The 57,671-nt window shown below is 56.2% G+C and carries 53 protein-coding genes (1 of these 53 running past the window's edge); 33 read left to right on the top strand and 20 right to left on the bottom strand.

All coding sequences use genetic code 11. The features are described from left to right. Together R0I78_RS06225 and yiaY are read left to right on the top strand one after the other, a co-directional pair. Positions 1–327 carry the final stretch of an aldehyde dehydrogenase family protein gene (locus R0I78_RS06225; RefSeq protein ID WP_019934000.1) on the top strand. It extends 1,191 nt beyond the left edge of the window, so the window shows 327 of its 1,518 coding nt (coding positions 1,192–1,518); the start codon falls outside the window, past its left edge; the stop codon is at positions 325–327. A 91-nt stretch (positions 328–418) separates the two neighbouring features. Beyond that, positions 419–1,570: an L-threonine dehydrogenase gene (gene yiaY, locus R0I78_RS06220; protein ID WP_317074698.1), complete on the top strand. Its 1,152-nt coding sequence runs from the start codon at positions 419–421 to the stop codon at positions 1,568–1,570. A 119-nt stretch (positions 1,571–1,689) separates the two neighbouring features. Here yiaY and R0I78_RS06215 read toward each other — a convergent pair whose 3' ends face one another. Both R0I78_RS06215 and R0I78_RS06210 read right to left on the bottom strand, forming a co-directional pair. Then, a complete protein-coding gene (locus tag R0I78_RS06215) occupies positions 1,690–3,507 on the bottom strand; it encodes a GGDEF domain-containing protein (protein ID WP_317074697.1) in 1,818 nt (605 codons plus the stop codon). Positions 3,508–3,556: 49 nt separating this feature from the next. After that, complete coding sequence (locus R0I78_RS06210; RefSeq protein WP_317074696.1) at positions 3,557–4,402, bottom strand: hypothetical protein; 846 nt, start codon at positions 4,400–4,402, stop codon at positions 3,557–3,559. A gap of 200 nt (positions 4,403–4,602) precedes the next feature. On the opposite strand from R0I78_RS06210, the gene rarD reads away from it, so the two are divergent. Further along, complete coding sequence (gene rarD, locus R0I78_RS06205; RefSeq protein WP_019933996.1) at positions 4,603–5,514, top strand: EamA family transporter RarD; 912 nt, start codon at positions 4,603–4,605, stop codon at positions 5,512–5,514. A 38-nt stretch (positions 5,515–5,552) separates the two neighbouring features. Here rarD and R0I78_RS06200 read toward each other — a convergent pair whose 3' ends face one another. Both R0I78_RS06200 and R0I78_RS06195 read right to left on the bottom strand, forming a co-directional pair. Then, entirely contained in the window at positions 5,553–6,938 is a 1,386-nt protein-coding gene (locus R0I78_RS06200; protein WP_019933995.1) for an L-cystine transporter, read from the bottom strand. A gap of 174 nt (positions 6,939–7,112) precedes the next feature. Continuing rightward, entirely contained in the window at positions 7,113–8,360 is a 1,248-nt protein-coding gene (locus R0I78_RS06195) for a lytic murein transglycosylase (protein ID WP_317074695.1), read from the bottom strand. A gap of 161 nt (positions 8,361–8,521) precedes the next feature. Between R0I78_RS06195 and R0I78_RS06190 the strand changes: the two genes are divergently transcribed. The 6 genes from R0I78_RS06190 to R0I78_RS06165 all read left to right on the top strand — a co-directional run bounded on the left by R0I78_RS06190 (position 8,522) and on the right by R0I78_RS06165 (position 14,673). Then, complete coding sequence (locus tag R0I78_RS06190; RefSeq protein ID WP_019933993.1) at positions 8,522–8,992, top strand: GNAT family N-acetyltransferase; 471 nt, start codon at positions 8,522–8,524, stop codon at positions 8,990–8,992. Between the two features lie 93 nt (positions 8,993–9,085). After that, positions 9,086–9,955, top strand: a complete 870-nt coding sequence (gene purU / locus R0I78_RS06185; RefSeq protein WP_317074694.1) for a formyltetrahydrofolate deformylase — start codon at positions 9,086–9,088, stop codon at positions 9,953–9,955. A gap of 38 nt (positions 9,956–9,993) precedes the next feature. After that, positions 9,994–11,937 (top strand): bifunctional metallophosphatase/5'-nucleotidase, encoded by a 1,944-nt coding sequence (locus R0I78_RS06180; RefSeq protein WP_317074693.1) that lies wholly within the window; start codon positions 9,994–9,996, stop codon positions 11,935–11,937. Positions 11,938–11,939: 2 nt separating this feature from the next. Next, a complete protein-coding gene (locus R0I78_RS06175; protein ID WP_317074692.1) occupies positions 11,940–12,119 on the top strand; it encodes a DUF2256 domain-containing protein in 180 nt (59 codons plus the stop codon). A 140-nt stretch (positions 12,120–12,259) separates the two neighbouring features. Beyond that, positions 12,260–12,778: a hypothetical protein gene (locus R0I78_RS06170; protein WP_317074691.1), complete on the top strand. Its 519-nt coding sequence runs from the start codon at positions 12,260–12,262 to the stop codon at positions 12,776–12,778. Continuing rightward, positions 12,775–14,673: a putative bifunctional diguanylate cyclase/phosphodiesterase gene (locus R0I78_RS06165; protein ID WP_317074690.1), complete on the top strand. Its 1,899-nt coding sequence runs from the start codon at positions 12,775–12,777 to the stop codon at positions 14,671–14,673. The genes R0I78_RS06170 and R0I78_RS06165 overlap by 4 nt, the downstream gene beginning before the upstream one ends. 2 nt (positions 14,674–14,675) lie before the next feature. Here R0I78_RS06165 and torD read toward each other — a convergent pair whose 3' ends face one another. The 4 genes from torD to R0I78_RS06145 are packed head-to-tail and all read right to left on the bottom strand — an operon-like array spanning position 14,676 to position 19,233. After that, positions 14,676–15,350, bottom strand: a complete 675-nt coding sequence (torD, locus tag R0I78_RS06160; RefSeq protein ID WP_317074689.1) for a molecular chaperone TorD — start codon at positions 15,348–15,350, stop codon at positions 14,676–14,678. Next, positions 15,350–17,821, bottom strand: a complete 2,472-nt coding sequence (gene torA, locus R0I78_RS06155; protein ID WP_317074808.1) for a trimethylamine-N-oxide reductase TorA — start codon at positions 17,819–17,821, stop codon at positions 15,350–15,352. Before torA ends, torD begins: the two co-directional genes overlap by 1 nt. 10 nt (positions 17,822–17,831) lie before the next feature. Continuing rightward, positions 17,832–19,019, bottom strand: a complete 1,188-nt coding sequence (gene torC / locus R0I78_RS06150; protein WP_317074688.1) for a pentaheme c-type cytochrome TorC — start codon at positions 19,017–19,019, stop codon at positions 17,832–17,834. A 46-nt stretch (positions 19,020–19,065) separates the two neighbouring features. Then, entirely contained in the window at positions 19,066–19,233 is a 168-nt protein-coding gene (locus R0I78_RS06145) for a periplasmic nitrate reductase, NapE protein (RefSeq protein ID WP_317074687.1), read from the bottom strand. A 297-nt stretch (positions 19,234–19,530) separates the two neighbouring features. Here R0I78_RS06145 and R0I78_RS06140 point away from each other — a divergent pair, with 297 nt between their 5' ends. From R0I78_RS06140 to hemH, 4 genes are all read left to right on the top strand, one after another. After that, complete coding sequence (locus tag R0I78_RS06140) at positions 19,531–20,823, top strand: NCS2 family permease (RefSeq protein WP_019933984.1); 1,293 nt, start codon at positions 19,531–19,533, stop codon at positions 20,821–20,823. A gap of 182 nt (positions 20,824–21,005) precedes the next feature. Beyond that, positions 21,006–22,922, top strand: a complete 1,917-nt coding sequence (htpG, locus tag R0I78_RS06135; RefSeq protein WP_317074686.1) for a molecular chaperone HtpG — start codon at positions 21,006–21,008, stop codon at positions 22,920–22,922. 180 nt (positions 22,923–23,102) lie between these two features. Continuing rightward, positions 23,103–23,747, top strand: coding sequence for an adenylate kinase (adk, locus tag R0I78_RS06130; protein ID WP_317074685.1), 645 nt, complete (start codon positions 23,103–23,105; stop codon positions 23,745–23,747). A 69-nt stretch (positions 23,748–23,816) separates the two neighbouring features. Continuing rightward, on the top strand, positions 23,817–24,785 hold the full coding sequence (gene hemH / locus R0I78_RS06125) for a ferrochelatase (RefSeq protein WP_317074684.1): 969 nt from the start codon (positions 23,817–23,819) through the stop codon (positions 24,783–24,785). Positions 24,786–24,860: 75 nt separating this feature from the next. Here hemH and R0I78_RS06120 read toward each other — a convergent pair whose 3' ends face one another. After that, positions 24,861–25,244 (bottom strand): cell division inhibitor, encoded by a 384-nt coding sequence (locus R0I78_RS06120; RefSeq protein ID WP_317074683.1) that lies wholly within the window; start codon positions 25,242–25,244, stop codon positions 24,861–24,863. A 102-nt stretch (positions 25,245–25,346) separates the two neighbouring features. On the opposite strand from R0I78_RS06120, the gene R0I78_RS06115 reads away from it, so the two are divergent. The 4 genes from R0I78_RS06115 to R0I78_RS06100 all read left to right on the top strand — a co-directional run bounded on the left by R0I78_RS06115 (position 25,347) and on the right by R0I78_RS06100 (position 28,441). Then, entirely contained in the window at positions 25,347–25,547 is a 201-nt protein-coding gene (locus R0I78_RS06115) for a DUF4250 domain-containing protein (protein ID WP_317074682.1), read from the top strand. A 67-nt stretch (positions 25,548–25,614) separates the two neighbouring features. Next, a complete protein-coding gene (locus tag R0I78_RS06110; RefSeq protein ID WP_317074681.1) occupies positions 25,615–26,268 on the top strand; it encodes a thiopurine S-methyltransferase in 654 nt (217 codons plus the stop codon). A 221-nt stretch (positions 26,269–26,489) separates the two neighbouring features. Then, positions 26,490–27,854, top strand: a complete 1,365-nt coding sequence (locus R0I78_RS06105; protein ID WP_317074680.1) for a YjiH family protein — start codon at positions 26,490–26,492, stop codon at positions 27,852–27,854. 50 nt (positions 27,855–27,904) lie between these two features. Next, positions 27,905–28,441, top strand: coding sequence for a DUF924 family protein (locus tag R0I78_RS06100; protein WP_317074679.1), 537 nt, complete (start codon positions 27,905–27,907; stop codon positions 28,439–28,441). Positions 28,442–28,520: 79 nt separating this feature from the next. On the opposite strand, the gene R0I78_RS06095 is transcribed toward R0I78_RS06100, so the two are convergent. Together R0I78_RS06095 and dinG are read right to left on the bottom strand one after the other, a co-directional pair. Next, positions 28,521–29,156, bottom strand: coding sequence for a DUF2057 domain-containing protein (locus R0I78_RS06095; RefSeq protein WP_317074678.1), 636 nt, complete (start codon positions 29,154–29,156; stop codon positions 28,521–28,523). A gap of 119 nt (positions 29,157–29,275) precedes the next feature. Then, entirely contained in the window at positions 29,276–31,330 is a 2,055-nt protein-coding gene (gene dinG / locus R0I78_RS06090; RefSeq protein WP_317074677.1) for an ATP-dependent DNA helicase DinG, read from the bottom strand. 274 nt (positions 31,331–31,604) lie between these two features. On the opposite strand from dinG, the gene R0I78_RS06085 reads away from it, so the two are divergent. Further along, positions 31,605–32,654, top strand: coding sequence for a porin (locus tag R0I78_RS06085; RefSeq protein WP_317074676.1), 1,050 nt, complete (start codon positions 31,605–31,607; stop codon positions 32,652–32,654). A gap of 123 nt (positions 32,655–32,777) precedes the next feature. Here R0I78_RS06085 and R0I78_RS06080 read toward each other — a convergent pair whose 3' ends face one another. Continuing rightward, positions 32,778–33,146 (bottom strand): transcriptional regulator, TraR/DksA family protein, encoded by a 369-nt coding sequence (locus R0I78_RS06080; protein ID WP_317074675.1) that lies wholly within the window; start codon positions 33,144–33,146, stop codon positions 32,778–32,780. A 243-nt stretch (positions 33,147–33,389) separates the two neighbouring features. Further along, positions 33,390–34,322: a tRNA-dihydrouridine synthase gene (locus R0I78_RS06075; RefSeq protein ID WP_317074674.1), complete on the bottom strand. Its 933-nt coding sequence runs from the start codon at positions 34,320–34,322 to the stop codon at positions 33,390–33,392. Positions 34,323–34,454: 132 nt separating this feature from the next. Here R0I78_RS06075 and R0I78_RS06070 point away from each other — a divergent pair, with 132 nt between their 5' ends. The 5 genes from R0I78_RS06070 to recR all read left to right on the top strand — a co-directional run bounded on the left by R0I78_RS06070 (position 34,455) and on the right by recR (position 38,781). Further along, positions 34,455–34,847, top strand: coding sequence for a YbaN family protein (locus R0I78_RS06070; RefSeq protein ID WP_019933969.1), 393 nt, complete (start codon positions 34,455–34,457; stop codon positions 34,845–34,847). A gap of 64 nt (positions 34,848–34,911) precedes the next feature. Continuing rightward, positions 34,912–35,457, top strand: coding sequence for an adenine phosphoribosyltransferase (gene apt / locus R0I78_RS06065; protein WP_019933968.1), 546 nt, complete (start codon positions 34,912–34,914; stop codon positions 35,455–35,457). Positions 35,458–35,461: 4 nt separating this feature from the next. Next, positions 35,462–37,672, top strand: coding sequence for a DNA polymerase III subunit gamma/tau (gene dnaX / locus R0I78_RS06060; RefSeq protein WP_317074673.1), 2,211 nt, complete (start codon positions 35,462–35,464; stop codon positions 37,670–37,672). 38 nt (positions 37,673–37,710) lie between these two features. Continuing rightward, positions 37,711–38,040: a YbaB/EbfC family nucleoid-associated protein gene (locus R0I78_RS06055; protein ID WP_019933966.1), complete on the top strand. Its 330-nt coding sequence runs from the start codon at positions 37,711–37,713 to the stop codon at positions 38,038–38,040. Positions 38,041–38,175: 135 nt separating this feature from the next. Further along, the gene (gene recR, locus R0I78_RS06050; protein WP_019933965.1) at positions 38,176–38,781 is read left to right on the top strand and encodes a recombination mediator RecR; all 606 of its coding nucleotides are present in this window, start codon (positions 38,176–38,178) and stop codon (positions 38,779–38,781) included. Between the two features lie 16 nt (positions 38,782–38,797). Here recR and R0I78_RS06045 read toward each other — a convergent pair whose 3' ends face one another. From R0I78_RS06045 to R0I78_RS06015, 7 genes are all read right to left on the bottom strand, one after another. Beyond that, positions 38,798–39,034, bottom strand: a complete 237-nt coding sequence (locus R0I78_RS06045) for a hypothetical protein (protein ID WP_019933964.1) — start codon at positions 39,032–39,034, stop codon at positions 38,798–38,800. Between the two features lie 79 nt (positions 39,035–39,113). Next, positions 39,114–39,935, bottom strand: coding sequence for a cytidine deaminase (cdd, locus tag R0I78_RS06040; protein ID WP_317074672.1), 822 nt, complete (start codon positions 39,933–39,935; stop codon positions 39,114–39,116). A 15-nt stretch (positions 39,936–39,950) separates the two neighbouring features. Beyond that, a complete protein-coding gene (locus R0I78_RS06035) occupies positions 39,951–40,640 on the bottom strand; it encodes an LrgB family protein (RefSeq protein WP_019933962.1) in 690 nt (229 codons plus the stop codon). Beyond that, positions 40,637–40,975, bottom strand: coding sequence for a CidA/LrgA family protein (locus R0I78_RS06030; protein ID WP_317074671.1), 339 nt, complete (start codon positions 40,973–40,975; stop codon positions 40,637–40,639). Before R0I78_RS06030 ends, R0I78_RS06035 begins: the two co-directional genes overlap by 4 nt. 9 nt (positions 40,976–40,984) lie before the next feature. Next, positions 40,985–42,400 (bottom strand): exodeoxyribonuclease I, encoded by a 1,416-nt coding sequence (gene sbcB / locus R0I78_RS06025; protein WP_317074670.1) that lies wholly within the window; start codon positions 42,398–42,400, stop codon positions 40,985–40,987. A gap of 97 nt (positions 42,401–42,497) precedes the next feature. Next, positions 42,498–42,833 carry a DUF413 domain-containing protein gene (gene maoP / locus R0I78_RS06020; protein ID WP_019933959.1) on the bottom strand — a complete coding sequence of 112 codons (336 nt, stop codon included), beginning with the start codon at positions 42,831–42,833 and terminating at the stop codon, positions 42,498–42,500. Positions 42,834–42,933: 100 nt separating this feature from the next. Next, positions 42,934–43,800: a tetratricopeptide repeat protein gene (locus R0I78_RS06015; RefSeq protein WP_317074669.1), complete on the bottom strand. Its 867-nt coding sequence runs from the start codon at positions 43,798–43,800 to the stop codon at positions 42,934–42,936. A gap of 588 nt (positions 43,801–44,388) precedes the next feature. Between R0I78_RS06015 and ectA the strand changes: the two genes are divergently transcribed. From ectA to hrpA, 10 genes are all read left to right on the top strand, one after another. Next, positions 44,389–44,895, top strand: coding sequence for a diaminobutyrate acetyltransferase (ectA, locus tag R0I78_RS06010; protein ID WP_019933957.1), 507 nt, complete (start codon positions 44,389–44,391; stop codon positions 44,893–44,895). Between the two features lie 61 nt (positions 44,896–44,956). Continuing rightward, positions 44,957–46,228, top strand: coding sequence for a diaminobutyrate--2-oxoglutarate transaminase (gene ectB / locus R0I78_RS06005; protein WP_317074668.1), 1,272 nt, complete (start codon positions 44,957–44,959; stop codon positions 46,226–46,228). Between the two features lie 76 nt (positions 46,229–46,304). Beyond that, entirely contained in the window at positions 46,305–46,712 is a 408-nt protein-coding gene (locus R0I78_RS06000) for an ectoine synthase (protein ID WP_019933955.1), read from the top strand. A gap of 200 nt (positions 46,713–46,912) precedes the next feature. Next, positions 46,913–48,349: an aspartate kinase gene (locus tag R0I78_RS05995; RefSeq protein WP_317074667.1), complete on the top strand. Its 1,437-nt coding sequence runs from the start codon at positions 46,913–46,915 to the stop codon at positions 48,347–48,349. A 108-nt stretch (positions 48,350–48,457) separates the two neighbouring features. Beyond that, complete coding sequence (gene ppiC / locus R0I78_RS05990; protein ID WP_317074666.1) at positions 48,458–48,739, top strand: peptidylprolyl isomerase PpiC; 282 nt, start codon at positions 48,458–48,460, stop codon at positions 48,737–48,739. 27 nt (positions 48,740–48,766) lie between these two features. Further along, a complete protein-coding gene (locus R0I78_RS05985) occupies positions 48,767–50,389 on the top strand; it encodes a DUF2813 domain-containing protein (RefSeq protein WP_019933952.1) in 1,623 nt (540 codons plus the stop codon). 31 nt (positions 50,390–50,420) lie between these two features. After that, complete coding sequence (locus tag R0I78_RS05980) at positions 50,421–51,149, top strand: hypothetical protein (RefSeq protein WP_317074665.1); 729 nt, start codon at positions 50,421–50,423, stop codon at positions 51,147–51,149. A 93-nt stretch (positions 51,150–51,242) separates the two neighbouring features. Further along, positions 51,243–52,382, top strand: coding sequence for an MFS transporter (locus R0I78_RS05975; protein ID WP_317074664.1), 1,140 nt, complete (start codon positions 51,243–51,245; stop codon positions 52,380–52,382). Between the two features lie 73 nt (positions 52,383–52,455). After that, positions 52,456–52,929, top strand: coding sequence for a glycine zipper 2TM domain-containing protein (locus R0I78_RS05970; RefSeq protein WP_019933949.1), 474 nt, complete (start codon positions 52,456–52,458; stop codon positions 52,927–52,929). 681 nt (positions 52,930–53,610) lie between these two features. Then, positions 53,611–57,492 (top strand): ATP-dependent RNA helicase HrpA, encoded by a 3,882-nt coding sequence (gene hrpA / locus R0I78_RS05965; RefSeq protein WP_410506569.1) that lies wholly within the window; start codon positions 53,611–53,613, stop codon positions 57,490–57,492. The last annotated feature ends 179 nt before the right edge of the window (positions 57,493–57,671 follow it).

Genomic DNA, 57,671 nt, shown 5'->3' with positions numbered 1-57,671 from the left:
TTTCAGGAAGAGATCTTTGGTCCGGCGGTGGGAGTTACCACCTTCAAGGACGAGGCCGACGCGCTGGCCATTGCCAACGACACCGAGTTTGGCCTGGGGGCGGGCGTCTGGACCCGGGATGTGAACCGCGCCTATCGCATGGCCCGGGGCATTCAGGCCGGCCGGGTGTGGATGAACTGCTATCACGCCTATCCTGCCCATGCCGCCTTTGGCGGCTACAAGAAGTCGGGCATCGGCCGGGAAACCCACAAAATGATGCTGGATCACTATCAGCTCACCAAGTGCATGCTGGTCAGCTACAGCAGCAATCCCCTGGGTTTCTTCTAAACCATGATGCGGCACCGCAAGGCCGGTGCCGCCATGGCTTGTTAATCAGCAACAATGATAGAGGCCAAGGCCTCAGGCAAGGAGCAATAACATGAGCACAGCAACTTTCTTTATGCCCTCGGTAAACCTGATTGGCGATGGTGCCCTGGATCAGGCCGTTAATCATGTCAGTGAGTCGGGCTTTCGTCATGCCCTGATTGTGACCGACAAACCGCTGGTAGAGCTGGGTTATGCCGGTCAGCTGCAGCAGGCTCTGGCCGGTAAGGATATTCAGGCCAGTATTTTTGATGGTGTGCAGGCCAACCCCACTACCGGTAACGTGGAAGCGGGTCTGGCCATTCTTAATCAGAACCAGTGCGATTTTGTTATTTCTCTGGGGGGCGGCTCGCCTCATGATTGTGCCAAGGCCATTGCGCTGGTGGCCAGTAACGGCGGTGATATTCGCGATTATGAAGGGGTAGACAAGTCGGCCAAGCCCCAGCTGCCGCTGGTGTCCATTAACACCACCGCCGGCACCGCCTCGGAAATTACCCGTTTCTGCATTATTACCGATGAGAATACCCATATTAAAATGGCCATTGTTGATAAGCACGTCACCCCGGTGCTGTCGGTAAATGACCCCTTCCTGATGAAAAACATGCCGGCTTCGCTGACCGCTGCCACCGGCATGGACGCGCTCACCCATGCGGTGGAAGCTTATGTATCTACCGCGGCCAACCCCATCACTGATGCCTGCGCTATCAAGGCCATTAATCTGATCAGTGACAACCTGGCCAATGCCGTAGAAAACGGCAGCAATATGGAAGCCCGCAACAACATGGCTTACGCCCAGTTGCTGGCGGGCATGGCCTTTAACAACGCCTCACTGGGCTATGTGCATGCCATGGCGCACCAGCTGGGTGGTTTTTATGACTTGCCCCATGGCGTGTGTAACGCTGTGCTGCTGCCCCATGTGCAGCGCTTTAACAGCCGGGTGGCCGCTGTGCGCCTGACCGAGGTGGCTGCCGCTCTGGGTGAAGAGGTACAGGGGCTGTCGCCGGAGCAGGGTGCTGATCGCTGCATTGCGGCCATTGAGCGTCTGGCCCGCCAGGTGGGCATTCCTGCCGGTCTGCGTGACCTCAAGGTGAAAGAAGAAGATTTTGCCGAGCTTGCCAGCAATGCCATGAAAGACGCCTGTGGTCTTACCAATCCGGTGCAGCCCACTCATGAAGAAGTGGTGGGTATTTTTAAAGCCGCGTTCTGAAGAAGCGTTTAGCAAACTGTTTGCCGGGCTGTTGGCCCGGCTTTTTTATTGAGGCCGCAAACTGCGCCCCTGGCGCTGGCTCAATATTTACTGGCGGCAATATTTGCGATCAGCGGGTGTTAACAGCAGGGTACTTTTAGCTCTCTGCTGCGTATTTGTTGCGGACGTCTGTCTGCACTGAAACAAAAATGACTTTGTTCCTGCTGTTTGGCTGCCTGCTTGGCGGAACTGGCCAGCAGCGCCACATCGCCGTGCGAATGGCAGTATTGCGGATCCGGCTGCACCACGCCAATGGCAATGCCCAATAGTGAATAGCACTGCAGCTCACCATTGCGGTTGCGGGCGACCATGCCCCGGCGCAGCCGGTCTTCGGGCCGGTAAAAGTCGATAATTTCCTCATCAAAGCGGCTGATCACTTCATGACACAGGCTTTGCCAGTCACAACCTGCATCAAATACCGCTACAAAGTCGTCACCCCCCACATGGCCCAGAAACTGATCCTGCTTTCCTATAATTTGTTGCAGCAGCTCAGCTACCCATTGCAGCACCTTGTCGCCCTGGGCATAGCCATACACATCGTTGTAAGGCTTGAAGTGATTAAGATCGAAATAGGCCACATAAAACGGCTGCGCTTGCTGCAATGCCTGATCAATCTTTCGGTAGATGGGCACGTTACCCGGCAGCTGGGTAAGCGGATTGGCATAGCGGGCCTGCATTAAACGCTGTTCGGTCATGGTGCGTAACAGACCGCGCACCGACCCGAGGCCATGGTAATGGCCGTTGCTGGTCACAATAAAATGCTGATGGGTGCCCATGTTGTCATCGTCAGTAATAAGGTAACTCACCTGCTCCAGAGGCGTATGCCGGTCAACGATGATCGGGTGTTTGTCCATGGCCCGCGCCACCGGTTTATTGGCATACAGTGCCCGGCCAAAAGGAGTGGAATACAGCTCCATTACCCGGGCGCGGTGCAACATGCCTGCCGGCATGCCCTGCGCCAGTACTGGAATGGAGTGCAGTCTGTCATCAGCCCGCAGCCGTTCAAAGGCCTTTTCCAGCGGGTCATTAATATCCATGGCGACGGCATTACGGATCAGGCACTCTATGGTTTCCTGACTATGCGAAAGCAACTGACCGGTGCTTTTGGGCACATAACCGGGCACCTCGCTGATGGGCTCGGCCGCGGGCCGGCCCAGCCAGAACCCCTGGCAATAATATATGCCCATGGCCTGCAATTGCTCCAGCTCGGCCCGGGTTTCAATGCCTTCGGCTATCACTTTTGAGTCCATGCTGCGAGCCAGCGCCACTATGCTCTGTACAAACTCCCGCTTCACGGGATCCTGATCCAGCCGCTGAATAAAATGCTGGTCAATTTTTACAAAGTCGGGCTGCAGCTCCGACCATAGTTTCAGCCCGGAATAACCGGCACCCAAATCATCAATGGCCACGCGAAAGCCCAGCTGACGGTAATGTGTCAGCGCGGCTTTCAGGCCGTTGGTGTCTTGCACTGCATCCTGCTCGGACAGCTCAATCACAATTTGCTCGGGAGCGATTTTCAGCGCCTCAGCCAGACGGCGGGTAGAGCCTTTGGGGTGGCGATGATCAAGCAACACATTGGGATTCACATTCACAAACAGGCTGCCGCTCATGCCCAGCCGGTGATATTGCAGTAATGCGGCCCGGCGGCAGGCCAGATCCAGCTCCGACAGCAGATTAGACTGACGTGCCTCGGCAAACAGCGCCGTCGGCATTTCCAGTGCGTGGCCTTCGGGGCCGCGGATCAGGGCCTCATGACCCAAAATACGCCGGGCCCGCACGTCAATAATGGGCTGAAACACGGGGCGCAGGCGCTGTTCAGCAATCAGCTCGTTGATAGGACTGCCAGGGACGGAAAGAGTGAGCATAACGTTAATGGAAGTGTAACTGTTGATAAGCACACTCTATGGCACTGTTATGACTCTGATATGACAGTGCCCTGTTTATGGGTCAGTAAGATATCAGTGCCTGCAGAGGTTGCCGGCTTTTATAAAGCTGTGGCCCTGTGCCTTCCCGGGTGAAATACAGATGACCGTCTTTGCCCAGGGCGATGGCTTCAAACTGGCCGGTTTCGTTTAGCCGAAAACGGACTCCTTCTGCTTCAGCCACTCTGTTATCACGCACCGGATAGACCCAGGCAAAGGCACGTCTGTCCCACAGGTTGCGGCTGTATCCCACCAGCAGCAGGGTTTGGCTGGCGGTATCAAAGTCGGCACCGGTAACCAGCATTTGCGTATTCAGCCGCTGCCATTCGGTGATTTCGGTGGCCCGTGAATCTGGTATCAGACGATAAATGGCGCTGTGCTGATCCAGCCAGCGTTTGGTCAGCAGCCAGAGCTCGCCATTGACCATGGCCAGGGCTTCGGCATCGAAATTATGCTGATGGGAAGGGGGCTGAAAGTTGTGCTGCTCCTGGTAACGGACCGGCAACTCTGTGAGATCACCGCCGTTTACCGGCACCGCCAGCACGCGCAGATCCCGGCGCTTGCCGCCATTGTTGCCGGTATCGGCAATATAAAGGGTATTGTTATTCTGAGTAATGTCTTCCCAGTCACGGTTGCTGGCGGCCACCGGCATACGGCTGAGCAGCCGGCCCTTGTCGTCAAGCATAAACAGCTCGGCCGTATTGCCGCTGTCGTTATGGCTGACAAAACCGCCGTTCAGGGCCACCAGGCCGGAGCTTTCCTGCAGGTCAGACGGAAAGCCGGCTACCGGCATCAGCATCAAGCGCCGGTCACCGGCTCCGGCACAGGCGGTCAGCAGTAATAAACACATAGTAATGATGATGCGCTGCATGATGTGGCTCCTGCCTGAAAAAGTGATGGCTTTCAAAGTTTCTGTAAAGGCACTGTTAATCAATAAGGCCTGCTGTTAATAAGCATTATAAGCAATAAATATGTCTGCTTTTATTTTTTAAATCAGGTCATTCTTTCATCGTAAAGCTGATAAGCTGCGCGCGTATTTTTTATCCTTATATGAATAAAGGAGGTGAGTGAGTGGCCAAAGGGGTTGCATTATCGGTGTTTTCGTCGGTGTTATTTGCGCTGCTTTATTACTATGCCAGCCTGATGACACCCATGAGCGGAGAGGTAGTATTTGGCTGGCGCATGCTGCTGACCATGCCCTGCCTGGGGCTGTTTCTGCTGTACAGTGGAGACTGGCGACTGGTAACTGCGCTGCTTGCTCAGCTGAAAACCCGTCCGGTAATCTGGGTTGGCCTGCCGCTCTCCTCGGCGCTGGTGGGAGTACAACTGTGGATTTTTATGTGGGCACCCATTAATGGCCGGGGGCTGGCAGTGTCGCTCGGCTATTTTATGATGCCACTGGTGCTGGTACTGGTTGGCCGGTTTTTATATCAGGAGCGGCCCAGCCGGCTGCAGTGGCTGGCGGTGGCCTGTGCCGCCTTCGGGGTTGGTAATGAGCTCTGGCATGCAGGCGGCGTGTCATGGGAAACCATGGTCGTTGCCATTGGTTATCCGCTCTATTTTGTCTGGCGGCGCTGGCTCGGAAACGACAATCTGGGCGGCCTCTGGTGCGATATGCTGCTGATGTTGCCGGTGGCGGCCTGGTTTGTGATGGCATCCGGCTCGCCTTTTGCCACCTTTGCCGACAGACCGGTGCTGTATATTCTGGTGCTGGGTCTGGGTATGATCAGCGCCCTGGCACTGGCCTGTTATATTCTTGCCAGCCGTCAGCTGCCATTCAGTCTGTTTGGCCTGTTAGGCTATGTGGAGCCGGTGCTGTTGGTGGTGGTGTCTTTGGTACTGGGAGAAACCATTGCCGATGAAGAGTGGGTGACCTTTATTGCCATCTGGGTTGCTGTGGGGCTGCTGATCCTGGAAGGGGTGCGCAAAATGCTGGCCTTTCGCCGCTATCCGTTCCGTCAAAGTGCCCGTCATCAGACCTAAAAAAAGCGCCGTCAGGCGCTTTTTTATTAACCCTGTTATCAGGCCGTGGCCGGTGCCCGCTCGCTGTCGTTATCGGCAGCAAACACGGCTTCGTCGGTTTGCCCCAGCAGCTTGCTGCTGATGGTGCCGGCAGTCATGGAGCCGTTCACATTGAGGGCGGTGCGGGCCATATCGATCAGCGGTTCAATGGAGATCAGCAGGGCCGCCAGCGCCACCGGCATGCCCATAATGGGCAGCACTATCAGGGCCGCAAAGGTAGCACCGCCGCCCACACCGGCCACGCCGAAAGACGCCAGGGTGATCACGCCCACCAGGGTGGCCAGCCACAAGGGATCCAGCACATCAATGCCCATGGTGGGGGCTATCATCACTGCCAGCATGGCCGGATAAATGCCGGCGCAGCCGTTCTGACCAATGGTGGCACCAAAAGAGGCTGAAAAGTTGGCAATGCTCTCGGGCACGCCCAGTTTCTGGGTTTGCGCCTGCACGTTCAGCGGAATGGTGGCGGCACTGGAGCGGCTGGTAAAGGCAAACGCCAGTACCGGCCATACCTTGGTAAAAAAGCGCTTGGCATTGACACCTGCGATGCTCAGCAACACACCGTGCACCACAAACATAATGGCAATAGCCAGGTAAGACGCCACCAAAAAGCCGGCCAGACTGACCACATCCTGCAGGTTGGAGCCGGCAATCACCTTGGTCATCAGCGCCATTACGCCAAAGGGGGTCAGTTTCATCACCAGCCGCACCAGCCGCATAATCAAGGCCTGCAGGGCTTCAATGCCGCCCACCACACGTTTGCCCAGGTCCGGCTCGTCTTTCAGCAGGGTCAGTACGGCCAGTCCCAGGAACACCGCAAAAATCACCACGCCAATAATGGAAGTGGGGCTGGCACCTGTCATGTCGGCAAAGGGGTTGCGCGGAATAAAAGACACCAGCAGTTGCGGCACAGACAAGTCCGCCACACTGGCCACGGTGGCTTCCAGATGCTCGGCACGGGCCAGTTCACGGGCTCCCTGCACCAGATCGGCGGCACTCAGACCAAAGGAATAGGTGACGAACACGCCCACCAGCGCCGAAATGGCAGTGGTAAACAGCAATATGCCCAGGGTCATTACACTGATTTTGCCCAGTGAGGTGGCGTTATGCAGCCGGGCTACGGCACCCAGAATGGACACCAGCACCAGCGGAATGACGATCATCTGCAGCAGTCGCACATAGCCGGCACCTACCACGTTTACCCACTCCAGGGTGCGGGTGATGGTATCGGCGCTGTACAGCAACTGCATGGCAAAACCGGCGGCCACACCAAACACCAAGCCGGTAAGCACCTGGCGGGAAAGGGACTGACCCCGGCGGGCCAGCTTGCCCAGAACCAGCATCAGCAACACAAAGATCGTCAGATTGACGAGCAGGGTCAGCATGAAGACTCCAAATGTCAGAAAAATATAGGGAACCAAGTAATGCTAACAGCACAATTCACTGTGCTGTTAATCCGTTTGGTTATGGCTTATGAAAAATAGCGTAACAAGGGTATTTTTGCAGAATTTATAACCATTGGTAAAGCGGGGTCTGGTGTCAGACTCCGCGAATAGCAGTTAACGCAAACGCTCCAGCAGGCTGGCACTGGCATAACCATCGGCGGTCAGGCCTTTGGCTTGTTGCCAGGCCCGAATCGCGGCCATGGTGTTGGGGCCAATGACACCGTCAGTCCCTTTGGTATTAAATCCCTGCTCGGTAAGGCGCTGCTGCAGCTCGCGCTTTTCGGTACGGCTGAGGGCACGTTCGTGGCGGGGCCAGTGTTGTTTAAAACCACTGCTGCCGGCAATTCTGTCAGCAAGATGTCCTACGCCCATGGCGTAAGAGGTGGCATTGTTGTAACGCTTGATCACATAGAAGTTGTTAAATACCACAAAGGCGGGGCCTTTGGCCCCGGCGGGTACCAGTACTGCCGCCTCGCCAATGTCTGGCAGGGCCTGGCCGTTTGCCTGCTTAATGCCTTGCTGCTGCCAGTAGGATACCGGCCGGCGGTTTTGCTGATCTGCCCGGGTATAGTCAAAGTTATCCGGCAGTATGACTTCCAGTCCCCAGGGCATGCCTGCCTGCCAGCCGAAGCGGGACAGATAATAGGCTGCAGAGGCCAGGGCGTCAGTGGGATCATCACTCCAGATGTTACGCTTGCCGTCACCGTCAAAGTCCTGGGCGTATTCCAGATAACTGGTGGGCATAAACTGGGTGTGGCCCATGGCACCGGCCCAGGAGCCGCGCATGTCTTTTACGCTCACATCACCGGCCTGCAGAATTTGCAGAGCGGCGATCAGCTGCGCTTCGGCAAAGTCCCGGCGGCGACCTTCAAAGGCGAGCGTGGCCAGGCCTTCAATGGTGGGCGTATTGCCGCGATAGCTGCCATAGTTGGTTTCCATGCCCCAGATCGCCAGCACCACTTCAGCTTCCACGCCATAGCGTTGCTCTATTTGTGCCAGCACCGGGGCCAGCGTCTGATGTTTGCTTTTACCGGTACTGATACGGGTATCAGAGACGGCAGTATCAAGATATTCCCAGATCTGGCGGGTAAACTCCGCCTGACCCCGATCCAGTTTAATTACCTGCTGATTCAGGTCGATATTGTTAAAAGCGGCATCAAACAGGGATGGCTCAATCCCCTTTGCCAGGGCCCGGCGGCGAAAGTCGTCGCGCCAGGCAACAAAATTCTGCTGCTCGGCGGTAGTGGCAGCGGCGGTGTTGGGCAAGTCAGATGCTGGTTGTGGTGAAGGGCTGGCATGGCTGGCACAGCCACCCAGCAAAGCAGCGGCAACCAGGCTGGCTGCAAGAGTGGTTTTTAGCATGATTTATTCCCGTGAAACTGATGAACAACAGCTTATCGAATCGATAAATATTTGAAAGTGGCTAGAATAGCGCAAATCCGTGGTCAGGCGCAGATCCGCTGACACAGCTTTGTTATGATATTTGCGCACTATCAAAGAGTGAGCTTGTATTCGGAGTTGTCATGTATTTAAGCAGAGACTACCAGGAAACCGATTTCAGCAGCCTGGAGCTGATTTATCACGATGCCGTGATGGGGCAGGGGCGACGCGGATACAGCGATGAGCAGGTACAGGTGTGGGCGGCGTTTCCTTACCTCTATCGGGATAACTTCAGCCGCCTTATTCGCAGTGGCTATACTCGAGTGATGACGCTGCATAACATTCCCGTGGCCTTTGCTACCCTGAATCCCGATAACTATCTGGCACTGGTTTATGTGCTTGAGCAGCACTCGGGCAGGGGGCTTGCAAGCCGTTTGTGCGGCGAAATTGAGCAGGAAGCCCGTCGTCGCGGCGTGGATTGTCTTACGACGGATGCCAGCGTATTGTCGCGCCCCATGTTTGAGCAGCGGGGATTTGTGTTGATAGACCAGCAGCAAGTGTGCAAAGCCGGGCTGACCTTTACCCGTTTTATTATGGAAAAAAAGCTGGGCTGAACGCCCCTTGCCCGGCTGGCGAAACGCCTGGCTTTGCCGCACAATAACGCCGCCGTCAGGCGGCTTGTTATTTATAAACCGGGAGAACCTTCAGTGGCCATGCCAAAAGACACCTACTATCTTACCGCTCACTGCCCGGGCAACCTGGGCACCGTGGATGTAGTCACCCGCTATCTGCGCGAGCAGGGCTGCTATGTGGTGGAGATGCAGACCTTTGACGATGTGCTGAGCCGCCACTTTTTTATTCGTGTTGAATTTCGTCCGCCCACGGAGCACGCTTTTGATGAAGTCGCGTTCAGGGCGGGCTTTGCGCCCCGGGCTGAAGGGTTTGATATGCAATGGCAACTTACTGCCCGCCAATACCGGCCCAATGTGGTGGTGATGGTGTCACGGCTGGATCACTGTCTGAATGATCTGCTGTATCGTTATCGCACCGGGCAGCTGGCGATGGAAATTCCTGCCATTATCTCCAATCATTCCGACTTACAGCGGCTGGCCGACTGGCACCATATTCCCTATTATCACCTGCCGGTAAATGATGATAACCGCACCGAGCAGGAAGCCCAAGTAATGAGCATAGTACGGGAATGCGAAGCAGATCTGGTGGTGCTGGCCCGTTATATGCAGATGCTGAGCCCGGCCATGAGCGCCGAGCTGACCGGCCGTGCCATTAATATTCACCATTCACTGCTGCCGGGCTTTAAAGGGGCCAACCCTTATCATCAGGCTTATGATAAGGGCGTTAAACTGGTGGGAGCTACGGCCCATTATATCAATAATGAGCTGGATGAAGGCCCGATTATTACTCAGGGCGTGGAAGTGGTGGATCATAGCCATTATCCCGAGCAGCTGATTGCCAAGGGTAAAGACATAGAATGCATTACCCTGTCCCGGGCGGTGCAATATCACATAGAACAAAGGGTGTTTCTGCATCAGGGTAAAACCGTGGTGTTTACCAGCTGATCGCGCTTGCGCTCATTATTTATTCAGGGAGCTTATTAATGAACAAACGGTTGCTGACCGGCGCGCTGGCGCTGTTGGTGTCCGGCTGTGCCAGTCAGCAGCCGGATCTGCCATTTACACTGACACTGGCACATATTAACGACACTCATGCTCACTTTGATGCCAGTGATGCGCCCATCACCCTGGACGGCCGTCCGCTTTATACTCGTCTGGGCGGTCATCCGCGGCTGTTGACACAGGCTAATACGCTGCGGGAGCAGGCCAAACAGCAACAGCAGCCGCTGCTGTTTGTTCATGGCGGCGATGCCTGGCAGGGTACTGGCTATTTCAAACTGAACCAGGGGGCCATGAATGCGGATATTCTGAGCCGGCTGGGGCTGGATGCCATGGTGCTGGGTAATCATGAGTTTGATATCAGCAACCAGCGACTGACGCAGTTTATTCAGAGCGTTAACTTTCCGGTGCTGGCCACTAATATAGATACCAGTACAGACCCGGCACTGAAAGATGCCGGGCTGCTGCCCTATGTGCTTTACTCCCTTGATGGTAACGATAAAGAGCGCCTTGAGAGTATGGAGGATGCAGGCCGGGATCCTGTGGTTGCCATTATCGGACTGACCCTTGAAAACATGCCGGACATTGCCCCAAACACGGGCAAGCTGGTGTTTGAACAGGAGCTCAAGGCGGCACAGAGCACGGTGAATGCGCTGCGTGCTCAGGGGGTTAAGCACATTGTTGCGGTTACCCATCTTGGACTGGAGCGGGATCAGCGTCTGGCTGCCGGTGTGAATGGCATCGATGTGATTGTAGGTGGTCATTCCCACAGTCTGCTGGGAGATTTTTCCGATCTGGGCATGGGCAAGCAACCTGACTATGCCCGGCTGGTTACCAACCCCGATGGCCGCGCTAAAACCTGTGTGGTGCAGGCAGGCCAATATGCTCAGGCCATGGGCCGGGTAACGGTCACTTTTACCAAAGACGGCCGTGTCAGCCGCTGTGAAGGTAACAATACCCTGCTTACCGATGGTCTTTTTTATACGGATATTCGTCGAACTGACGCCAGCCGGCTGAATGATGACGAGCAAGCCGCGCTTAACGGGCGGATTGCCAATGATCCGCGTCTGGCCGTAGTGCAGGAAGATAAAGCACTGCGTGAGCATATTGATGCTCAATACCGGCCAGCATTGATGGCGGCTTACGGTAAGGTCATTGGTCATGTGCCGGCCACGTTAACTCACCGCCGCTTGCCAGCCCGAGATGGCACTCAGTCTCAGGTTGCTCCTCTGGTGGCAGCCAGCCAGCTGTACTGGATCAACACGCCTCAGGTGCAGGCGGTAGCCGGCCGCAAGGCGGATATTGCACTGGTCAATGCCGGCTCGGTACGCACCAGCCTGGAACCCGGTGAGCTGAAAGAAGGCAATGTCTCTTTAGAGTTGCTGCCTTTTGCCAACCCCCTCAGTGTGGTGTCATTAACCGGCCGGCAAATAGCGGCACTGTTGCTGGAAACCATTAATGCGTCTTTGCCCGAAGGTGCTCATACCGGCCGCTTCCCCTATGTGGCGGGTCTGCGTTACGAGTTTAATGAAACCCGTAAAGACGCCGGTTTTTTGCGTTCACTGGAAGTAAATACCGACGCGGGCTGGCAACGGCTGGATCCCAATGCCAGTTATACTGTGGTGATGAACGGCTACAGTGCGTCGGGTAATGACGGCTGGAATACACTCTATGAAGCCCAGCGGGTACTGACTGACAGAACGGATCTGGCCTGGGTTAATGGCCAGTTAACCGCTTTTCCGGTTGCCCGCCTGGATAAAGCCGCGGGAGGAGCAATTCAAGTGCACTATATTAATCAGCCCCTGAATTGCCGGGCTCAGGGCGTAAAATGCAATACTGATGCCAGCGCCTTTGTAGAATATGTGCGTGATCAGCAGCCACTGCTAAGACCGCTGCGTGAAACCGGAGTAACACTGAACCGGCTGTAATCATGCACAAGAAACCCTATTTACCGCAAAAAACCTGTTTGGTGTGCGGCCGGCCGTTCAGCTGGCGAAAAAAATGGGCTAGAGATTGGGGGCAGGTTAAATATTGTTCAGAGCGCTGTCGCCGGCAGCGCTCTGCTGCGTCAGGTGCTGACACAGCAGACAGCGATAAAAGTATGCGCTAGGTGCCTATTCCAGGCCTGATCCGGACGTGGTACTGGCCGCAAGCTGCTTGTTGTTTATGTTCGAATCCTCAGTGCTGCACTATAGTCTTTTGAGTCTTTGATATAATAACAACATCAGCACAGTCGACAGGGATGACACTATGCAAACCAATCCGCTTTTCAGTTTTAGCCTTGTTTTATTACTGGTTTTTTGCGCTGCATTGCCCGCGTGGGCCGCACAGCCATTGGTCAGGCCTGAACAGGCGGTCATACTGACAGTGACCGGTAATATTGAGCGCACCAATAGCAACGGAAAGGCAATATTTGACCGCGAGATGCTGGACCAGCTGTCACAGCATGGCTTTTTTACCGGTACTCCCTGGACCGGGCAAAAACATCACTTCAGTGGTGTGCTGTTGAGCGATTTGCTGAATTATCTCGGGGCTGAAGGAGAAAATGTCCGCGTTATTGCCTTGAATGACTATCATAATGATCTCAGCATGAATATGGTGCGCAAGCATCCCTTTCTGCTGAGCACCCGGCTTGACGGAGAAATCATAACAGTCCGGGATAAAGGTCCGCTCTGGGTGATGTTACCCCTGTCGGAGCATTCTGAATATGACACCAAGCGCTATCACGAAATGCTCGTGTGGCAGGTAAAGCAGCTGGATATTCAGTGATTTCAAACTCAATCAAAATAGTGGTACTGACAGTTGCCGCACTGTTGTTTACCGTCAGCTCCATTTACAGCTACAACCGGGATCTGGATGTAGTCGGTTATGTTTCGTCTACTATCAAGGCGGTGGGCTGGGCCAGTTCCGAGCTGGAAATGGAAGTGCTGAAGTTCGATCACGCATTAACCGCAGGCACCAAAGGCGCTGATCATGTGCAACTGCGTTTCGAGTTGCTGTGGAGCCGCCTGAACACCCTTATTGAGGGAGAAGAAAGCCGGCCCATGCGTGAGCAGCCGGGCGTCATGGCAGTGCTGACGGCGCTCTTTGAGCAGTTAAAGCAATGGGAGCCCGGTGTGTATCAGCTTGCTGATAATGACCGTCAGACTGCTTTGGCACTAAGGCAGGAGCTGGAGCCATATCGTCACCTGGTCAGGGAAATTAATGTGGACAGCTTTTCCGGGGCCAATGTACAGCAACAGCTGGATATTATCGGCGATATCCGACTGCGTTCTACCATTTATCTGGGAGGATTGCTGGTCAGTGGTGCTCTGCTGCTGTGGCTGGTGATTCGGGAAAACCGGCGCAATCGCTACATGGCCTATCATGATATGCTGACCGGTCTGCCCAACCGCATTAACTTTTATCAGATGATGAACCGCGCGCTGGCACAGGCCGAGCGCAAAGGCACTACGCTGGCGGTGCATATGGTGGATTTGAACGGGTTCAAGGCCATTAATGACAGCCTGGGTCATGATGTGGGCGATAGGGTGCTTAAGGTGGTGGCATCTCGTTTGAGGCTGGCGCTGAAAGGGCAGGGCCATGTTGCCCGCCTTGGTGGCGACGAATTTGTGGTGATACAGCCCTATACCAGGCGAGAACAAGCCGAGCGCTTTGCACAGGCCATGCTGAAAGCACTGTCGGCAGACATTCGTCTGCCCGACGGTTGTTTGTCGCCCAGAGCCAGCATTGGCTCCAGCCTTTATCCCGAGCACGGTGTCTCCATGGCGGACCTGTTAAGTCATGCCGATACCGCCATGTATTATGCCAAGCATAACCCCCGATTATCGTTTCAGTTGTTTGAGCAGGGCATGGATGAACGGCGGCTGCGTAGTCAGAAGCTGGCAGTGGCGTTACAGCTGGCCATTGAGAATGACGAGTTAACACTGTTATACCAGCCCATATTTTGTCTGAAAGGTGGCAGCATCGAGTCTTTTGAGGCGCTGCTGCGCTGGCATTCTGCCGAACATGGCCAAATCAGTCCGCTGGAAGTGATTGCGGTTGCCGAACATCATGGCCTGGCCCATGTGCTGAACCAGTGGGTGCTGTTAACGGCCTGTCAGCAGCTGCGGGAGTGGCATCGCCAGGGACACACTTACCTGAAAGTAAATGTAAATATCAGTCCGGAAATTTTTATGAGCGGTGAGCTGGCCAGTACCGTTAATATCATTTTGCAGCGGGTAGGGTTGCCGGCGTCAGCACTGGTGCTGGAAATTACCGAAGACACCAGCCTGTGGGATACCGCCAGCTCGGTGGATAATCTGACTGCACTGCGCAAGCTGGGCGTGGAAATTGCATTGGACGACTTTGGCACCGGTTATTCTTCTTTCAGCCATTTGCGTCAGCTGCCGGTAAACAAGCTGAAAATAGACAAGTCTTTTGTAGCAGACTTGACCACGGATCAGCGTGCGGCGGATATGGTGGATGCCATTATTCGGCTGGCCGACAGCCTGAATATGGCGGTCACCGCCGAAGGTATTGAACTGGCAGGACAAAGAGACAGGCTTGAGCAGCTGGGCTGTGCCCATGGTCAGGGCTATTTGCTGGCACGACCCATGCCGGCAGAAAAAGTGGCGGTATGGTTACAGGAAAACCGGCAGCAGCGCTACACTCCTGCCGGCTGAATTCAGGTGCGTGTTTCCTGTTGCCGGTTTTGGCAAAATGCGGTTATCAGTCCGGCCAGTGCAGGGTAGAAGGTACTGGCAACCCGGGCTTGCTGGCAACGCTGATGAAATGCCGGCAGCCAGCTGCACAGCTCCTGTTCCAGAAACTGACCTATCCCTTTCAGTGTGTCACTCCCGGCACTGGCGTCCTGTTCTGCCAGCTGACGATAGCCGCCAGCCAGGTAGTCCAGCATCACCGCCAGGTGATCTGCCGGCTCCTTGACTTCCGCTGGCAGCATAACACCGGCATTTTCCAGCCGTGCGGCCATGCGCTGGGCGGGCTCGGCCATAAAGCCGCCGCGCTCGGTGAGGTAGCAGGAGGCATAGGGTGCGGCACTGTGGCGGGCGTCGCTTAAAAACAGGGTGGCAAAATCCGCCGCCAGCTCCAGCCTGGGGTGCTCAAACACGCTCAGGCCGGCAATGGCCGATTGCAGGGCACCAGCTTCGCTCTGCAGGCCGTCTTCACTCAGCCAGTTCAGCAAAGGTGCGGCATCACCGGCCTGATAGGCGGCCAGCGTGGCATCGTCCGGCTCCTTGAACATCAGCGTTGAAAACCATTGGCATAGCACCGCCTGGCGTTGCCAGTGTTCACTGGAAAAAAAGGGCAGGACAGTGCCTGCCTCAACAGAGTGTGTCATTAAATCTCCACCATTTGCGGGCCGCCAAAGGAAGTGACAGCGGGCACGTCACCGGTAAATTTCTCGATGTCTACCAGGCAGGTATTGGCGCTGGGGGCCTGAGCCAGTTTGGAGGTGCCCACATCCAGGGTCAGGGTGTTGGGGTCGCCGTAAGTATCGAGCGCCCCTATGCTGGCATCGGTGGGGCCGTACCAGGCACCCTCGTGAATGCGCACCACCCCGGTGGGGTAAAGATCGGAAATACGGGCACCGGCCAGCAGCTGGCCGCGGTCGTTGAACACCCGCACCAGATCGCCGTCTTTAATGCCCCGGGCAGCGGCGTCATCGGGGTTGATGTAAATGGGCTCCCGTCCCTGCACCGTGTAGGTTTCGCGATATTCATCCGACTCACACATTTGCGAGTGCAGGCGTTGATCCGGATGCACCGACTGCAGCCACAGCGGATGCTTGTCGGAGCCGGGACCGCCATGGGAGCGCTCGGCTTTTTCCATCCAGACGGGATGAGACCTGCAGTCATCGTAGCCGTAGCTGCCGATTTTACGGCTGCTGATCTCAATAAAGCCCGAGGGAGTGCCCACGGCGTTCACTTCCGGATCTTTCCTGAAATCCGCATGGCGCACCCAGTTTTCCCCTTCGCCAAAGTCCACATAGCCTTTCTCCCAGAACTCGTCGAATTCCGGCATGGGGTAATTGTCTTTATTGGCGTCTTTACACTCGTTATAAAGCTGCATCAGCCACTGGCGTTCATCTTTCCCTTGCGTATATTCCTCATGGCGGCCGTAGCGGCGGCACAAATCGGTGAAAATATCAAAGTCGCTGCGGGAGTGGAACAGGGGATCTACCAGCTTGTGCATGGCCAGCAGCCCGCGCTTCACATAAGAGCCGTAAATGTCGATGTCGTTGCGTTCAAACTGGGTGCAGGCAGGCAGCACCAGATCCGAGAAGCGGCAGGTGGCGTTCCAGGAGTAATCAATGGTGACCACGGTTTCCAGTTTGCGAAACGCCTGCTTCATGCGGTTGTGATCCTGATGATGATGCCAGGGGTTACAACCGCTGAACACGCACATTTTCACATCCGGATAGGTGACTTCACTGCCGTTATACTGAATTTTCCCGCCAGGCTCGAGCAGACAGTCAATCCAGCGGGCCACGGGAATAATGCGGCTGGCCCCCTTGAAGTCTTCGTTGTCGTGCACCGGCTTCTTGCCCGGATCCAAGTTGCGGGGAAAGCCACCCGGGGCGCTGGCGCTGGTGCCGGGCACGCCAATGGAGCTGTAGTGGTGGGCATAGCTGATGCCGCCGCCGGGCAGACCAATTTGCCCCAGCATGGCGGCCAGCACGGCGCCGGCCCAGTAGGGCTGCTCGCCGTGTTGTTGGCGCTGAATGGCCCAGCCAAACATCAGCTGAGTGCGGTTTGATGCCAGCTGGCGGGCAAAGTCGCGAATGGCGTCTGCTTCTATACCGCAGATGTCTGCGGCCCACTCCGGCGTTTTTTCTACTTTGTCTTCGGTTTTGCCCAGCACATAATCCATAAAGGGCTCAAAGCCGAGCGTATAGGTGCCGAGGAATTGCTCGTCATGCAGCTTTTCGGCGTAGAGGGTATGCGCCAGTCCCAGCATAAAGGCCACATCGGTCTGCGGATGAATATACTGATGCTCACAACCCAGATATTGCTGGGTTTTGGAGCGCACCGGATCCACGCAAATGACCCTGATGTCGCCGCTGGCAACTTTTTCTTTCAGCTGGGCCAGATAGCCGTAGGACTGGTGGGTTTCACAGTTCCAGCCCACCTGCAGGTTCTTGAAGGGATCATTGGCCCACAGCACCAGGGTGTTGGTGTGCTCCAGAATAAGCGGCCAGGAGGTGCCCTGATCGTAGACTTCGGTAGAGCCCAGCACATAGGGCATGATCACCTGACCGGCACCGGTGGAGTAGTCGCCCACCTTGTTGACGAAGTTGCCGTGCAGGTTAACACCCCGCTGCATATGGCTGCCGCAGCTGTGAAACTGACCGGTCTGGCGCCAGCCGGTGGCACCGGCATACAGGGCCCAGGGGCCGTATTGGGTTTGAATACGCTCCAGCTCTTCATGGAACAAGTCCAGGGCTTCATCCCAGGTAACCCGCACAAAACGGTTATCACCGCGCTGCGTGGTGTCGCTGTTATGGCGGTTTTTCAGCCAGTCGAGCCGCACCATGGGGTAGCGAATGCGTGACGGATTATAAATAAGTCCTTTAATACCGTTGAGCATATCGGTGGGGTGCTGGTCCAGTTCAAAGGGTTTGACCTCGGTCACCACACCGCCTTTTACCAGCGCCTTGAAGGCTCCCCAGTGGGAGCCGGCCATTTTCCAGCTGCCCTCGGCGGTGACCGCAGCCTCGGCACTGCGTACCAGCAAGCCCGGGCCAATCAGGGCTGCAGCCGAGCCCGCCGCCAGCCCCTGAAGAAAACGTCTTCTTGAAATTGCCATTATTGCTCTCTCCTTAATGCGCGCCGTCGGCGTAGTCGGACGAATGCTTTTGCAGATATTTCAGTACCAGTGCCTGAGTGTCCGCATCCATATTGGTAAAGCCCACCATGCCGGCAAACATGCCGGGCCAGGTGTTGGCATCAAAGTGGGCTTCGGCCGGCTGGGAGTGGCAGACGCTGCAGGCAGTGCGGTAAGTATCCCGGGCATAGCCCCAGAGATCTTCCGCCTCCGGCAGCAGTGCACCTTTTTCGGCCCACAGTGCTATCTCCACCGGCTCCCAGGGCAGGCCGGTCAGCTCGTCCACTTTGGCCTCAGCCTGCACTTTCACCAGCTCATTGTTCTGGGCCACTTCTTTATCCAGTACCAGACTGGTGATGTTCATGCCAAAGTCTTCATACAGCACGCGGCCAAAGCCCCGGGTCTTGCGCCAGGCCGGCACCAGCAATTTAACGCTGTCACCGCTTTCTTCCTGCAGCTGCACCGGGCTTGCGGCTTCCAGTTCACCGGCAGGCTGAGTCAGCTCCTTGTCGAGATACAGGGTAATGGCTTTCACGGTGTAATAGTGTCCGCCTTTGTCCAGGCTCAGCCCCTGAGCGCGTTGCTCCAGTTGATCCAGCGCCGGATCCTTGAAGGTCATTTGCTCGGGCAGCTGGTGAGCAATGCCTTTGTGGCAGTCGATGCAGCTCTGATCCCGTTCGGCGGCCGGTTTCATAAAGCGCTTAGCCTTGTCGGACATCACGTCCCAGTTCATGCTGTTGTAGTCATGGCAGTTGCGGCATTCCAGCGAGCCATTGGCAGAAAACCGCGCCCACTCGTGCTGAGCCAGCTCCAGGCGTTTTTCCAGAAACTTTTCACGGGTATCGATGGTGCCGAACACCTTGCCCCAGACTTCTTTACTGGCTTGCATCTTGCGGGCAATTTTATCGGTCCAGTCGTGAGGCACGTGGCAGTCGGGGCAGGTGGCCCGCACGCCGGAGCGGTTGGACCAGTGCACCGTGCCCTGCAGCTCCTGATAGACGTTATTCTGCATTTCGTGGCAGCTGATGCAAAATTCTTCGGTATTGGTGGCTTCCAGTGCGGTGTTAAAGCCACCCCAGAAGATAATGCCGGCCACAAAGCTGACCAGGGTGACAGCGCCCAGGCTGAGATGCACGGCAGGCCGCCTGAGGGTATTCCAGAGTTTGCAAATGAGTTTTTTCATGATGCTGCTCGCTTTACTGAATCGTGACTAAAAGAAAAATGAAGGCTCAGCCGTGCCCGGGCGGGCCAAAAATTAATTGCAGCATCCAGACGGCAAAGCCATAGCCGCCAACGCAAACAATGCTGAGTACAGGAAAAAACACCAGAGTAATGAACAGCAATGATAGCCATTCCCGTTTTTTGGTGGACGTTTGTCCGGGATTTTGTTTAGTCATGAATGAAATACCTTGTTACTGGGTGCTGAAGCCTCGTCCGATTATAGGCATTGTGCGTGCTGGCGGTGTTGATCATCATCAATAATAGGGTAGCCGGTTGTGGCCGCCACCGTGCCATTTTGAAAAATTAAATTCAATTGAAACCATGTATTTTTAAGATGTTGCTACCATGCAGCGAATATGCATTTATTTCTTTAAATTTGCAGTCTTCGTGGTCAGTTAACCTGGTGGGCGTTGCCAAGACGGTGGTTTGGGTCGATAATTTTGCTTTAAACACCTTTCAGAGTTACTCCCCCCATGCTTGAACAATATTTTAAGCTCAAAGAGCTGAACACCAATGTGCGCCAGGAAGTGGTGGCAGGTATTACTACCTTTCTGACCATGGCTTATATCATTTTTGTTAATCCGGCCATTTTGTCGGAAGCGGGAATGGACTATGGGGCCGTGTTTGTGGCGACCTGTCTGGCTGCGGCCATTGGCTGCTTTATTATGGGGCTGGCGGCCAACTACCCCATTGCACTGGCACCGGGCATGGGCCTGAACGCCTTTTTTACCTATACGGTGGTGCTGACGGAAGGTTACAGCTGGCAGAGCGCCCTGGGCGCCGTATTCTTCTCGGGCTGTATTTTTGTACTGCTTAGTTTATTCAAGGTGCGGGAGTGGATTATTAATGCCATTCCACAGCCACTCAAACTGGGTATTGCTGCGGGCATCGGCTTGTTTCTGGCGCTGGTGGGGCTGAAAAGTGCCGGCATTATTGTGGATAACCCGGCTACCCTGGTGGGCCTGGGTGATATTACCGGACTGCAGGCGGGCCTGGCGGTGCTGGGCTTTTTTCTGATTATCGGCATGGCTGCGCGGGGCATGCGCGGCGCTGTTATGATCGGCATTCTGGTGATCACCGGTCTGGGGCTGGCCTTTGGCGATGTGGAATATCAGGGCATCGTTTCGGCACCGCCTTCCATTATGCCCACTTTCATGCAGCTGGATCTGGCCGGAGCCTTGAATGTGGGCATGCTGTCAGTGATTTTTGCTTTTCTGTTTGTAGACTTGTTCGATACCTCCGGCACTCTGATTGCGGTGGCCCAGCGGGCCAAACTGCTGGATGAGCAAGGCCGGCTGCCGCGCCTGAGCCGTGCTCTGCTGGCAGACAGCACCGCCTCCATTGCCGGATCGGTACTGGGTACCTCTACCACGACTTCCTATGTTGAAAGCACAGCCGGTGTGGCCGTGGGCGGACGCAGCGGCCTTACCGCCGTGGTGACCGGTCTGCTGTTTATTGCTGCACTGCTGTTCTCGCCGCTGGCAGGCATGGTGCCGGCTTATGCCACCGCTGGCGCTCTGGTGTATGTGGCCGTACTGATGATGGCCCAGCTGGCTCTTCTGCACTGGGATGACATTACCGAAGCCGTGCCCGCTGTGGTGGTGCTGGTGATGATGCCTTTTACCTTTTCCATTGCCAACGGCATTGCGTTTGGCTTTATCAGCTATGTGGGTGTGAAGGTATTGTCCGGCCGAGCCGGTGAAGTCAGTCCGGTGGTATGGGCTCTGGCCATGCTGTTTGCGCTCAAGTTTGCCTTTGGGGTATAAGCTAACCCCACCCTGACTCTCCCCTTAACAAGGGGAGGGAATTAATTGCTTTGCCTTCTCTTTTTTCCTCCCCCTTGTTTAAGGGGGAGGTCGGGAGGGGGTTTTTATGTTTCCCCTCTTGAAAACCTTTTTGCCGGCCCCATCTTTCTCGCTGTAGGTTAAACCAAGCAAGGAACATCAACATGACCGAAGCCGTGCATACCGAAACTCATGGTTTTCAAACCGAAGTTAAACAGCTGCTCAGCCTGATGGCGCACAGCCTCTACTCCAACAAAGAGGTTTTTCTGCGTGAGCTGGTGTCCAACGCCGCTGACGCTGCGGACAAGCTGCGTTTCAAGGCGCTGTCCAACAGTGATTTATTCGAGAATGACGGCAACCTGCGGGTGCGTCTGGTCATCGATAAAGACAACAAAACCCTGACCATTTCCGATAATGGCATCGGCATGAGCCGGGACGAGGTGATTGAACACCTGGGCACCATTGCCAAGTCGGGCACCAAGGCGTTTTTCAGCCAGCTGTCCGGTGATCAGGCCAAGGACTCTCAGCTGATCGGTCAGTTTGGTGTGGGCTTTTACTCCGCCTTTATTGTGGCCGACAAAGTCACCGTGGAAACCCGTGCCGCCGGTGACAGCAGCGACCGTGGCGTGCGCTGGGAATCCGACGGTGACGGCAGCTTTACCGTTGCCGATATCAACAAGCCCGGCCGTGGTACTGACGTGATCCTGCATCTGCGGGAAGAAGAGCTGGAGTTCCTCGATGACTGGCGTCTGCGCAGCATAGTGGGCAAATATTCCGATCACATCAGCATTGCCGTAGAAATGTGGAAGGACGGCGAGCCCGAGCAGACCGACGAAGACGGCAATATCACTGCCGCCGCCACTGACGGCGAGTGGGAGCAGGTGAACAAGGCTACCGCCCTGTGGACCCGCGCCAAAGGCGACATCAGTGATGAGGAATATCAGGAGTTCTACAAGCATATTTCTCACGACTGGCAGGATGCCCTGGCCTGGAGCCATAACAAGGTAGAAGGCAATCAGGAATACACCAGCCTGCTGTATGTGCCTGCCAAGGCCCCGTTTGATCTTTATAACCGCGACCAGAGCCATGGCCTCAAACTGTATGTGCAGCGGGTGTTCATCATGGACGACGCCGAGCAGTTTATGCCTACCTACCTGCGCTTTGTAAAAGGCGTGCTCGATTCCAACGATCTGCCCCTGAACGTGTCCCGCGAAATTCTGCAGGACAACAAGGTGACCGCTCAGTTGCGCAAGGCCTGCACTAAACGGGTGCTGGGCATGCTGGAGCAGATGGCAAAGAACGATGCTGAAAAATACCAGGGTTTCTGGAAAGAATTCGGCAATGTCCTTAAAGAAGGTCCGGCGGAAGACTATGGCAACCGCGAACAGATTGCCGGCCTGCTGCGCTTTGCCAGCACCCATAACGACTCCGATGCGCAGACAGTGTCACTGGCTGACTACATTGAGCGCATGAAAGAAGGTCAGGACAAGATTTACTACATCACCGCCGACAGCTATGCCGCCGCCAGCAACAGCCCGCACCTTGAAATCTTCAAGAAGAAGGGCATCGAAGTGCTGCTGATGTGGGAGCGGGTAGACGAGTGGCTGATGAACCACCTGAGCGACTTCCAGGACAAGCAGTTTGTCTCTGTCACCAAGGGTGAACTGGATCTGGGTGAGCTGGACGACGAAGAAACCAAGAAGGCGCAGGAAGAAGCCAAAGAGGCGCTGAAACCGCTGCTGGAGCGGGTGCAGGCCGCCCTTGGTAATGAGGTGAAGGAAGTACGTCTGACCCATCGTCTGACCAGCACACCGTCTTGTGTGGTGGCCGGTGAGCATGACATGAGCACCCAGATGATCAAGCTGATGCGCGCCGCCGGCCAGCCGGTGCCGGAGCAGAAATACATTCTGGAGCTGAACCCCGAGCACAGCCTGGTGAAAAAGCTGGAAGGTCTGGAGCAGGGCGAGCAGTTCAACGAATGGTCTCGGCTGCTGCTGGAGCAGGCTCAGCTTGCCGAGCAGGGCGGCCTGAAAGACCCCGCCGCCTTCGTGGCACGGGTAAACCGCCTGCTGCTGGACTGAACCGCATAACGCCATAAAACCAAACCCGGCCAAGTGCCGGGTTTTTTGTTTTTAAAGCCAACACCCGCTGCTTATATAATCAATAGGTCTAACTGACCGGGCTGTTACTTGTTCCCATGGCGGTGTCGTGCCACAATCAGGCGCAATTTATGAATGACTAATCACAAAGAGGACGCTGTTATGCGCATCGTTTTGCTGGGTGCTCCGGGCGCTGGTAAGGGAACACAAGCTCAGTTCATCATGGAAAAGTTCGGTATTCCGCAAATTTCGACCGGCGACATGCTGCGTGCCGCTATCAAGGCCGGCACTCCGCTGGGCCTGAAGGCCAAGGAAGTAATGGATAATGGTCAGTTGGTGTCTGACGACATTATTATTGGTCTGGTAAAAGAGCGCATCAGCCAGGACGACTGTGCCAAAGGCTTTCTGCTGGACGGTTTTCCGCGCACCATTCCTCAGGCCGATGCCATGAAGGAAGCCGGTGTTGACGTGGACCATGTGCTCGAGTTTGCCGTGCCCGACGAAGAAATCGTTAAGCGCATGAGCGGCCGCCGTGTGCATCAGGGCTCCGGCCGGGTTTATCACCTGGTTTATAATCCGCCCAAGGTAGAAGGCAAGGATGACGTGACCGGTGAAGAGCTGGTGATCCGCGCCGACGACGAAGAAGCCACCGTGCGCAAGCGTCTGGCGGTGTATCATGAGCAAACGGCTCCGCTTATCGATTATTACAAACAAGAAGCCGACGCCGGTCGTACCAAACACCATAAGGTAGACGGTACCCAGTCTGTTGAAGCGGTAAGCCGCGAGCTGACTGACATTTTGGCATAACGCTTTTATGATATAAGCCGGACCTGTTAAGGTCCGGCTTTTTGTTGTTGATAAAAGGCAGGTAACAAGGTGAAAGCAGGCGTTTTACTGGTGAATCTGGGCACGCCTTCCGCGCCAACCTCGGCGGCGGTAAAGGCCTTTCTCAGTGAGTTTCTGCACGATTACCGGGTAGTGGATTTACCCCGTTCACTCTGGTGTCCGTTATTGCATGGCATTATTCTGCCGTTCCGCTCGCCCAAGGTTGCCAAATTGTATCAGGGTATCTGGTGGCCGGAAGGCTCACCACTGATGGTGGTGAGCAAGCGTCAGCAGGCGGGTTTGCAACAGGCACTGCAAGATGAAGGGATCGACATGCCGGTGGCGCTGGGCATGAGCTACGGCGAGCCGTCCATTGAGTCGGCCTGGCAACAGCTGAAAGAGCAGGGCGTAGGCAAAGTGATAGTCTTGCCCCTGTATCCGCAATATTCAGTCAGTACCACGGCCTCTGTGTTTGACAGCTGGGCCAAACTGATGAAAAAAGAGCGGCTGGTGCCTGCGCTGCGTTTTGTGCACGACTACCATGATTTCAGTGGTTATATCTCGGCGCTGGCTGATTCGGTGCGCAGTCACTGGGAGCAACATGGCCGCGGCGACATGCTGCTGTTGTCTTACCATGGTATTCCCAAGCGCTTTGAAAACGAAGGTGACCCTTACGGACAGCAGTGTCATCGCACGTCAGAGCTGCTGGCCGCAGAGCTGGGGCTGGAGCCCCACCAGTGGCGTACTACCTTTCAGTCCCGCTTTGGCCGGGAAGAATGGCTGCAGCCTTACACTGACAAAACCATGGAAAAGCTGCCGAAAGAAGGCATTAAAAAGCTGGATGTGATCTGCCCGGCATTTTCGGCAGATTGTCTGGAAACCCTGGAAGAGATTGCCGGTGAGAACAAGGAGATTTTTCTCAAGGCAGGCGGCGAGCAATATCATTATATTCCGGCCCTGAACGACAATCCGGCCCATATTCGCATGCTGATGGATCTGGTGCGCCGCGAGCTGGTGTAAGCCAGACAGGGGGCAAAACCTGAAAAACCGGCGTTGCTTTAATAGCAACGCCGGTTTTTTTTATGGGCCGAAGGTTCAGTGCAGCGGGCTGGCTGGCACTGCCGGCCCGATCACAAAAAGGCGTCCGCTGGCTTGCCGGTTGCGCAAAAAGGCTCCATCTTGCTCTTGCCAGCATACCACGGCGGCAATGGCAGGACTGGCCAGCGCGCGTTGTAGCTGAGCGGCATTCAGCTGCCGGGCATCAATAACGCGGGCAGGGTTCAGGCCAGTGGCAGCCAGGGTTTTACGGCACAGCCGGCCGGGTGCATTGGCAATCACAATCCAGCCGGTGCTGGTCTGGCTGAGGGCCACCAGCCGGGACAGCTCGCCCGCCTGAGAGGCTGTGGAGTGGGTGACACAACTGCGTGAAGAAGTACGGCTGTGTGCTGCCTGATTGCGGGTTAATGAAAGGTTCATCATGGTTCGCCCCTGCCTGTTGCTTTACTGTTTATATATACAGTATTCGTGCGGGGCGCTTTGGTCAATATTTAACTGTATAAATTTACAGTTGTGGAGGGTGCAATGGATAAAACCCAACTGGAACGCATGGATATTCATATGGTGCTGAGCATAGTCAATGAGAAGCTGCGTATAGAATGCGACAGCCTGGATGCACTCTTGTCACGCTATGAACTGGACGGTGGCTGGCTGGCGGCGCGCATGGCCCAGATTGGCTATCGTTACGACAGCCACAGCAATCAGTTTCGGGGTGCCTGCAAATAAGCGGCTGTTGCTTGAACTCACGACACCGGACTGACATAGTCCGGTTTTTTATTGGCAGGAGAACACAATGGACGCAAATTTCTGGCACGAGCGCTGGCAAGCCGCCCGCATCGGCTTTCACCAAAGTGACATTAATGCCCACCTGCAACAATGCTGGGAGCACACCGATGCCGAGGCTGGTAATGAAGTGCTGGTGCCGCTGTGCGGTAAAAGTCTGGATATGCGCTGGCTGGCAGAGCAGGGCCATGCGGTGGCCGGCTTTGAGCTGTCGCCGCTGGCGGTAAAAGACTTTTTTGCTGAAACGGGTTTAACGCCCTCCTGTAAAGAAGAAGGACCGTTTTTATGCTGGCAGCAGGGGCCGTTCAGCCTGTATGAAGGCGACTTTTTCAAGGCCAGTGAACTTGGGCTGCAGTTTAAACTGGCCTACGACAGAGCTGCCCTGATTGCTCTGCCACCCGACATGCGACCCGCTTATGCCGAGCAGTTGGCACAACTGATGGAGAGAGGCGGCCGGGTACTGATGGTTACGGTGAAGCACGACGCCCGTGACGATCAAACTCCGCCGTTTTCGGTGCCCGAGGCTGAGGTGCGTGCTTTGTTTGAGTCACTGTTCGAGGTAACACTGCTGGAGCATACCTCTGCCGGTGCTCAGCACAGACGGGTGGCCTCAGGTGAATGCAGCTATTTTGATGAACTGTGTTTTTTGCTTACTCGGCGCTAAGTAGTTGTTAATTCAGTGTGCGATCAGGTTAACAGAATGGGATTGAGAGCCCGTTTTGGCGTTTTTATTAGTGTAATATTCCGATGTGTGCTTTCAGCATGAAATCTTTATCTGTAAAATAACTATTCATTACGCGCTTAATCCTGTGCGGTATTATGCGCAAATGTTGGTCTTTTTATGCATTGGTTGCCGTTTGCATAGCAACATGGCAAGGAGTATTCATGGAAAAAACGCTGGCGGGCCAGAGTGGTGGCATACGCAACTGGCTGATGTTTTTGCTGCCGTCCCTGGCAGGTATTTTGCTGTTTATGACGCCGGTAGCCTGGCAGGGCGACATCACCATCATGATAGCGGTGCTGGCCCAAAGCGTGCAGGGCGCGCTGGCGGATCAGTTGCCGGCTGTGGTCACCGGTCTGATTGTATTTTCTGCTCTGCTCACTCTGTTTGTTACCCTAGTCAAGCCTGCCCGTGTCCTGAATAGTGCCTTTCTGAACACCTTGTTCAATGTGCGTCCGGTCTGGTTGCTAAGCCGGCTGCTGGGCGCTGTTTTTGTGCTGCTGGTGCAGTTTCAGGTGGGCCCGCAGCTGCTTTACAGCGGTGATACCGGCGGTCTGGTGCTGAACGATCTGCTGCCGGTACTGTTTTCGGTGTTTATTTTTGCCGGCCTGTTGCTGCCGTTATTGCTGGACTTTGGTCTGCTGGAGCTGGTGGGCACTCTGCTGACCGGCATTATGCGCCCTGTGTTCCGGCTGCCCGGCCGTTCGGCAGTAGACTGCATGGCCTCCTGGCTGGGTGACGGCAGTGTGGGCATTTTGCTGACCAGCAAGCAATATGAAGGCCATCACTATACCCAGCGTGAGGCTGCCGTGATTGGTACCACTTTTTCGGCCGTGTCCATTACTTTCAGTCTGGTGGTGCTGGCCCAGGTGAAGCTGGAGCACATGTTTCTGCCCTTTTACGGGGCCGTGTGCCTGGCCGGCGTGGTGGCGGCCATTGTAGTGCCCCGGCTGCCGCCCCTGTGCTGGAAACAAGACACCTTTATTAATGGTGAGGCCCGGCCGGCGAATGCCGAAGTCACTCCTGAAGGCTATTCCCGCCTGGGTCATGGCGTGCAGCTGGCGCTGGCCCGGGCCGGCAAGGTAGAAAGCCTGGGGCAGGTGGCCCGCACCGGCGTGCACAATGCCCTGGACATGCTGTTGGGCGTGCTGCCGGTGGTGATGGCATTTGGCACCCTGGCACTGGTGATTGCCGAAACCACGCCGCTGTTTACCTGGCTGGGTGTGCCTTTTGTTCCTCTGCTTGAGCTGCTGGGCATTCCTGAGGCGGTGGCGGCATCCCAGACCATAGTGGTGGGCTTTGCCGATATGTTTATTCCCGCCATTCTGGCCAGCTCCATAGAAAGTGACATGACCCGCTTTGTGATTGCGGCCTTGTCAGTCACCCAACTTATCTATATGTCGGAAGTGGGGGCCCTGCTGCTGGGCAGCAAAATTCCGGTAAACATCGTGGAGCTGTTTGTCATTTTTCTGATGCGCACCCTGGTGACGCTGCCGGTGATTGCGCTGGCGGCCCATTTGGTATTCTGAGCACAAGGCGCTCTATACTTCGGCTGACACCAGGCTGAACAGGAGCGCTTATGTATCAGAATGTACTGGATTTCTGGTTCGATGAATTAAAACCGGCCCAGTGGTGGCAAAAGAGCAAGGCGCTGGATGAAGACATTGCCCGGCGCTTTGGCAAACTGCACCGCCAGGCCTGTTTGGGTGAGCTGTTTGAGTGGCGTATTCGGGCCCATGGACGGCTTGCCGAAATTATTGTGCTGGACCAGTTTTCCCGCAATATTTACCGCAATCATCCCGCCTCTTTTGCCGCCGATGCCATGGCACTGGCGCTGGCCCAGGAAGCCATCAGCCGGGGGGCCGAGCGTGCCTTCACCCCTGAGCAGCGGCTGTTTTTGTATATGCCCTTTATGCACAGCGAGTCACTGAAAATTCATGAACAGGCACTGGCGCTGTTTGGGCGGCTGGAACTGGCCGACAACCTGGCGTTTGAGCACAAACACCGCGATATTATCGCCCGTTTTGGCCGCTATCCTCACCGCAATGTCATTCTCGGGCGCGAGTCTACCCCGGACGAGCAGGCGTTTCTCAAACAGCCGGGATCGGGGTTTTAACTGCAAACCCCACCCCGACCCTCCCCTTGAAAAGGGGAGGGAGCCAAGACCAAGGAGGAAGGCGGGGAGGGGGTAACGATTACTGCTGCTGGATCATCCAGATTTGAAAGGCACGACGGGTGTCGGCGTCGGCGGCGTTCCACCAGTGTTGCAGCATTTCCATGGCATCGGCATCCACCACGGCATCACCGAACTTTTGCTGAGCGGCAGCCACGGCAGCTTCGGTGCGGCCGTTAAAAGCCTGGCGGGTTTGGCGCAGGTGCTCCTGAATGCCACCGGCAGTGTCCAGGCCGGCAGGTATGGGGATAGTAGAAATGTCTGCTTCAACTGGCTGGCCGGTGCGCTGGTCGATGACGGTCAGCTGCTCGGGTTGCTCACGCAGGAACTGGCGGGCCAGCTGATAGTTCAGCGGTTTGTTGAAATCGATGGTCAGCTCGGCATCGGCAGCCACATTATCCAGCTCGATAATTACGGGATCGCCGTTCAGCACCCGTACTGCAGAGCGGTTGGAATAATCATTGGTATAACCAATGGCTATCTGATTTTTACCTTCAGCCAACGTGACTTCATGAATATCTTTGGTAATGGTATTAGCGGTTTTTTCACCGTTAATCAGATAAATCTGATAAGGCTGCTCAGCCTTGAAGGTGGCCGCATTGGCACCAAAACACAGACTGGCGGTTGCCAGGGCGACAAGGGTAATACGCAGTGTCATAAATCAGGGCTCCTGAGCCTTTGCCCGCAAGGGCGTTTCATCAATGAATCTTCACTTAAGTAAACCGGTGAATTGTGACAACAATTCATACCGGACGCAATTGGCAAGCACCGCCGGCTTCACGTTTCCCGGCTGAAGGGCGGCAGGGCATTCAGCAGTGCCGGGCCGTAACGGCGGGTAAGCAAGCGCCGGTCCAGAATAATAATGCGGCCTTGGTCGGTTTCGGTACGCAGCAGCCGGCCGCAGGCCTGGATCAGCTTGCGGGATGCTTCGGGCACGGTGAGTTGCATAAAGGCATTGCCGCCGCTTAAGCTTATCCATTCTGCCATGGCTTCTTCCACCGGCGAGGTGGGCACCGCAAAGGGCAGCTTGGTAATAATCAGATTGGTCAGGTAATGGCCGGGCAAGTCCAGCCCTTCGGCAAAGCTGCCGGTGCCAAACAGCACACTGGGCTGGCCGCCGTCACACTTCATACGGTGCAGCTCCAGCAACGCCTGACGGCCGGCTTCCCCCTGCACCAGCAGAGAATGCCCTTTGCTACGCAGGGCCTTGGCGGCAGTATTCATTTGCCGGTAAGAGGAAAACAGCACCAGGCTGGCTTTTTCATTCTTCAGCCAGCGGGGAATTTCCTCACTCAGCAGCGCATCAAAGCCTGCATCCTGAGGCTCGCAGCCAAGGGCAGGAATAATAAGCGTTGAGCCGGCGTAGTCAAAAGGGGAGTTCAGCCGCAAATACTGGCTGCCGTCGTCGGCACGCAGGCCCACCGAACGACGAAAATAACTGAAATCGTTCAGGGCGGTAAAGGTGGCAGAAACCATGACCACCGCCGCCGCACGGGACCAACACCACTGCTCCAGCAAATGGCCCACCGCCAATGGCGTGGCACACAGCACAATGTCGGTTTTGCTTTGCTCCAGCCAGCGCGCTGGCGGTGTGTGCCTGGGGCCCACAGCTTTTAGCATCAGCTCACACAGGCTGCCGGCTTCATCGGTATGCAGCTGCTGCAGGCTGACCGCCGCCATGGCAGCAGACACGACACTGTTGCCGGGCTGCTGCTTGAGCGCCTCGGCCAGCTCACTCTGCAGCCGGCTTAAGCCCTGTGCCAGTTGTTTGTGCTCATCCTTGAGCGCGGTAAGGGCATGAGAAAGCAGCTCGGGCAGCTCGCCGGCGGCAAAGCGCAGGCAGCCTTGTTCGTCCGGGGTTAAGTCACCGGCACGCTGGGCCGACTGCAGCTGTTTATATAACTCGGTTAACGACGGAATAAGCTGTTGCAGCGCCTGCTGAGTGCGGTTAACGGCGTTCTGGCCGTCGTCGTTAAGGGCGGCGGCCAGTTGTGGCACCTGCTTGTTAAACTGCTCCAGATTGCGCCGTGCGCTGCGCAGCCCCAACCGGGCCGAGCCCTGCTCCCGGGCAATGTGAGCTATATGGTGGGCTTCATCCAGCACATAAAGGCAGTGTTCCGGCTCGGGCAGAATAATGCCGCCCCCCATGGACAAGTCTGCCAGCAGCAGGGCATGGTTCACTACAATCACATCGGCTTTATCCAGTTCGGCCCGGGCCAGATGGAACGGGCACTGGCTGTGGCCCAGCTGAGGCTGGCAGCTGTGACGCTCGGTCTGAATCTGGGTCCAGAGCGCATTCTCCACGGGCTCGGGCCAGCTGTCCCGGTCGCCGCCCCAGTCACCCGCCTGCAGCGCCTGCCATAACCCGGCCAGCTGGGTTTGCTGGGCGGGGGTGAGGGTATCGGCCGCCTCAAACATACTTATCTGGCTTTTGCCCTGCACCAAATCCTGTAATCGCTGCCGGCAGCAATAACGAGCGCGACCCTTGGCCAGAGTAAAGGTAAATGCTGGCTGACAATGGGGCTGAAAAAGCGGCAGATCCTTGTTGATCAGCTGTTCCTGCAGCGCCAGGGTAGCAGTGGAAATAATCAGGGTTTTATTATTGAGCCGGGCCCAGGGAATGCCCGCCTGCAAATACGCCAGTGACTTGCCGATGCCGGTACCGGCTTCGGCCACCAGAATGCGGCGAGCGGTATCGTACTGGCCCAGCAGCACCTTGCCCATTTCCGCCACCAGGAAGTTTTGCTCGCGTCTTGGTTTAAACCCTTGAATAGACTGGCTTAACTGGCGGTAATTGGCCCGCACAAGGGAGCGGTATTGAAGGCTGGGCATGAAAGCTTCCGATATAAAATGCAACGGCAATTATATTATTTATGCACTTATATACCAGTTATTACTTATATATCAGCGTTTGCTGGTGAATCTAAAAAGATCGTTGAGATCACATTTTGAGCGCACTCACGAGTCCTGTTGTCATAAAAAGTTCCCGCGATTTTGTTGCAAGGTCAAAATACCGGTGATAGTCTGCTGCCCATAGTAACGCTAGCGTTGCTAACACAGGGAATAACAAGGACTTAGTGTTTAATTACAGTAGGCATATAAAATCATGAAAAAAACGATTCTTGCACTGACCATTCCTGCGCTGTTCGCGACCTCTGCCAGCGCTGTAACCGTTTACTCCGACGAAGGTGCCAAGGTAGATATCTACGGCCGCATTCAGTACGAAGCCGGTGAAATCAGCAAGTCCGACGAAAAGTTCGGTGGTGAAGGCGAAGCCCGTCTGGGTATCAACGCCAAGTACAACCTGAACCAGGACGTGGACCTGATCGGTAAGCTGGAGTGGCAGGTGACTGCCGAAAGCGACAACGCCACCGGTTCTGACGATATCGACGCGCGTTACGCCTACCTGGGCTTCCGTTTCCAGGACACCACCGAACTGACCTTCGGTAAGAGCGAAACTCCGTTCGCCCAGCTGTCCGACTATACCGACCTGTTCAACGCCTTTGGCGCCGCCGCCTATGACCACGACTGGCGCATTGATGACCAGATCCGTGTAGCCTATGCCGCCAATGGTTTTGACCTGCGCGCTGCCTATGCTTTTGGTGACGATTACCGTGATGGTGTTGCTCCTGAAGGTGATTTTGATAGCAACGGCGATGCCATTTACGCTCTTGAGAAGAAAAACCAGTACGCTCTGTCTGCTGGCTATAACTTTGCCGCCGGCCCCGGTGATGCCGGTGTGGTTGCCGCCTATGAGCGCGTAAACTTTGATGGCAACACCTCCGCCACACTCCATCCTGAAAAAGATCAAGAGCTGGACAAGTGGGGCCTGGGTGTTAACTACGCTCTGGATGGCTTCTACGCTGCCGTTGTTTACGGTCAGTCCGAGCAAAGCAACACCGTTGATGCCGATTTCTGGGAAGCCTACGGCTCTTACAATGTAGACGCCTGGACCCTGCGCGCCGCGTTTAACTTCAAGAAAGCCGACAAAGGTGTAGAGGTTAACGACTCTATCGCTCGCGTTATGGTTGAAGAATATGTACTGGGTGCCCAGTATGCCTTCAACGCCAAGACCAAAATGTATGCCGAGTACGTTATTGACGAAGCCAAAAATGGCGAAGATCAGTACGCCCTGGGTCTGCAATACAACTTCTAATATAGCTTTTGCTTAATTAAGAAGTTCAAAAAAGCCGGCGCAAGCCGGCTTTTTTATTGTTGAACTTATCGATGCGCGTTAATACTGCCAGTCCCCAGTCCCCAGTCCCCAGTCCCCAGCGGTTTACAGCGTCCAGCTGGTATGCTGGGCTTTCTGATACTTCTGTTCGCAGCTGTCACAGCGCTGCCGGCAGGGGTCATCCATCAGTTGTGCCGGCGTGAGTTCCGCTTCGCAGTCGCTGCACAGTCCATAAAGCCCCAGCTGCCACTGGCACAGGGCGGCATCAACCCGGCGCAGATTTTTGAGTTGAGGTTGCAGCTGTGGCCAGGCGCTCAGCGTGGCGTCGTCGGCCCATTCATCAGGGGGCAAAGTAGCCAGCCTGGCGGCCAGAGTGGCATCCAGCGTGTTTACCGAATGCAAAAAGCGCTGGCGGCAGTCGTCCGCCACCGCCAGCAGCCGTTGCTCCAGTTCGTTTTGTATTTTGCTGCTCATCATGATTTCCATTCAGTGGAATATGCCGGTCAGTATATGGCTGCCTACTTGTTAACATCATGATGCAAATCAATAACCCCGCCTCTGCGGGGAGCCGTAAGCTGTCAGCTTTAAGCTGTAAGTAGATCGGCGTAGACGAAGGTTACTGTATAGTGCCTGCAAATTGGGTTGTTTACTTCAAATAGAGTCTTGTTATCAGTCACAACTATAAGCCTCCAGGCACCACCACTTACAGCTGACAGCTTACAGCTGCTTGCGAAGCAAGCTTCGGATTTCTTCCGTATGCTTGAGGGTGCGTATGGCGGTGAACAATTCTCGGGCTTCCGAGTATTGCAGTTTAAGGTAATTCAGCCATTGTTTGATGCGGTTGGGGTAATAAACGGCCTTGTTACCTCCCACTTCCAGTGCCGAGTAGTCGAGCAGCAGGTCAATCACTTCAGTCCATGGCAGGGGAGCCGTGCCGGTTTTAATGGTGTCTGCCAGATTGGGCAGGGCGAGGGCACCCCGGCCCAGCATGATATCGCTGCATTGGCTTTCTGCCTGCGCCTGCACAGCGTGCGCAGCGTTCCAGATTTCGCCGTTTACAATCACCGGAATAGTCAGCTGATGCTTTATTTGGGCCACCAGCGGCCAGTAGGCTGGCGGACGATAACCGTCTTTTTTGCTGCGGGCATGCACTGCCAGCTCGGTAATGCCGGCTTCTGCCAGTGCCCGGCTGTTTTCCAGATAACGGTCGCGCTGCTCCAGCCCCAGCCGAATTTTGGCACTGACCGGCAAATGGGCCGGCACGGCGGCGCGCACCGCCCGGCCAATGCGATACAGCTGCTCGCTGTCGGCCAGCAGGGCAGCACCGCCTCTGTGCTTGTTGACGGTTTTGGCGGGACAGCCAAAGTTAAGATCAATACCACCGGCTCCCAGATTTATCGCCTGAGCAGCGTTTTCTGCCAGCCAGTTGGCGTCCTGGCCCAGTAACTGAATACGCACCGGCGTGCCCGACGGTGTTTTGCAGCCATGATGCAGCTCGGGGCATAACCGATGAAAAACCCGCGCCGGCAGACACATGTCCACTACCCGCACAAACTCGGTCACGCATAAATCATAAGGGTTAAGGCGGGTGAGCAGGTCCCGCATCAAATGGTCGAGCACCCCTTCCATCGGAGCCAGGATCAAACGCATGTTATTCAGTTACCGGCAAAAGCGGGCAGTGTAACCCCGGCATGATAAAAGCGCCATGACGGACAGTGAGGCGAGAGTTTGAAAACGACTTTTGCTATAGTAAACACGGGTTTTAACTGGCAGGAGAGCACAATGCGATTTTTATTTGCCCTGCTTGGCACCATTGCTCTGGGGCTGGGAATATTAGGTGCCTTTTTGCCGGTGTTGCCTACCACGCCTTTTGTACTTTTGTCTGCCTGTTGCTTTGGCAAGTCTTCGCCCAGGCTGCATGCCTGGCTGGTGAATCACCCCTGGTTCGGCAGCCTGATTCATGACTGGCAGACACACAGAGGGCTGCGGCCTCAGGTGAAACGTCGTGCTTTGCTGTTAATGGCAATCAGTTTTGCCTTTTCTGTGTATATGGTCCCCTTGTGGTGGGTACGGGGTGTGCTGGTGCTCACCTTTCTGATACTGGCCTGCTGGATGTGGCGATTGCCGGCAGTGCCCGCGCCGGGCATGGTTGCAATGGATCAGACGAGGCCCTAAGATTTCACTCCTTCATTCCATGCCATGCCCGCGTTAGCCGGGTTTAATGAGGCAGCCATACGCCATGAAACAAGACACCCTTAAGCTTATCGCGAACAGTATTGTCTCCATTCCCGATTACCCCAAGCCCGGCATTATATTTCGTGATATAACCGGTTTGCTGGAAGACGGCGAAGCTTTTCGCCTGACCATAGACACCCTGGTAGAGCACTACCGCCACTCTGGTGTGCGCAAGGTGCTTGGTACCGAAGCCCGTGGCTTTATTTTCGGCGCTCCGGTGGCAGCGGCGCTGGGTGTGGGCTTTATTCCTGCCCGCAAGCCCGGCAAGCTGCCCCGGGAAACCGTAGAAGCGTCTTATCAGCTGGAATACGGCACCGACACGCTGCAAATTCATGCTGACTCTATTGTGCCGGGTGAAAAGGTGTTGATTATAGATGATCTGTTGGCCACCGGTGGCACAGTGGAAGCGGCGGTTAAGCTGGTGCGCAGCTGCGGCGGTGAGGTACAGGAAGCCGCCTTTGTGATTGGTCTGCCTGCACTGGGCGGCATGCAGCGGCTGAACAAGCTGGGTGTGCGGGTGACCAGTCTGGTTGAGTTTGACGGTCATTAAGCCCATGAGCTATCAGGTACTGGCCCGCAAATGGCGGCCACGCCGGTTTGGCGACGTGGTGGGACAACAGCATGTGCTGACAGCGCTGATTAATGCCCTGGAGCAGGGGCGGTTGCATCATGCCTATCTGTTCAGCGGCACCCGTGGCGTGGGCAAAACCTCCATTGCCCGCCTGCTGGCCAAGGCGCTTAACTGTGAAACCGGCGTGTCTGCTGATCCTTGTGGCCGCTGTGACAGTTGCCGGGAAATAGAAGAAGGGCGCTTTGTTGACCTGCTTGAGATAGACGCTGCCAGCCGCACCAAGGTGGAAGACACCCGCGAGCTGCTCGACAATGTGCAATATCAGCCGGCCCGGGGCCGGTTCAAGGTGTACCTGATTGACGAGGTGCACATGCTCTCCCGGCACAGCTTTAATGCCCTGCTGAAAACCCTGGAAGAGCCACCGCCTCATGTGAAGTTTTTGCTGGCCACCACGGATCCGCAAAAGCTGCCCATTACCATTTTGTCCCGCTGTTTGCAGTTTCATCTTAAAAGTCTGGAGCCCGGTCAGATAGACGGCCAGCTGCAGCATATTCTGCAGCAGGAGCAACTGAACTTTGAGCCAGAAGCCACCGCCGCGCTGGCCCGCGCCGCCGACGGCAGCTTGCGGGATGCATTAAGTCTGACCGATCAGGCTCTGGCCTTTGGCAACGGCCGGCTGCAGCTGGCAGAAGTGGAGCGCATGCTCGGCAACCTTAACCGGGAGCAGCTGCTGGCGCTGGTGGAGGCATTATTAGCCGGCGACGGTGCCGCTTTGCTGGCCAGAGTAGCCGAGCTGGCCACTCTGGGGCCGGATTATGACCATGTGCACAAGGAGCTGATTGCTTTCTGGCATCAGCTGGCACTGGCCCAGGTGGTGCCGGCTCAAGGGGTGCCTTATGCCGATGAGCTGAACCGGCTGGCCCCGCTGGTAAGTCCGGATCAAATACAGCTCTATTATCAGATTTGCCTGCAGGGCCGCAAAGACTTGCCCTTTGCGCCGGATGGCCGTTCGGCGCTGGAAATGACACTGCTGCGCACTCTGGCCTTTGTGCCCAAGGATGCCGCCGGCATTCAGGCGGAGCCGGCCCCGCTAAAAAAGCCTGAGCCGGCGGCCTTGCCGGCAAGCGAAGATGAGGCCATCAGCCGCCGGCTGGAACAGGAGCAGGCACAAATCTGGCAACAGGCCGAGCAAATGGGACAGGTGACCAGCCCAGTTGCCATTCAGCCCGACACTCAGTCTGAGACAGTGATGGAACAGCCTGCTGCGCCACAAGAGCGCCAGCCGGTTGCGCAAGCACAGCCAGATCCGGTCAAACCTGAGTCTGCTCCAATACCAGCGTCGGCACCGCTGCCTGCAGTAGAGCCCGAGCCGCTGGTGGATGAAGCTGCCGAGCAGGCGGCGCGCATTCGTCGTCTGCTGCAAACCCGTAACCGGCTGCTGAGCCAGGAACGCAGCGAAGCGGCAGCGGAGCAAAAGCCGGCCCCGCGAGTGGTTGCCAAACCCGAGCGGCCAGCGCCGGTAACAATAGAAAAGCCGGTGCTGGCTCAGACAGCAAAAGCGGTACCCGAGCCCCAGAATGAGCTGCCGCCGCTGGATGCCTATCACGATATAAGCTGGGACGATAACGACGCACCGCCCTGGAGCGATGAGCCTGAGCCTGTCTCAGGGCCGGTGCCTGCAACAGCGGCCAGACCTGTACCCGCAGCCGCCAGACCGTCGGCTCCGGCTCAGCCCGAGGCGGTGGCTCCACCTGTACCCAGGGCCAGCTGGAAAGAAGCAGCTGAGCCACTGAAGCCCTCCGAGCTGCTTTCTCAGGCAACCGATCCCTGGGCCAGACTGGTGTCTGAACTGCCTTTGGGCGGCCTGCTACGCCAGCTGGCCATGCACAGCACGCTGGAGCAGCAGGATGATCAGTGGCAGTTATGGTTAAGACCTGAACATAAGCATCTGCTTAATGATAAAACCCGCGCCGAGCTTGAAGCGCTGGTCAGTCAGCATCTTGGTCGCAGCATCAGCGTTCGCGTGAGTCTGGGAGGAGAAGGACAAACGCCGTCTGATGTGGAGCTGCAGTTATATCAGGCGGCCCGGGCGCGCGCCAGAGATGAAATTGAAGCCGATGATGCGGTACAATTCCTTATCTCGCGCTTTGCCGCCGAGCTGGATGCAGACAGCATTGAGCCCATGGCGCAGTAAGCGTGACAGTATTCACCATCAATAAAGAGTAACAACCTATGTTTGGTAAAGGCGGACTTGGCAATATCATGAAACAGGCGCAGCAGATGCAGGATAAAATGCAGAAGCTGCAGGAAGAGCTGGCCCAGATGGAAGTGGTGGGTGAGGCCGGTGCCGGCCTGGTAAAAGTCACCATGACCGGCAGTCACTCTGTGCGCCGGGTAGAGCTGGACGACAGCCTGCTGGAAGACGACAAGGAGCTGGTGGAAGATCTGCTGGCAGCTGCGGTAAACGACGCCGTGCGCCGGGTGGAAGAGCAGAACAAAGCGCGTATGGGCGAGCTCACCGGCGGCATGCAGCTGCCCCCGGGTTTTAAAATGCCGTTCTAAAACAAAGCTTGAAGCCGGAAGCTGGAAGAAAAACACTGATGTCTCAACACGCTGTTTTATTTTTTCAGCTTCTAGCTTCTAGCTTCTAGCTTCTAGCTTTCCTTTCCCCTTCCAAATATCTTTCAAGAGTCTTCCATGCGTTTCAGCCCGTTACTGGATGAATTAATCAAAAGCCTGCAGGTGTTGCCCGGTGTGGGGCCCAAATCGGCACAGCGCATGGCCTTTGCCCTGCTGGAGCGTCAGCGTGCCGGCGGCCGCAAGCTGTCCCATGTGCTGGAGCAGGCACTGGATAATATCGGCCATTGCCGTCAGTGCCGCACTTTTACCGAAGAAGCCGTCTGCGCCATCTGCGCCAGCCCCAAGCGGGCGGTGAGTGGTCAGTTATGCGTGGTAGAAAGTCCGGCAGACGTGGTGGCCATAGAGCAGACCGGTCAATATCAGGGGCGTTATTTTGTGCTGATGGGCCATTTATCGCCGCTCGACGGAGTAGGCCCGGAAGAGCTGGGCCTGAATATACTGGAAACCTGGCTGGACACCGAGCCGTTCAGCGAGCTTATTCTTGCCACCAACCCCACGGTGGAAGGGGAAGCCACCGCCTATTTTATTGCCGATATTGCCCGCAGCCGCGGAGTGTCGGTCAGTCGCATTGCTCACGGTGTGCCCATCGGCGGCGAGCTGGAGCTGGTGGACGGCAACACCCTCAGCCACTCCTTTATGGGCCGTAAGGCGTTTAGTGACTGAAGGCCGGGTGGGGGTGTTATATCGGATAAAACGTCAGGCTGGCAATGCGCACCAACACGCCGGCAAACAGCAGCATGCCGCCATAGCGCAGCCAGCGATATTCCTGCAGCGTCAGATCCTTGGCGCGGTTAAATACAATACGCGGCAATGCCAGCCAGTCTTTCTTGCGCCGGCCATAGCGCCATGTGCCAATCAATACCAGTAATAATCCTGCCAGCAGCAATGCCGGCTCAGCCAGTTTCAGCCAGAGCATGATTCCCTTACACTCCGATGTTAATGATTTGTTGCCTGAGTATGGCCGGCCATACTGGTGCCGGCCATTAGCCATTGGTCTATGAAACGTGTTCCAGGGTAACGGCACTGCTGGCGGCCAGCAGCTGAGCCGCGCCCGGGTACTGACTGATGCCAGCGGCGCTTTCCACCAATACGGCGCGAGTAATGTGTTCGGGCTGGCCGCCCTGCAGTTGTAACTGGCTCAGTGCCAGCTGCATGGGGCCAAGTCCCGGATTAAAGGCGGCATTTTCCAGATAGCGACCGGTGATAATGCGTCCGTCCGCCAGTTGCAGGGCTACGCCGGCACGATTGTGGCTATAGGGGGCATAGCTCAGGTTGGCCTGCTGCAGGGCAGCCTTTAAGAGTGTGTCGTCACTGGCGTGGTGCAGCGTGCCCGGCTCTGGGCTGAGCATGCCGCCGTCAATACCCAGATCAGCCGGGCCAAAGGCATAAGGCAGAAGCTCGCTTAATGCGTGTTCGGCCTCGGGCAGAGTAATGGTGACTGGCTGATTCAGCTCCTGCATAAACTGCCGGCAATGGCCGCAGGGGCTGGCGCTGACCACTACAGCCTGAATGTGTTGCTCATTATGCAGCGCCGCATGACCAATGGCCGACTGCTCCGCATGCACGGAATAATGCAGTGCAAGACCGGCAAACTCCAGATTGGCACCCAAATACCAGTATCCTGAATCTGCCATGGCGATCGCACCCACCGCAAAATTCGATACTGGTGCCAGGCTCAGTTGCCGGGCCTGTGGCAGCAGTGCCAGTGCAAGTCTTGCGCCTGCAAGGCCGGTGGCATGCTCAAGGGCTTTTACTTGCTCCGGCGTCAGCCGGGGCTGGGCAATAATGCTCATTTGCTGCAATGCGATCTGTATCATTTGCGCCTCCTGGTGTCAGCCTGTGAACCAAAGGTAGAGGTGAAACAGCGGCGGGGCCAGCAAGGCGGTGACAATACCGCACACTACCATGGCGAGGGACGCAAAGGCCCCTTGAGTATTGCCTACTTCGGCGGCGGCACCGGTGCCTATGGCATGAGCACTGGCCCCCATGGCCAGCCCCTGTGCTTCCGGATGGTTAACGCCTGCCAGCCGCAGCAGCGGAAAGCCGATAATAGCCCCCATCATGCCCACAATAATTACCAGTCCTGCCGCAATGGCCGGAATGCCACCCATGGACTCACTCACGCTCATGGCCAGGGGCGTGGTTATGGACTTGGTAAGTACCGAGGCCAGCAGTTCAGGACTTTGATGAATAATACCGCCAATCAGTAAGGTGGTGCCCACAGAAATCACTACCGACAGGCTGCAGCACAGCAAAATCGGCATCAGCCGGCTACGAATTTTGGCTGCCTGCTGATATAAGGGCAGAGCAAACGCCACCACTGCCAGCTCCAGCAAGAGCGCCAGCGGTCTGGTGCCGGCGTCATATTCAGCCGGACTGGTGTCGGTGGCCAGCAGCAGCGCAATAATCAGCAGCGCCGGTATCATGATGGGGTTGATCAGCAGATTATTAAAACGACGTGCCAGCTTGCGGGTGAGCAGATAACACAGCACGGTAACGGGAATGGCCAGCCAGAACATCATGATGCCAGCCTCTGATAGAGCCAGCCCACCGCCAGCAGAATAAGCACCAGGCCGGTCACTGCTGCCAGCAGAATAAAGCCAAGGCCTTTGCTTAATACATCGGCGTAGCTGAGCAGACCCGCTGCCACCGGAATAAACAACAGCGCCATATGCCGCAAAATAAGCTGGCCGCCAGCCTGCACCCATTCAAGGCGCACCAGGTTGCTGCTGAGTAACGCAAACAGCAGCAGCAGGCCAATAATGCTGGCCGGAAAGGCAAACGGCAGCACGGCTGCAATGGCTTTGCCCATCAACAGGCAAACAAAGATGACTGCAAAGTCACGAATAAGCGTCATGGTAAAATCTTAAAGGGATTGTACATAGCGGGCCACTGCCTGCAGCAGACCCAGTTGATGTTCATCTTCCTGATGCTCCAGCACCAGCTGCTCCAGACGGTGCATATAGACCTCGGCATGGGCCGAAAGCTTGTCCTGACAGTGCAGCCGCCAGCGCTGCCATTCCTGCTCGCTCAGGGTGTGAGGATAGTTGCGCGCCCGGTAACGAAACAGCAGCTCGGGCAAACGCTCGTCACTGAACGACAGCGGCAGTTCGCTCAGCATGTCAGGGGCGGCGTTGCGCACCATGGCCATGGCGGCCTTGTCGGCATCACTGAAAAAGCCCTGATACAGGGCTGTGTCAACGTCGTCCGTCGGCTCAAACTCCTTGCCTTCAGCAAACACGGCTTCGGCTTTTTCCCTTATTTCCGGGTGCTGTCGTAGTAAATCCAGGCTTTTTCGGCACTGGGTTCTGTCTATGCCCAGCTCATCGGCGCGTTGCTCGGTCAGTGCTGCCGCTTTGGCCAGCACCGGACACTTGTTGATATGCACCAGCTTGAGCGGCACCGGTGGCAGCTCACCCAGCTCGCTGTTGGGTGTATACAGACGCTGGCGCAATTCATCAGGGCTCAGGTCAACCAGCGGCGACAGATCCCTGGCCAGATCCACACAAATGACCGCATTGGCATTATTGGCATGCCAGGCCAGTGGCGCAATCCAGGTAGCACAGCCCTGCCAGGCAGAAAACATACCCGACACATGCACCAGCGGCTTGCTGCTGATAATGTCAATCAGCGACTTGACCTTGTGCTTGTTGCGCAGCTCATACAGGTAATCGAACAGCCTTGGCTGGGCTCGTTTAAGTAATCTGGCCAGCGCTATGGTGGCACGCACGTCTGCCAGCGCATCGTGGGCCTGACCATGCTCTATGCCGTTGGCCTGTGTCAGGCGCTCCAGTTTAAAGCTGGGTTTGCCGTCCTGGTCTTCCGGCCAGTGAATACCATCGGGGCGCAGAGCATAAAAGGCGCGTACCACATCCAGCAGATCCCAGCGGGAGTTACCCTGCTGCCAGCTCCAGGCGTAGGGATCATAAAAGTTGCGATACAGAGTGTAACGGGTTACTTCGTCGTCAAAGCGAATATTGTTGTAACCCAGCACGCAGGTCTGCGGCTGGCTGAACTGCTCATGAATGCGGGCAATAAAGTCGGCCTCACACAGACCGTCCTGCTGGGCTTTTTGCGGTGTAATACCGGTGATCAGGGTGGCTTCGGGTGAGGGTAGATAGTCGGCAGGCAGCCGGCAATAAAACATTTGCGGCTCACCAATTTCGTTAAAGTCGGCATCGGTACGAATGCCGGCAAACTGCACCGGTCTGTCTTTGGCCGGGCTGATGCCGGCGGTCTCAAAGTCGTAAAAGTAGAAAGTGGGCTTTACCTGCTCGCTCATGGTGATATGCACGTAGCTGTATTTGCTGACATTATGCGTGACTCTGAGCAGGAACCCAAGGGGTTACACCTCCCCTTGACAAGGGGAGGGAAGAGCATCAGTCGGCGCTGTCTTCTGCCGGCTCATAGTCATCGTCGTTGCCGGTGCTCATGGGCGAGCACAGGCGGTGCACCCGGCGCGGACCGATCACCTTAAGGTATTTCATCCATACTCTGGCGTGGCGCAGCTCTGGGGTTGCCTGTTGCTGCACCTGCTCTACAAAGCGCTGCTCATCGTCGGTCATGGGCGCACGCTGGCCGGTATAAAGGCTCAGCATGGCATGGCCGCATTGTTCCAGCAGCTGGGCTTCAGTCACGGTAAATTCACCGCAGCGGCGAAGCCCCCGGGGGAAGTGGGTAAAGTCCTGAAAAGGCTTGGCTGACTCAAAGCTCATGGTCACTCTCACTCTAACGTGGCATTGATGATCGCGGAAAGTATGGCACTCAGGCCCAGTACGCAAAATCAATTTTTTTCACGTTTCGTGCAATTTTGTTTTATGAGTTTTCGGTCGCGTCGCTGGTCAGTTCGATAAAGCGCGGATGCTGTCGCAGTGGCTCAAATTCTTCGTCTTCCGCTGCCACATGGCGCAGGTGCAGATTGTTTTGCACAGCCAGCTCAAGATCGCTGAGGGCCTGCTCTTCATGCCCCATGCCGGCATGGGCACAGGCACGCTGATAGAGAGCATGAGCATTTTGCGGATCCACCTGCATCACACGGTTACACAGACTCAGTGCCCACTGACGTTCGTCCATCATCAGTGCGGCATCAGCCTTGTGGGTGAGAGCGTCGAGATCTCCGGGCTTGATGTGCAGTATCTGATCGTAAATGTCCATCTTGGCCTGGGGGCTTTGCTCCTGGCTGGCCCGCAACCAGAGACCGTGCACCTCCTGGAAGCGTTCAATTTCCCGATAATTCTCTGCAATAACTTTAGTTTTTCGCTGCAGTTCGCGTTCAATCTGCCGAAGTTTGCGTTCATACGTGTCAGTGATCTGTTTCATCTGGGTTTCCACATAATCTCGTGCCGACTTCTTTAATTCCCGTAAAGACTGCCAGCCCACTATGGCCAGCACAGAGGCGGCACCGGCCAGCAGATAGAAGAAATAGGTCACTGTGATGTTGGCGTAGCTCATGGCCTTGTCGGCCACGCTCAGCTCCTTTTGTACCACTTCTTCTTTGACGTTGACCTTGAACTGGGCCATTTCGGTACGCAGTGCTTTCAGCTCATCCAGCATATAGCGCTCCATAAAAGGGGTAAGCCGGGTACGCACTTCTTCGGTGGCCTCACCCTCCGCAGGCGTGTCGGCGGCAAAGGATGACAAGGAGAAACAGACGAACAGCAAGGCAAGCAATGATCTCAGCATGGGTAACTCATGATTCCGGCGGTGTGAATGGCATGTGAAGCAAGGCTAAAGATTAACGTTACGAAGGTTTGCTTTCAAATTATCGGTCTGACGGCATCTGGCGAGTATCACTTAGGGATCTAATGAGTTTTCTGCTTGGCTAATTTAGCTGCTATTTAATTTGACCTGTGAGTAAAAGTGACGCTTCGGGCGTTGATGAGGCTGGGTTGGTGATCGCTGCATCTTATGGGGAGGTGATCAGGGAAATCGTGTCTGTTTCAGAGGGCTAAGATGAATTTTTAGTGTGGAAAGTTCCTCCTTACAGGCGCTCATGCCGGTGTTTTGGTGATTTTTATACTTTTTTGTAAAGTCCGTAAAGGAACTTGTTTCATGGTTTTAATAAGTGCCGTTCAGGCCTTTGAGGGCGGGGGATAAGGCCGTTTTTACCGGCTGGCAAAGGTTTGTTTCATGGACTGTTGCTGCCGCTAAAAATGTATGCGATTCAAATTAAATTCATACAGTTCGCCTTGCAATTGCTTGATGGTTTGTTAGGTTAATAAGGAATTTTTTGATTAGCCCACTAACCAAAAGGGATTGAAGCCAATCATTATGGATACAACCGTTGACTTACAACTTGTGCTGCGACACCCCAATGCCACGGACGGTCGTGAAGTCAATCGCCTGATTGACAGATGCAAGCCCCTGGATACCAACTCGACTTACTGCAACCTGCTGCAGTGTTCGCATTTTGCCGACACCTGCATGCTGGCAGAAGACGAGGATGACGGCACCCTGCTGGGGTTTATCTCTGGCTACCGCAAGCCTTCTGAACCGGACACCCTGTTCGTGTGGCAGGTAGCCATAGATAAACGCGCCCGCGGAGAGGGCCTGGCCCGTCGCCTGCTTGAAAATCTGCTTGACGCCGACGCCTGCAAGGGGGTACGCCGCATTGAAACCACCATTACGCCCGACAATGCCGCTTCCTGGGGCTTGTTCGAGAGCGTGGCCCGCGAACGCGGTGCCAATCAGGGTGTGCGCCATGTGCTGTTCGATCAGGAACGCCACTTTGGCGGTGAGAGCAAGAGCGAGATCCTTTATCGCATTCCCCTGGCCTGAGCCTGACTTTTCTTCGAATTTTTCGCTTTTAATGATTTAAATCGCACTTTAAGGAGTTGTGATGAGTATTTTTGACGTAATGGAATCCAGTGTACAAACCTATGCCCGTTCGTTTCCGGTGGTGTTTGATCAGGCCAAAGGCGTCTGGCTGCACGACCGCAGCGGCAAGCGTTATCTGGACTTTCTGGCCGGTGCCGGCACCCTCAACTATGGCCATAACCACCCGGCCCTGAAAGAGGCGCTGATTGAATACATTCAGCACGATGGCATTGCCCATGGTCTGGACATGCATACCGATGCCAAGGCCAAATTCCTGAGTGCGCTGCAGAACATAATTCTCAAGCCCCGTGACCTTGATCATGTCGCCCAGTTCACCGGCCCCACCGGCACCAATGCCGTGGAAGCGGCCATGAAGCTGGCCCGCAAGGTGACCGGCCGTGAAAACATTGTGGCCTTTACCAATGGTTTTCACGGTGTGAGCCTGGGTGCGCTGGCCGCCACCGGTAACCAGCATCATCGCGGTGGTGCCGGTACCGTGCTGGCCAACGTGACTCGTTTGCCTTACGACGGTTACGCCGGTACCGGTGAAGACAGCCTGGTGCTGTTTGAAACCATGCTGAACGATAACTCCAGTGGCCTGGACAAGCCTGCCGCTGTGCTGTTTGAAGTGGTACAGGGTGAAGGCGGTCTGAACGCAGCCTCCGTTGAATGGCTGCAGCGTCTGGAGAAAATCTGCCGAGCCCACGACATTCTGATGATTGCCGATGATATTCAGGCCGGTTGTGGCCGTACCGGTACCTTCTTCAGCTTTGAGCCAGCCGGCATCAAGCCCGACATTATTACTCTGTCCAAATCGCTGAGCGGCATGGGCCTGCCCTTTGCACTGGTGCTGCTGCGTCCCGAGCTGGATCAGTGGGAGCCAGGTGAGCATAACGGCACCTTCCGGGGTAACAATCATGCCTTTATTACTGCCCGCAAGGCGCTGGAAACCTTCTGGCAGGACGATGAATTCGCTGCCGGTGTGCGCGCCAAGGGTGAGCTGGTTACCGCTCGTCTGCAGAAGCTGGCCGATAAATATCCCGAGCTGTTCGATAAGGTGAAGGGTCGTGGTCTGATGCAGGGCATTGCCTGTGTGAACGGTGACATCGCCGATGAAATCACCAGCCGCGCCTTTGAGCTGGGCCTGGTGATTGAAACCGCTGGCCCCGATGACGAAGTGGTCAAGTGCCTGTGCCCGTTGATCATCACCGAAGAAGAGCTGACCCAGGGGCTGGACTGGCTGGAGCAGGCCATTGTGGACGTAGCTGCCAAGCGCCTGAAAAAGGCCTCTTAAGCTGCGGGAGTCCACCTGCAATCAACGCCATGGCTGAGGCTGTGGCGTCCAATACCGAACAACCAAAGGAAATACCATGATAGTACGTACCCTTGCCGACTGTGAGAATTCCGAACGCCGCGTGCAGTCCGAGACCGGCACCTGGGAAAGCACCCGCATGCTGCTCAAAGACGACAAAATGGGTTTCTCATTTCATATCACCACCATCTTTGCCAACACCGAAACCCACATTCACTACCAGAACCACCTGGAGTCTGTGTATTGCATGAGCGGTAACGGCGAAATTGAAGACCTGGCCACCGGTAACATCTACAACATCGAGCCGGGCACCCTGTACATTCTTGATCAGCACGACGAGCACCTGCTGCGCGGCGGCAGCGAAGACATGAAACTGGCCTGCGTGTTCAACCCGCCGCTCACCGGCAAGGAAGTGCACGACGCCGACGGTGTGTATCCGCTGGAAACGGAAGAAGCGGAAGGCTGAGTACAGCGTCTGTCTGCAAGGCGAAGCATCAGCGCGGTTGCACTTCACGACACGCTGTGGCTACGGCAATCCCCGCTGCTGCTTCGCTATGCCTTGCGCTCCGCACCTTTTCACTGGGCAGGGTTGGTCAAATCCAGGCCCACTGAAAATGTGCGCTCAAGAACAGAATGTTCAATGTCAGGGAACGGGAGAATAACAGAGTGTCACATACAGTAGAAAAAATCGGCGGTACCTCCATGAGCCAGTATCAGGCGGTCCGCGACAATATCGTGCTGCACAACCGTGATGAGCACAGCTATTACCAGCGCATGCTGGTGGTGTCGGCCTTTGGCGGCATTACCGACGGCCTGCTGGAATGTAAACGCACCGGTGCCCCCGGTGTGTATGCCAGCTTTGCCGATGCCGAAGACGATCAGGCCTGGGAGCAGGCGCTGGACAATGTCAGTGTGCGCATGGCGCAAATTAACGAAGAAATGTTCGGGGCCACCCCCGAGCGGGCGCTGGCCGATGCCTTTCTCCGTGAGCGCATGGCCGGCATTCGCGACTGCCTGAACCATCTGCGCAAGGTGTGCGCCTTTGGGCAGTTTCAGCTGGCCGAGCAGCTGCAGACCATTCGGGAGCTGCTGGCAGCCATGGGCGAAGCCCACAGTGCTCATAACATGGTGCTGTACCTGCGCCAGAGCGGCGTTAACGCCATTCTGATGGACCTGACCGGCTGGCGCACCGACGAGGCGCTGCCGCTGGATGAAGTGCTGAATCAGGCGCTGGCCCGGGTAGACCTGTCTGCTCAGCTGCCGGTGGTCACCGGTTACGCTCATTGTAAAGAAGGCCTGATGAGCAGCTTTGATCGTGGCTACAGTGAAATGACCTTCAGCCGGCTGGCGGTACTCAGCGGAGCCCGTGAAGCCATTATTCACAAGGAATACCACCTGAGCAGTGCCGATCCTCGTCTGGCCGGCGAAGACGAGGTAATCCCCATTGGCCGCACCAATTATGATGTGACCGATCAGCTGTCAAATCTCGGCATGGAAGCCATTCACCCTCAGGCCGCCAAGGGGCTGCGCCAGCAGGGTATTCCGCTCAGAGTGCGTAACACCTTTGAACCGGATCACGAAGGGACCCTGATCACCACCGACTACCGCAGTCCGGCACCCTGTGTGGAAATGGTGGCGGGCCGCCGTAACCTGTTTGCGGTTGAGCTGTTTGATCAGGACATGGTGGGCCGGGTGTCTCACTACGCTGAGGGCTTTACCGACGAGCTGGACAAGATGCACCTGAACCTGGTGGCGAAAGACATGAATGCCAACACCCTCACTTATTATGTGGCGGGCAACCGCAAGCAGGTGCGTCGCCTGGTAGAGTCGCTGCAGCGCCGGTTTGAAAACGCTGATGTGACTACCCATAAAGTCTCGCTGGTGTCGGCCGTGGGCAGTGATATGAGCATTCCCGGTTTGCTGGCCCGCTCTGTGGGTGCGCTCAACAAGGCCGATGTGCCGGTGCGTGCCGTGCATCAGTCGCTGCGGGCGGTGGAAATGCAGTTTATTGTGGATGACGAGTATTATGAGCAGGCCGTGGTGGCCCTGCACGATGAACTGGTACAGACCCACGCCGATACCGTCGCCCTGGCGGTAGCCTAATCCCACCTCAGCCCTCCCCTTGGAAAGGGGAGGGTGCTCTATCTGCTTCCGTCCGCCCCCGCATTTTGGCACACTGACGTTATTGCTTTATTTCAATGAGAACCTTTGATGGCAAAACGTGCCTGTGCCCTTCATATTCTGGTGAAAACCGAAGCCGAGTGTAACCAGCTCAAAGCCCGGCTTGATAAAGGGGCCGACTTTCATCAGCTGGCCAAAAAACATTCCATTTGTCCGTCCGGTAAAAAAGGCGGTGATCTGGGCGAGTTTAAAAAAGGTGATATGGCCGGTCCTTTTGACAAAGCGGTGTTTACCGGACCCGAACTTAAGGTGCTGGGGCCGGTTAAAACCCGCTTTGGCTATCATCTGATCAAGGTGCTTTACCGCAGCTGATGTCACTCACCAACCCGGATAGCGTCCATGTATCTTGAGCACGTTCACATCCGCAATTTTCTCGGTATTAATCAGCTGTCGTTGCCGCTGGATCAAAGCACAGTGCTGATGGGAGAAAATGCCTGGGGTAAAACCAGTCTGTTTCGTGCCCTGTGGCGGCTGATGGGCCGGGGTGCCTGCTGCTATGAGTTTGCCGAAGAAGATTTCTACCGCACCGAGGCCGGTGACCCGGCTCAGGAGCTTTCCATTACCCTGACCTATCGTGAGCACAGACCCGGGGTCAGCCAGCATTCCAACCGGCTGGCCCGGCTTGAGCAGGTATGGGTGCCTCACAAAGACAGCTTTCACCGCATCTATTATCGCGCCCGGGCCTGGCGTGATAAGCAGGGTATACACTGCCGTCATGAGTTTCTGAACAGTGCCGGCACCGTGATTGAGCTTGGTCATGCGTCGGCGCTGGTATGCCGGCTGATAGAAATGAATCCGGTATTCCGGCTGCGGGACTCGCGGGGCGCGCCGCAGGATCTGCCCATTGTGAATCTTAACGGCGATTATCAGCAGCTGCTGAGCCGGCTCAGTGACCAGCTGGCTGAAGAAGACGAGCTTAGCCGCAAGGAAATTGAAGCCGGTCTGGATGCGGTGCGCCAGCTGTTCGAGCATTATTTTACGCCTCAGGGGGCCACCAGCCGGGCACCGCGGCGGGCAAAAGACATTGCCATTCACCCGGTGACGCTTACCCAGCTTGGTAAATTCAACGACTGGCAGCCTTTAGGAGAAGACAGCGGCCTGTCGTTGGCACTGGCGGCGGTAGCCCGCACTATTTTGCAGGCCCGGGGCGGCCGTCCCATTGAAACCGGAGCCCGGCCTTTGCTGCTGATTGAAGATCCCGAAAGCCGGCTGCACCCCACCATGCTGGCAGCCACCTGGGGTATTCTGGAGCGCTTTCCCGGCCAGAAGCTGGTCACCACCAACTCGGGTGATTTGTTGTCGGCCTTTCCGCTTAATCATCTGCGCCGTCTGGTGCGCATGAACGGCGAGACCCGCTGTATGTCCATCGGCAACGAACGCTACAGTGCGGAAGACATGCGCCGCATTGCCTTTCATGTGCGTATCAACAGGCCCATGTCGTTGTTTGCCCGCTACTGGCTGCTGGTGGAAGGGGAAACAGAAATCTGGCTGCTGTCGGAGCTGGCGCGAATTTGTGGCTATGTGCTGCCTGCCGAGGGCATTCGTATTATCGAGTTTGCCCAATGCGGCCACAGCCCGTTGATTAAGGTGGCCCGGGACTTTGGCATTGGCTGGCATTTGCTGACCGATGGTGATGAAGCCGGTCAGAAATATGCACAGGGGGTGCGCGGCATGCTGCGGGGTGAGCGGGAAACCGACCACCTTACTGTATTGCCTCGTAACGATATTGAACACTATATGTATTTTAACGGTCTTGAGCAGGTGTTTCGTCAGGAAGCCAATATTCACGACAAACATACGCCTCCCTCACGTATTATTGAGCGAGCGCTGAGCCGGCGCAGCAAGCCGGGCATGGCACTGGCGCTGGTAGAGGCCATTGAGCCTCATGGCCCGGAGCGGGTGCCCATTGAATTGCGCCGTATGTTTGCCCGTATGGTCGTACTGGCCCGCCGGCAACGCTAAAATAGGCACAACGCATTAACGGAGAAAAGTAATGACAGAATTACTGCCGGCGCGCTTGTTTGCGCCTCTGGCACTCACGGCAGTGGCCGCTCTCGGCCTCTTGGTATGGGTACTTAAAAACGGCGATCTCTGCCCGGGACAGCGGCGTCGTATCAGTGACGGAGCCATGTCGGTATGGGCGGTGTTTGGGCTGGCGCTGATGCTGGGGGTGGAAGCCGGTGTACCGCCGGTTATGCTCTGGCTGGGTGGTGCGACGCTGGTAGCGGGGCTTGGCACTGTGCTGTATCAGGCGCGTATGCAGGGCAAACGCAGTCTGGATGTCAGCTGGCATTATCCGGCGCTGGTGCTGGCACTAGTTTATGGTGCTCTGGTGGGATGGCGCATGGGCGCAGGCTGGGCCTTGCTGGCCGCGGGTGCCGGCGGTTGTGTGTTTGCTCATCTGATTATGGTGCGCGCCAAACACCGTCTGCAGGCCTTTAATGTGCTGTTGCCCCTGGCCGGCACTGCCTTTGGGGTGATCTGGTTGCTGGCGCTGGCCATTCGTGCGGCCGGTCTCAGTGAGCCGGCACTGGCAGCCATGCCCCTGCCTTTTGTACAGCTAAGTGGTGCCGTGCTGGCGGGAGCCCTGGTCTGGTTTTTGCCGCTGTTGCGCAAAGAGCAAACCAAGCCACCGGTGATTGCCGTTGCCGCTCTGTTAATATTGGGTGCGCTCACCCTCGGGCAGGGCATGATCTGGCATATGGCCGGTAACATTAGTTAAACATCAAATTTTCTCGCCAAATCACAAATTTTTCTCGTTGTACTTGTGATTTGGCCCTTTCTAGAATGCGCGCCTCGAAATCCGGAGGCGTTCATGCACCTTGTTCCACTTTATACACATCTGATCCTGCTGACACTGGGTAATGCCTTTCTGGTGACCCTGGTGGCGGTTTATCTGAATGGCCAGGGTGCGCCGGCGGCACAAATTGGTCTGGTAGGTGCTGCTTTTTATCTAGGCATGCTGGGGGCCAGTTTTTTTGCTGATAAATTCATACAGCGGCTGGGGCATGTGCGTGCGCTGGTGATGTGCTGTGCCACCCTGGCACTGGCAGCAGTGGCGCTGACCTGGACCAGTTTGTTACCGGTATGGCTGGTGCTGCGGATGCTGGCGGGCATGGCGGCCGCCATCAGTTTTGTGGCGGTAGAAAGCTGGGTGCTGGGGGTGGCACCGCTGAACCGTCGTTCCAGTGCCATGGCGCGTTATATGCTGGTGTATTACTTCAGTTATGGCATCAGCCAGCTGTTTATTGATGGCTTTACGGTTTACAGCCCGTCGGCCTTCTGGCTGGCGGCCGGCCTGTGTGCGCTGGCACTGGTGCCGCTGCGTTTTGCCCGCTCACCCAATCTGGAAGACGAGATAACAGCAGATGGCATCGCCCCCAGCAAGCCGCCCCGGCTGGACAGAGCCCAGGGGCTGGCCGGTTGTCTGGTGGCAGGCATGCTGCTGGGCGCGCTGTCGGCACTCATGCCCATTCAGCTGGAGCAGCTGGCGCTGGGCGACGAGGTTGGCCTGTATATGGCCTGGCTGATTTTATGTGGCATGGCGTTTCAGTTGCCCAACGGCAGTCTGGCAGACAAAGTGGGTAAAAAAACCATGATGGGAGTGCAGACCCTGATGGTGGGCAGTGGTTGTTTGCTGCTGTGGGAATTTGACGGTACTCATATGTTGATCCCGGCTTTTGTGTTGATTGGGGCGGGAGCCTTTACCCTTTATCCCACCACCATGTCTTATGCCTGCGGCAACATGAATGGCCGCGCTTTGGTGCGCATGACCCAAAAACTGATGTTTGCTTACAGCATCGGCTCCCTGACCGGCCCCGTGATTGCCGGCATTATGCTGGAGAAGTTTCAGGCGGGGTTATTCCTGTTTTTGGTATTGCTGGTATCGGGCTGGGGGCTCTGGCTGCTGCTGGCACGCCTGTTATTCAGTAAACCCGTGGGCGATGCAGTCTAGTTTGGGGTGACGTGCGAATGCTTAGGGTATATTGTTTGGTGGATATTTCGGCTTTTTACAACAGGAGCACGTTATGAAAATCAAGCATTTATCAGCAGTTGTTATTCTGGCTGCACTGGGGTTGGGTGGTTGTGCCAATAGTGATGTTTATTCCGGTGATGTGTATGGCAGCAGCACGGCCGGCCGGGCCCAGAGCGTGACCTATGGTACTTTGGTATCGGTGCGACCGGTAAAAATTCAGGCCGGTGATCAAAACCCCAATGTGGTGGGCACAGTGGGCGGTGGTGTACTGGGTGGTATTGCCGGTAGTGCCATTGGCGGTGGTACGGGCCGCTCACTGGCCACCGCAGCCGGTGCCATTGCCGGTGCCATGGTGGGCTCAAAGGCGGAAGAAAAAATCAATCAGGTGAATGCCGTGGAGCTTGAAATTCGCACCGACAGCGGTGAAAGTCTGGTGGTGGTACAAAAAGCGGACAGAAGCTGGCAACCGGGCCAGCGAGTTCGCATGATTGGCTCCGGCAGTAATATGAGTGTGGCTCCTTACTAGCTCAGGTTATTGATAAACAAACAAAAAAGGCACCGAAAGGTGCCTTTTTTGTTTTACAGGAAATAGTGTTATTTCTTCGTGCAGTACAGTCCTGTCTTCCCGGGCTCGTTAGAATTGTGCCAAGGAAGGTGCAGAAATGGCAAGCATGGTTGCACAGACTGTAAAAATGACGGTTATAACTAACTCTTTCATTGTTTACCTTCCTCAACAGTGGGCTGTGAACACACTATACTGGCATGATGTTTGCTTTTCAACCGTTAAAGTGTGTTTTATTTGCTGCTGGGGTAGTAAATGATGAGTAACGTCTGTTTTTGACAGTAATGATGAGTCAAATCTGACGTAACAATCAGATTTTTTAATGCATGTTTTATATTTCTTTATATTTTTGTTTTTAATTTCAATGCATTAGATGTTTTTCTTGGTGGTGGTCATGATGGGGGTGAGTATCTCGTTATTCCTAGTGTGACGGAAAAAACACTGTCCGTTTATGTGCTTTTTTAAGGAAAAAATGCTTCCGCCTGTAAGGGTGGTTCAAAATACAGGCAGTAACTCCGTAAATTCAGCATTGGAATGGTGGCTGCGGGCCGGCTGCGGCACCTGCATTCAAACGCTGGTTTCTGCTAAACTGCGCGCCAGATTTTTTGGCACTAAATGTGTTTATAAACAAACAGGGGTTTTGGTTTGGCACAGTCGGTTGAACAGTTGCAGGCAAGGCTGAAAGAGTGCAGAGGCGCTGAGCGCGGACGGTTTCGCCGCCGGTTACAGGGGGTGGCAAGGCTGGCTGAGTCCCGGCAGCAAAAGGTACTGGAAAAAATAGCGCTGGAGATGGCCACTTCCATGGCCGAGCGCAGCCGGCGGCAGGCATTGCTGCAAAGCCCGATTGCCTATCCGCCCCAGCTGCCGGTCAGCGACAAGCGCGATACCATCAAACAAGCCATTCAGGACCATCAGGTGGTGATCATTGCCGGTGAAACTGGCTCGGGCAAAACCACCCAGATCCCCAAAATGTGTCTGGAGCTGGGCCTTGGCATCGACGGCACCATTGGTCACACTCAGCCCCGTCGGCTGGCGGCCCGCAGCGTGGCCACCCGTCTGGCCCAGGAGCTGGGCTGTGAGCTGGGGGAGCGTGTCGGTTTCAAGGTGCGCTTCAGTGATCAGGCAAGCCAGGAAACGCAGGTCAAGCTGATGACAGACGGCATTCTGCTGGCGGAGATTCAGCAGGACCGCATGTTGCGTCAGTACGACACCATCATCATTGATGAAGCCCACGAGCGCAGCCTCAACATCGACTTTATTCTTGGCTACCTGCGCCAGCTGCTGCCCAAACGGCCCGATCTCAAAATTATCATTACTTCTGCCACCATCGATCCCGAGCGTTTCTCCAGGCACTTTAACGATGCCCCCATTATCTCGGTGTCGGGCCGCACCTATCCGGTGGAGCTGCGCTACCGGCCGCTGGTGGACGACAGCCGGGAGCGGGATCAGCTGCAGGGCATCTTTGATGCGGTCACCGAGCTCAGCAATGAAGGCCCCGGCGACATTCTGATCTTCATGAACGGCGAACGGGAAATTCGCGACACCGCCGACGCCCTGCGCAAGCTGGAGCTGCGCCATACCGAGATAGTGCCGCTGTTCTCAAGGCTGTCGAACGCCGAGCAGAACCGCATTTTTGAGTCTCACAGTGGCCGGCGCATTGTGCTGGCCACCAACGTGGCGGAAACCTCGCTCACCGTGCCCGGCATTCGCTACGTGATCGATCCCGGCACGGCGCGCATCAGCCGTTACTCCTACCGCACCAAGGTGCAGCGCCTGCCCATTGAGCCGGTGTCCCAGGCCAGCGCCAACCAGCGCATGGGCCGCTGTGGCCGGGTCGAGGCAGGCATTTGTATTCGCCTGTACAGCGAAGAAGACTTTTTAAACCGGCCGGAATTTACCGACCCCGAGATTCTGCGTACCAATCTGGCCTCGGTGATATTGCAGATGCTGTCTCTGGGGCTGGGGGATATTTCCGCCTTTCCCTTTGTAGAAGCGCCGGAAAACAAAAATATCTCCGACGGCATACGCCTGCTGGAAGAGCTGGGGGCGGTACAAAACGAGAAAAATCAGCTCATGCTTACCCCGCTCGGGCGGGACCTGTCCCGGCTGCCGGTAGACCCGCGCCTGGGCCGCATGGTGCTGGCCGCCCGCGATTATGGCTGTGTGACCGAGGTGATGGTGATCACTGCGGCGCTGAGCATTCAGGATCCCCGTGAACGACCACTGGAGAAACAGCAGGCCGCTGCCGAAATGCACCGTCGCTTTGCCGACAAAGACTCGGACTTTGTGGCTTATATCAATCTGTGGCACTACCTGAAAGAGCAGCAAAAATTGCTGAGCGGCAACCAGTTCCGCAAGCAGTGCATGAGTGAATTTCTCAACTACCTGCGGGTGCGGGAATGGCAGGACATTTACAGCCAGCTGCGGCTGGTGGTGCGGGAGCTGGGCTTTGCCCTGAACAGCACGCCCGCCAGCTTTGACAGCCTGCACCGGGCCCTGCTGACCGGCATGCTCAGCCAGGTGGGACTGCGCGATGGTGACAAAAAAGACATTTTGGGGGCGCGCAACGCCCGCTTTGTGCTGGTGCCGGGCTCTCAACTTGCTAAAAAGCCGCCGCGCTGGCTGATGGTGGCCGAGCTCACCGAAACCCACCGGCTTTACGGCCGCACCGCCGCGCGCATTGATCAGGCCTGGCTGGAGGAAGCCGGGGCCCATTTGCTCAAGTCCAGCTACAGCGAGCCGCACTGGTCGAAAAAACAGGGCGCTGTGATGGGCTATGTGAGCAAAAGCCTGTTTGGCCTGCCGGTGGTGGTGCGCCGCCGGGTGAACTACTCTGCCGTTGACCCCAAACTGTGCCGGGAGCTGTTTATTCGCCAGGCCCTGGTGGAAGGGGAACTTAGCACCCGGCACGAGTTCTTTCACCACAACAGAGCCCTGCTGGATCAGGCCGAGACCCTGGAGCACAAGTCGCGCCGCCGGGATCTGGTGATTGACGACGAGACTCTGTTCCGCTTTTACGATGAGCGCCTGCCCGCCGATATTGTCTCTATTCGTCATTTCGACAAGTGGTGGAAAGGGGCGCGCAAGGCCGAGCCCGAGCTGCTGCACTTTACCGAAGAGATGTTGCTCAACGAGCGCGCCGGTGCCGTGACTACCCGTGACTACCCGGATGCCTGGCAGCACGACGGCCTGAACCTGCCGCTCGACTATCAGTTTGAGCCGGGCAAGGAAGAAGACGGCGTGACCGTGCGCATTCCGCTGCCGCTGCTCAACCAGGTGGCGCCCGAGCCCTTTGTGTGGCAGGTGCCGGGCCTGCGCCGGGAGTTGCTGGTGGCGTTGATAAAATCCCTGCCCAAGCCCATGCGCAAGCACTTTGTGCCGGCGCCCAACTTTGCCGAGGCGCTGCTGGCGGCCATGACCCCCTTTGAGGGCCCGCTGCTGGATCAGATGGAAAAACACCTGCGGCGCATGACCGGTGTGACCGTGCCTCACGAAGACTGGGACTGGAGCGCATTGCCGGCGCATCTCATCATGCGCTTTGCGGTAATGGACGCCGATGGTAAGGAGCTGGCCACCGGCCGGGATCTGGAAAGCATCAAGCTGTCATTGCAGGGCCAGGTGCAGACAGCGCTGACACAGGCGGTGGACGACGATCGCTTTGAGCAGGAAGGGCTGCGGGAATTTCCCGCCAGCGCCATTCCGCATACCTTTGCCACCAAACGGGCCGGGTTTGAGGTAAAAGCTTATCCGGCACTGGCTGATCAGGGCGACAGCGTGGCGCTGCAATTGTGCGAAGATGAAACCAGCCAGGCCCAGACCATGTGGGACGGCCAGTGCAAGCTGCTGCTGCTGCTGCTGCAACTGCCGTCGCCCATCAAGTATTTGCAGGACAAGCTGCCCAACAAGGCCAAGCTGGGGCTCTATTTCAACCCTTACGGCAAGGTACTGGATCTGGTGGACGACTGCATTCGCGCCGGCATTCATCAGCTGATGCGTGAGCACGGTGCGCCGGCCTGGACTCCGCAAGACTTTGAAGCTTTAAAAGACAAGGTCGCCGGCGAGCTCAACCCGACGGTAGCGGCCATTGCCCTGCAGGTAGAAGAGGTGCTGAGCCGGGCGCAAGGCATCAAGAAACGGCTCAAGGGCAAGATTGATCTGGCCATGGCCATGGCGATGTCGGACATTCAGGCCCAGCTCGACGGCCTGATTTACCGCGGCTTTGTCACCGACACCGGCGCCGGACGGCTGAAAGACGTCTGCCGCTACCTTGAGGCCTTAAGCCGCCGGCTCGACAAGCTGGGTATTGATCCGCACCGGGACCGCGCCCACCTGCTGAAAATTCAGAGTGTGCAGTCTGCCTATCAGGCCCTGCTGAAAAAGCAGCCCAAAGGAAAACCCCCGGCCCCTGAGGTGAAGGAAGTACGCTGGATGATAGAAGAGCTGCGGGTGTCGTACTTTGCCCAGACCCTGGGCACCCCTTATCCGGTGTCGGACAAACGCGTATTGCAGCAGATTGAAGCACTCTAAAGCTTGAGGCGGGAAGCCAGAAGCTGGAAGCAAAAAAAGGTGGAGTGGCCCCGATAAAGTAGACACTTAAATTAAGCGGCAGCTGCGTAGGCATTGGGAGTTATTCCTCCCAGCGCCATGTGGCGCCGCACTTTCGGGTAATACTCGTCCGTATAATACCGGACTTCATCTGCCATTTC

Origin of the sequence: Oceanimonas sp. CAM02 (assembly GCF_032842915.1) — a bacterium.
In the GTDB taxonomy this organism is placed as follows: domain Bacteria; phylum Pseudomonadota; class Gammaproteobacteria; order Enterobacterales; family Aeromonadaceae; genus Oceanimonas; species Oceanimonas smirnovii.
The sequence above is the reverse complement of the archived record's forward strand: the minus strand, read 5'-3'. Positions and strand labels throughout refer to the sequence as shown.

Coding starts and splice junctions, on each gene's coding strand:
- yiaY (WP_317074698.1), top strand. CDS start 419: ATGAGCACAGCAACTTTCTTTATGCCCTCGGTAAACCTGATTGGCGAT.
- R0I78_RS06210 (WP_317074696.1), bottom strand. CDS start 4,402: ATGCAGCGCATCATCATTACTATGTGTTTATTACTGCTGACCGCCTGT.
- R0I78_RS06200 (WP_019933995.1), bottom strand. CDS start 6,938: ATGCTGACCCTGCTCGTCAATCTGACGATCTTTGTGTTGCTGATGCTG.
- R0I78_RS06195 (WP_317074695.1), bottom strand. CDS start 8,360: ATGCTAAAAACCACTCTTGCAGCCAGCCTGGTTGCCGCTGCTTTGCTG.
- R0I78_RS06190 (WP_019933993.1), top strand. CDS start 8,522: ATGTATTTAAGCAGAGACTACCAGGAAACCGATTTCAGCAGCCTGGAG.
- R0I78_RS06180 (WP_317074693.1), top strand. CDS start 9,994: ATGAACAAACGGTTGCTGACCGGCGCGCTGGCGCTGTTGGTGTCCGGC.
- R0I78_RS06175 (WP_317074692.1), top strand. CDS start 11,940: ATGCACAAGAAACCCTATTTACCGCAAAAAACCTGTTTGGTGTGCGGC.
- R0I78_RS06170 (WP_317074691.1), top strand. CDS start 12,260: ATGCAAACCAATCCGCTTTTCAGTTTTAGCCTTGTTTTATTACTGGTT.
- torD (WP_317074689.1), bottom strand. CDS start 15,350: ATGACACACTCTGTTGAGGCAGGCACTGTCCTGCCCTTTTTTTCCAGT.
- torC (WP_317074688.1), bottom strand. CDS start 19,019: ATGAAAAAACTCATTTGCAAACTCTGGAATACCCTCAGGCGGCCTGCC.
- R0I78_RS06145 (WP_317074687.1), bottom strand. CDS start 19,233: ATGACTAAACAAAATCCCGGACAAACGTCCACCAAAAAACGGGAATGG.
- R0I78_RS06140 (WP_019933984.1), top strand. CDS start 19,531: ATGCTTGAACAATATTTTAAGCTCAAAGAGCTGAACACCAATGTGCGC.
- htpG (WP_317074686.1), top strand. CDS start 21,006: ATGACCGAAGCCGTGCATACCGAAACTCATGGTTTTCAAACCGAAGTT.
- adk (WP_317074685.1), top strand. CDS start 23,103: ATGCGCATCGTTTTGCTGGGTGCTCCGGGCGCTGGTAAGGGAACACAA.
- R0I78_RS06120 (WP_317074683.1), bottom strand. CDS start 25,244: ATGATGAACCTTTCATTAACCCGCAATCAGGCAGCACACAGCCGTACT.
- R0I78_RS06115 (WP_317074682.1), top strand. CDS start 25,347: ATGGATAAAACCCAACTGGAACGCATGGATATTCATATGGTGCTGAGC.
- R0I78_RS06110 (WP_317074681.1), top strand. CDS start 25,615: ATGGACGCAAATTTCTGGCACGAGCGCTGGCAAGCCGCCCGCATCGGC.
- R0I78_RS06105 (WP_317074680.1), top strand. CDS start 26,490: ATGGAAAAAACGCTGGCGGGCCAGAGTGGTGGCATACGCAACTGGCTG.
- R0I78_RS06100 (WP_317074679.1), top strand. CDS start 27,905: ATGTATCAGAATGTACTGGATTTCTGGTTCGATGAATTAAAACCGGCC.
- R0I78_RS06095 (WP_317074678.1), bottom strand. CDS start 29,156: ATGACACTGCGTATTACCCTTGTCGCCCTGGCAACCGCCAGTCTGTGT.
- dinG (WP_317074677.1), bottom strand. CDS start 31,330: ATGCCCAGCCTTCAATACCGCTCCCTTGTGCGGGCCAATTACCGCCAG.
- R0I78_RS06085 (WP_317074676.1), top strand. CDS start 31,605: ATGAAAAAAACGATTCTTGCACTGACCATTCCTGCGCTGTTCGCGACC.
- R0I78_RS06080 (WP_317074675.1), bottom strand. CDS start 33,146: ATGAGCAGCAAAATACAAAACGAACTGGAGCAACGGCTGCTGGCGGTG.
- R0I78_RS06075 (WP_317074674.1), bottom strand. CDS start 34,322: ATGCGTTTGATCCTGGCTCCGATGGAAGGGGTGCTCGACCATTTGATG.
- R0I78_RS06070 (WP_019933969.1), top strand. CDS start 34,455: ATGCGATTTTTATTTGCCCTGCTTGGCACCATTGCTCTGGGGCTGGGA.
- apt (WP_019933968.1), top strand. CDS start 34,912: ATGAAACAAGACACCCTTAAGCTTATCGCGAACAGTATTGTCTCCATT.
- dnaX (WP_317074673.1), top strand. CDS start 35,462: ATGAGCTATCAGGTACTGGCCCGCAAATGGCGGCCACGCCGGTTTGGC.
- R0I78_RS06055 (WP_019933966.1), top strand. CDS start 37,711: ATGTTTGGTAAAGGCGGACTTGGCAATATCATGAAACAGGCGCAGCAG.
- recR (WP_019933965.1), top strand. CDS start 38,176: ATGCGTTTCAGCCCGTTACTGGATGAATTAATCAAAAGCCTGCAGGTG.
- R0I78_RS06045 (WP_019933964.1), bottom strand. CDS start 39,034: ATGCTCTGGCTGAAACTGGCTGAGCCGGCATTGCTGCTGGCAGGATTA.
- cdd (WP_317074672.1), bottom strand. CDS start 39,935: ATGATACAGATCGCATTGCAGCAAATGAGCATTATTGCCCAGCCCCGG.
- R0I78_RS06035 (WP_019933962.1), bottom strand. CDS start 40,640: ATGATGTTCTGGCTGGCCATTCCCGTTACCGTGCTGTGTTATCTGCTC.
- R0I78_RS06030 (WP_317074671.1), bottom strand. CDS start 40,975: ATGACGCTTATTCGTGACTTTGCAGTCATCTTTGTTTGCCTGTTGATG.
- sbcB (WP_317074670.1), bottom strand. CDS start 42,400: ATGAGCGAGCAGGTAAAGCCCACTTTCTACTTTTACGACTTTGAGACC.
- maoP (WP_019933959.1), bottom strand. CDS start 42,833: ATGAGCTTTGAGTCAGCCAAGCCTTTTCAGGACTTTACCCACTTCCCC.
- R0I78_RS06015 (WP_317074669.1), bottom strand. CDS start 43,800: ATGCTGAGATCATTGCTTGCCTTGCTGTTCGTCTGTTTCTCCTTGTCA.
- ectA (WP_019933957.1), top strand. CDS start 44,389: ATGGATACAACCGTTGACTTACAACTTGTGCTGCGACACCCCAATGCC.
- ectB (WP_317074668.1), top strand. CDS start 44,957: ATGAGTATTTTTGACGTAATGGAATCCAGTGTACAAACCTATGCCCGT.
- R0I78_RS06000 (WP_019933955.1), top strand. CDS start 46,305: ATGATAGTACGTACCCTTGCCGACTGTGAGAATTCCGAACGCCGCGTG.
- ppiC (WP_317074666.1), top strand. CDS start 48,458: ATGGCAAAACGTGCCTGTGCCCTTCATATTCTGGTGAAAACCGAAGCC.
- R0I78_RS05985 (WP_019933952.1), top strand. CDS start 48,767: ATGTATCTTGAGCACGTTCACATCCGCAATTTTCTCGGTATTAATCAG.
- R0I78_RS05980 (WP_317074665.1), top strand. CDS start 50,421: ATGACAGAATTACTGCCGGCGCGCTTGTTTGCGCCTCTGGCACTCACG.
- R0I78_RS05975 (WP_317074664.1), top strand. CDS start 51,243: ATGCACCTTGTTCCACTTTATACACATCTGATCCTGCTGACACTGGGT.
- R0I78_RS05970 (WP_019933949.1), top strand. CDS start 52,456: ATGAAAATCAAGCATTTATCAGCAGTTGTTATTCTGGCTGCACTGGGG.